Genomic DNA, 56,633 nt, shown 5'->3' with positions numbered 1-56,633 from the left:
CTTTGTGCCTGTTTCACCAGGCTCTCCGGGCGCTTCCCTTCGGTCTTGCGTTTCCGACTCTATCAGATCCTTTCGGTTCTGATTTTCGCCGGTGCAGTCCGGCCTTTCGGCTTTTCCGCGGCTTCACTCTAGCAGGCTTTTCATGCCTCTCGAATCGCTGACTTTCTGCAGACATGCAGAATTGGATTCGATATTCCGAATCACGATTTGAGGAGTGCTACCCACGGCGCTTGATCGCGTTTTCTGCGGTGTCGGCGCTCCCGGGCAGATCTCAGACAGTACAGGCCCCCCAAGGGCGAGGCAAATCGACGGGCGCTGATCGGCGACCGCTCTGCGGGTGTCGTTCATGCGGAGGGGCTGATTCTTATGACTTACGCTCTGAACGGTGCGCCGTCCGGGACAGGTAGTGACGGCGGCCTGATGAATCTCCACCCCTGGGAGGCTTCCCATGACCACCGTGACGTCACCGCTCGCCGGACGTGCCATCGGACTCGCGGCTGTGCCCGACCCGGTGTTCGCCGGCGCGATGGTGGGACCCGGTACCGCCATTGATCCTGTGCGCGAGCCCGCCGAGGCCGTTGCTCCCGTGGACGGCGTCGTCGTCTCGCTCCACCCGCACGCCTTTGTCGTGGTGGACGCCGAAGGCCACGGGGTGCTGACGCACCTCGGGATCGACACCGTGCAGCTCAACGGCGAGGGTTTCGAACTGCTCGTCAACAAGGGCGACACCGTGCAGCGCGGCCAGGCGGTCGTGCGCTGGGACCCCGCGCAGGTCGAGAAGGCCGGCAAGTCGCCGATCTGCCCCGTCGTGGCGCTGGAGGCGGCGGCCGACTCGCTCGGTGACGTGCGCGAGGACGGCGAGCTCGCCGCGGGCGAGGTGCTCTTCTCCTGGCAGTAGCCGGGAGCCGTCCCGCGACGGCAGGTTCGACATCCACCGCGGCGGCTCGCGTCGCCGCATCAACCGGAGACGGGTGCAATGGAGACAACGCTGCGAGGCGTCGGCGTGAGTCACGGTGTGGCGATCGGCGAGGTGCGGCACATGGGGACGGCGGTGCTGGAGCCGCCGGCCAAGCAGATTCCGGCCGACGAGGCGGAGCGCGAGCAGGGGCGTGCCCGCCAGGCCGTGGAGGCGGTGGCGGCCGATCTGATCGCGCGGGGCAATCTGGCCGGCGGCGAGGCGCAGGCCGTGCTGGAGGCCCAGGCCATGATGGCCCAGGACCCGGAACTGATCGCGGATGTCGAGCGGCGGATCGCCGTCGGCAGCACAGCCGAGCGCGGGGTGTACGACGCGTTCGCGGCGTACCGGGCGCTGCTCGCGAGTGCCGGTGAGTACCTGGCGGGCCGGGTCGCCGACCTGGACGACGTGCGGAACCGGATCGTGGCGCGGCTGCTGGGTGTGGCGATGCCGGGTGTGCCGGACAGCGACGAGCCGTATGTGCTCATCGCGCGGGACCTGGCGCCGGCCGACACGGCGCTGCTGGATCCGACGCTGGTGCTCGGGTTCGTGACCGAGGAGGGCGGTCCCACCAGCCACAGCGCGATTCTGGCGCGGGCGTTGGGGGTGCCCGCGGTGGTCGCGTTGCCGGGCGCGGGTGAGCTGGCCGAGGGGACCGTTATCGCGGTCGACGGGAGCACCGGCGAGATCTTCGTCGAGCCGAGCGAGGCGAAGCGCGAGGAGCTGGAAGAGGACGCCGCGGCGCGGAAGGCGGCGCTGGCCGCGTCGACCGGGCCCGGTGCCACCTCCGACGGACACAAGGTGCCGCTGCTGGCGAACATCGGTGGGCCCGCGGACGTGCCGGCGGCCGTGGAGGCCGGTGCGGAGGGCGTCGGGCTGTTCCGTACGGAGTTCCTCTTCCTGGACGACAGCAAGCGGGCGCCGTCCGAGGAGAAGCAGGTCGAGGCCTACCGGACGGTGCTGGAGGCGTTCCCGGAGGGCCGGGTCGTGGTGCGGGTGCTGGACGCCGGTGCCGACAAGCCGCTGGACTTCCTGACGCCCGCCGACGAGCCGAACCCGGCGTTGGGTGTGCGGGGGCTGCGTACGCTGCTCGACCACCCGGAGGTGCTGCGGACCCAGCTGACCGCGTTGGCGAAGGCGGCCGAGGGGCTGCCCGTCTACCTGGAGGTCATGGCGCCGATGGTGGCGGACCGTACGGACGCCAAGGCGTTCGCGGACGCGTGCCGGGACGCCGGGCTGGAGGCGAAGTTCGGGGCGATGGTGGAGATTCCGTCGGCGGCGCTGCGGGCGCGGTCGATTCTGCAGGAGGTGGAGTTCCTTTCGCTGGGGACCAACGACCTCGCGCAGTACACCTTCGCGGCGGACCGTCAGGTGGGCGCGGTGTCGCGGCTGCAGGACCCGTGGCAGCCGGCGCTGCTGGATCTGGTGGCGCTCTCGGCGGAGTCCGCGAAGGCCGAGGGCAAGAGCTGCGGCGTGTGCGGTGAGGCGGCGTCGGATCCGCTGCTGGCCTGTGTGCTGACCGGGCTCGGGGTGACATCGCTGTCGATGGGTGCGGCCTCCCTTCCCTATGTGCGGGCATCGCTGGCCAAGCACACGCTGGCGCAGTGTGAGCGTGCTGCCGCGGCGGCGCGGGCGGCGGACACCGCCGAGGAGGCGCGGGTCGCCGCGCAGGCGGTGCTCTCCGGGGAGTGATTCCCGGCGGCGCCCTGCCGCTCATCACGGACCTGACGGCCGTCCCGCCCCTGTGGCGAGGCGGCCGTCAGGCGTATCGGGGTGTGGGGCGGGGGCTCAGCAGTGGTGGGTCTCCGGTGGGCGGTTGAGGGGGAAGCCTTCGGTGTGGTCGACCTGGGGCTCCGGTGGGATGGGGTCGCCGGTCTCGGCGTCGGTGCAGTAGGCGGTGAAGACCTGGGCCGCGGTGAGTGGTTCGGGCCAGCCGTCGCGCAGTGCCCAGCCGCGGACGGTGTCGTGCGGCGTCGCGGTGTCCTCGGGCCGCGGTTCCGGGCGGGTGCTGCGGGAGACGATGCCGCCCGGTGTCCGGTGGGCGATTCCCGCGGCCAGGACCGTGCAGAAGGTCAGGGACTGCGATTCCCCGAGGCTGTGGCGGCCCTTCTCGGAGGTGACGCGGAGTGCCGCCAGGAGGGGCGGGGGTCCGGTGGGGATACTGCAGACGAGGTGGTGGGTGCCGTCGCCGAGGCCGTCGAGGAGTTCCTTGAGCACCTGGGTGGCGAGGGCGAAGGCGGAGTGGGAGAGGTCTTCCCCGCACTCCCGGCAGGTGCCGGCGTCGGCGAGGCGGGTGGCGGCGGTGTCCCGGACGGCCTGCCGTCCGGTCTCCTCGACGAGCAGCGGCAGGAGTTGGGGCAGGGGTTCACCGGCGTACGGCAAGGTGGCGCCGGTGCCGGCGAGTTCGGCGGTGTAGCGGGCGCGGCTGTCGATGCTGTCCGGGTCGATGCCCAGTTCCGCGCAGTATTCGGCGAAAGCGGCCGGGTCGAAGAGGGCGAGGCTGGTCCGCATGCCTTGGGCGGTGCGGGTGCGGAGGTGGTCCTCCAGCTGGCGGAGGTAGCGGGTGTGGTCCTGGAAGGGGAAGGTGCGGTAGCGGCGCATGGCCGCGAAGTCGTGCGGGTCGGCGAGCACGCCGGCGGTGCCGGGGATTTCGCGGCGCAGCAGTTCCTTGGTGCGGCGGGTGGTGCGGAACGCGGATGTCATGAGGCCCCCTCGGTGCGTCGGTCGTCCGCGGCGGCAGGTGCCGCTGCGGACGTCATTTGTCACCGAGAGTAATCAGAGGGTCTGACAACGGCGGGTGGAGCGAGTCCGGCCGTTACTGTGCGCGGTCGTCCTTCCGGTCACGGCGGTCGGCGGCGATGCGCTCGTAGAAGCCGAGGAGGGCGAGGTCGTCGACGGAGCCGGGGTTGACGGCCTTGTCGAGGGGGGTGCCCTGGAGGAGGCGTTTGACGGGGACCTCGATGCGCTTGCCGGTGAGGGTGTGCGGGATGCCGGGGGCCTCGATGATGTCGTCGGGGACGTGGCGCGGGGAGAGTTCGGTGCGCAGGGTCCGCTTGATGCGGTCGCAGAGCGCGTCGTCGAGGACGGCGCCCGGGGCGAGGTGGACGAAGAGGGGCATCCAGTAGCCGCCGTCGGGGAGTTCGAGGCCGATGACGAGGGATTCGCGGATCTCGGGGAGGCGTTCGACGGCTTCGTAGATGTCGGAGGACCCCATGCGGACTCCCTGGCGGTTGAGGGTGGAGTCGGAGCGCCCGTGGATGATGACGCCGCCGCGGGAGGTGCGGGTGATCCAGTCGCCGTGGCGCCAGACGCCGGGGTAGGTGTCGAAGTAACTGTCGTGGTAGCGGCTGCCGTCGGGGTCGTTCCAGAAGCGGACCGGCATGGAGGGCATCGGGTTGGTGACGACGAGTTCACCGACCTCGTCGATGACCGGGTGGCCCTGCGCGTCCCACGCCTGGAGGTCGGTGCCGAGGCTCGGCGCCTGGAGTTCGCCGATGTGGACGGGGAGGGTGGGGACGGCCCCGGCGAAGCAGCTGCAGACGTCGGTGCCGCCGCTGACGGAGGCGATCCACAGGTCGCCGCCGGCCTCCCGGAAGGTGTCGTGGAGCCAGCGGAAGCCGTCGGGGGGCAGCGGGGAGCCGGTGGTGGCGACGCAGCCGACGGTGGAGAGGTCGAGGTCGCGGGCGGGGTGGATGCCGGCCTTGCGGCAGGCCATGACGTAGGCGGCGGAGGTGCCGAAGAGGGTGGCGCGGGTGGCTTCGGCGATGCGCCACTGGGCGGCGACGTCGGGATGGCCGGGGCTGCCGTCGTAGAGGACGATCGTGGTGCCGGTCAGGAGGCCGCCGACGAGGAAGTTCCACATCATCCAGCCGGTGGAGGTGTACCAGAAGAAGCGGTCGTCGGGGCCGAGGTCGCAGTGGAGGCCGAGCTGCTTGAGGTGTTCGAGGAGGATGCCGCCCTGGGACTGGACGATCGCCTTGGGCAGGCCGGTGGTGCCGGAGGAGTACAGGACCCAGAGCGGGTGGTCGAAGGGGACCTGCTCGTAGACCGGTTCGGCCGCGTTGGTGGTCAGGTCCGACCAGGTGAGGGCGCCCTCGGGGGCGTCGGTGCCGAGCAGCGGGATGTGGACGACGGCGCGGAGGGTGGGGAGTTCGGCGCGGAGTTCGGCGACGGTGGCGCGGCGGTCGTGTTCCTTGCCGCCGTAGCGGTAGCCGTCGACGGTGAACAGCACGACGGGTTCGACCTGCTGGAAGCGGTCGAGGACGCTGCGGGCGCCGAAGTCGGGGGCGCAGGAGGTCCAGACGGCGCCGACGGCGGCGGAGGCGAGGAGGGCGACGACGGCCTGCGGGATGTTGGGGAGGTAGCCGCTGATCCGGTCGCCGGGGCGGACGCCGAGGTCGCGCAGGGCGGCGGCGAGCGAGGCGACCTGGTCGCGGAGATCGGCCCAGCTGACGGGGGCGACCTCCTGGCGCTCGTCGGTGTACAGCAGCGCGGGGCCGGCGGCGCGGTCCGGGTCGTCGGCGGTGCGCAGGGCGTGCTCGGCGTAGTTGAGGGTGGCGCCGGGGAACCAGCGGGCGCCGGGCATGGACCGGTCGGCGAGCACGGTGTCGTACGGGGTGGCGAAGCGGACGCCGAACCATTCCGCGACCGCCTGCCAGAAGGCGGGGAGGTCGTCGGTGGACCAGCGGTGCAGGTCGGCGTAGCTGCGCTGCGGGTCGCCGGGGGTGACGGCGGGTGCGCCGTGGTGGGTCGCGGCCCAGGTCTGGAAGCGGGTGACCTGTGCGCCCTCGATGCGGTCCGGGCCGGGCTGCCAGAGGGGGGTCGGCTGCGGGGCGGGGGACGGTGCGGTGGTCATGTCGAGGCTCCCGGACGGTACGCGTGGTGGGCGTCGGCCGCGTCCGGCGCGGGTGCGGGGGTGACGCGACCTTCCTGGACGATGCCACGTGATCGTCCTGTGCACCAGGGTTGACCTGTGGGGTGACGGTCACCCCGAGGTGCCGGACGGGTCGGTGGGGCGGCCGTGACCTGGGGTGCGGTCGGACCGGGCGGCCCCGGGGTGTGGGGGGTTCGGCCGTCGGGCGGCGCCCGGTGGACGCTCAGGTGAACGGAAGTTGAACGCCCCTCGGGGTGATCGTCGGGAATGACAGTCTGAGCAGCATGAACGGGCGTGATCTGGTGCGGTCGGTGCGGGCCGTCGGTGCGGCGCAGGGGCTGCGGTCGGTACGGGCAGCGTGGCGGCGGAGGAGGGCGGACGCGGTGGCGCTGCCCCGGGGCGGACGGGAGCGGGCGCGGGTCCCCGGGGAGGCCGAGGGGGCCGAACCGCAGCCGGGTGGTGGCGTGATCCGGTTCGCGCGGTCGTCGCTGCGGGTGCGGGTGGCGGCGGGCGGTGCGGTGTTCTGCGGCTGGGACGGGGCGGCGCCGGATCCGTCGTACGCGCTGGCCGGGTGTCCGCAGGCGGATGCGCGGGCGGTGCTGGAGCCGGACACCGAGGGTGGCTGGCGGGTGGTGTCGGAGCGGGTGACGGTCGTGGTGTCGCGGCTCGGCGCCGTGGAGGTGCGGACGCCGGGCGGGGTGCTGTTGCGGCGGGAGCTGCCGCCGCGGTGGTGGGACCGTACGGATGCGGGCACCGGCGGGAATGCGGAGGCGGCCGGTCCGGAGGACGGCGCCCCGGGCGGGGCGGCCCGCGGCCGGTCCGGTGCGGCGGGTCGTTCGCGGTGGGTGCAGCGGTCGGAGGTGGCGGCGGACGCGCGGTTCTTCGGGCTGGGGGGCCGGGCGGCGGGGCCGCGGCTGCGGGACGGGTCGTACCGGCTGTGGAACACCGCGCCCGGGGGGCCGGGCGGCACCGGGGAGGACCGGCTGACGATGCCGGTGCAGCTGGTGGTGGCGGACGCCGGGACGCATCTGGTCTTCCACGACAACTCCTGGGACGGCTGGGTGACGTTGCGGGAGGGCCGGGAGGGCGCGGGGTCGGGGCACGACCGCCGGGGGGCGTGCGCGCTGCGGCTGGACGGCGGGCCGCTGCGGTACTGGGTGCTGGTGGGGACGCCGGCGCGGGTGCTGATGGGGTGGACGGCGCTGACGGGTGCGCCGCTGCCGCCGCCGCGTTGGGCGTTCGGTCCGCAGCACGCCCTGCGGGGTGGCGCTCCCCGCGTGCGGCGGGTGGTGGCCGCCCACAGGGAGCACGGGCTGCCGCTGGCCGCCGTCCATCTGGAGCTGGCGCCGGGGGCGCGGCGGGAGCGCGCCGGTGAGCTGCCGGCGGACGCCGAACTTCCGCGGCTGACCCGGGAGTTGCTGGGTGAGGGGGTGCGGGCCGTGGCGGTCGAGGGGCCGGCGGTCCGGGCGCGCGCGGGGGTGCCGGAGTACGAGGGCGGGACGGCGGCCGGGGCGTTCGTGCGCGATGCGCGGGGCCGGGAGGTGCGCGGGGTGGCGGGGCCCGGTGAGTCGGTGTTCCCGGACTTCACCGATCCGGCGGCGCGGGCCTGGTGGGGCGGGCGGTCCGCGGAGCGGTGGGCGCAGGGGTTCGCCGGGGCGGGGCACGATCTGGCGGCGCCGGTGCCGTTCGCGGCGTGCGGGGAGGTGGCGCTGGAGCGGTCGGCGCGCCATGCGCTGGAGGGGCGCGGCGGTGACCACCGGGAGGCCCACAACGTGTACGCGCTCCAGATGGCGCGCGCCGGTCACGAGGGTGCGGGGGCGGCGCACCCCGGGGGGCGGCCGTTCGCCTTCTCCCGTTCGGGGTGGGCGGGGCTCCAGCGGTACGGCGGGGTGTGGTCGGCGGACGCGGGGGCCGACTGGCCGGGGCTGCGGGCGTCGTTGGCACTGGTGCTGGGCCTGGGGCTGTGCGGGGTGCCGTACAGCGGGCCGGAGGTGGGGGGCCGCGGCGCGGCGGGGGCCGAGCTGTATCTGCGGTGGTGTCAGCTGGCGGCGTATCTGCCGCTGTTCCGCACCCGGGGCGAGGCGGGGCCGTGGGGGCACGGGGCGGAGGTGCTGGCGCATGTGCGGGCGGCGCTGGCGGAGCGGGAGCGGCTGGTGCCGTACTTCGCGACGCTGGGGCAGCTGGCGCGGCTGACCGGCGCACCCTATGTGCGGCCGGTGTGGTGGCGGACGCCGCACGACCGGGCGCTGCGGGACTGCGAGGACGCGTTCCTGCTGGGGGACGCGCTGCTGGTGGCACCGGTGCTGGAGCCGGGGGCGCGCACCCGGGTGGTGCGGCTGCCGCGCGGGCGCTGGTACGACACGGCGACGGGGCGGGCGTACGACGGGCCCGGGCCGGTGCGGCTGGCGGCGCCGCTGTCGCGGATACCGGTGCTGGCGCGGGCCGGGGCGGTGCTCCCGGTGACGGGGGCGGACGGCGCGACGGAGCTGGAGGTCTGGGCGCCGGTCACCGGGCGCAACGGCGGCGGGCTGGTCGTCCCGGAGGCCGGGGGCGCGCACCCGGAGGCGACCCGGTTCGTGTCGTGGCTGGAGCGGGGCCGGGTGGTGGTGGAGCGTCAGGGCGGCGGCGCGGTGGGGTACCGCGTACGGGTGCGGGGGGCGGGCGCGGCGGAGGGGTGAGAACGGGGGCCCGGGGGCGGGCGTGGGGCCGGTGCTCCGCCGTCCTGGGGCGCCGGGCCCTGGCGGGTAGGGTGCCCGCCCCGCTCTCCCGGGCCGGCCGCCGAGGCACTCGGCGCCACTCCGGTTCCGCCACGGCGAGGCGCTCCGAGGGTTCCCTCCGCCGCCCCGGTGCTGGTAGATGGTGTTCATGCCAAGAATGCGAGAGTCACGTGAGGCGGAAGTGTCGGGGGCGGCAAGGGCCGTCGAGCAGATGGCCGGGGCGCGGCGGCGGCTGCGACGGCTGGTGCGGGGGCTCACCGTGGGGCTGGCCGCCGCGCTGACGGTGACGGCGCTCCCGGCGGGCGCGGTGGCCTCCCCGGTGACGGACGGGGCGCACGGCGGGGAGCCGCACGCCCCCGCGGAGTTCGTCGCGCTGCGGGCGGTGGACCCGACGATCATCCAGGAGATGCGGTACTTCACGCCGCACGACTTCATGGGCGTACGGGTCACCGGCTACCGCGAGCCGACCTGCCTGGTGACCCGGGACACCGCGAACGGGCTGCACCGGGCACAGCAGGCGTTCCTGCGGCGCGGCTACTCCCTGAAGGTGTACGACTGCTACCGCCCGCAGCGCGCCGTGAACCACTTCATGGCCTGGGCCGAGGACCTCGGCGACCAGCGGATGAAGGGCGAGTTCTACCCCCGTATCGACAAGTCGACGCTCTTCCGGGACGGGTACATCGCGGAGAAGTCGGGGCACAGCCGGGGCAGCACGATCGATCTGACGCTGGTGAAGCTGCCCGCGCTCCCCACCCGGCCGTATGTGCCCGGGGAGCCGCTGTCGCCGTGCTACGGCCCCAAGGAGACCCGTTTCCCGGACAACTCCCTGGACATGGGCACCGGCTTCGACTGCTTCGACACGCTGGCGCACACCCTCGACCCGCGTATCAAGGGGAAGCAGCGGGCGAACCGGCTGCTGCTGAAGCACGGCATGGAGCGGGCCGGTTTCACCAACTACGCCGACGAGTGGTGGCACTACACGCTCACCCCGGAGACGTTCCCTGACGCCTATTTCGACTTCCCGGTGTCCTCCCGCTCGGTCGCCGGACGGCGGTGAACCACCGGACGGCCCGGAGCCGGTACTGACACCGCCCGGACGCGCGGCTACGGTGCGGGCATGACGGACACCACGGAACGCACGGCCGCCACGGAGCGGGAAGCGCCCTCCGGTCCGGCGCGGCCGTTCGCGTCGTACGAGGAGTTCTGGCCGTACTACGTCGCGATGCATGCGAAGGCCGTGACCCGGTGGGTGCACCTCGCGGGGACGCTCACCGGGCTCGCGGTCACCGCCTACGGGGCGGTGCGGCGGCGGCCCCGGCTGCTGCTCGGGCTGCCGGTCATCGGCTACGGCACGGCCTGGCCCGCGCACTTCCTCATCGAGCGGAACAACCCGGCGACGTTCGGGCACCCGGCGTGGTCGCTGCGGGGCGACGCACAGATGATCCGGATGATGCTCGCCGGGCGGGACGCGGAGCTGGGCCGGATCGCCGCCGACTGGCACGCCGCGCACGGCCGCTGACGCCCTCTCGGCGGAGGCGCGGCGCCGTCCGGCCACACGGCCACCGCTTCCCCCCCGCTCCGGAAGCCTGCAGGAACAGCGCGTGAACCGGGCCCGGTCGGCGCCCCGGGAGCGGCATGCTGCTGCCGTGCCTGCCTGGACGGATCAGCTCCGATTCGCGTACCACCCCGTCATGAACCCGTGAACCCGGCAACCGGCACGGTCGTCGCACTGGAGATGCTCGCCCGCCCCGAGAGCGGCGACGTACTGGCCGCCGCGCGCCGCTCCCCCGGCCCGACGCCGCGCTCGCCGTGCGCGCCGCGGCCCGGCAGGAGGGGCTGCTGCCGCTCCACCTCAACGTGTACGCCACCACGGTCGCCGCGGAGCCGGCGGAGGTCGCCGGGCGGGAGCCGGATGCGCGGGTGGGCCACATCGGCGGCGCCGGGTGGGGGCCGGGAGCCCTCGGCCGTCAGGACAGGGCCGGCTCGCGCTGCTCGGCGCTGATCCGCATGGCGTGCCGGACCACGGTGATCAGCACGTCCCGGACGGACTCCTTGCTCCGCGCGTCGCAGAGCAGCACCGGCACCTCGTCGTCCAGGTCCAGCGCCTCGCGGACCGTCTCCGGCGGGTACTGCTCGGCGTCGTCGAAGCAGTTGACGGCGACGGTGAAGGGCAGCCCGCGGCGTTCGAAGTAGTCGACGGCGGCGAAGGAGTCGGCGAGCCGCCGGGTGTCGGCGAGCACCACCGCGCCGAGCGCGCCGAGCGCCAGCTCGTCCCAGAGGAACCAGAAACGGTCCTGCCCGGGCGTGCCGAAGAGGTAGAGGACCAGGGCGTCGTTGACGGTGATCCGGCCGAAGTCCATCGCGACGGTGGTGGTGGACTTGGACTCCACGCCGTCGAGGTCGTCGACCGGGCGGCCCGCCTCCGTGAGCCGTTCCTCGGTGCGCAGCGGTTTGATCTCGCTGACCGCACCGACCAGCGTCGTCTTGCCCACGCCGAATCCGCCCGCGACGAGGATCTTCAGGGTCGTCGGATCGACGGCTGACGACCGGCGGCGACGCTCAGAAAGCCCGAGGACCATGGGTTGCTTCTCCCGAATGTGCCGATGATTCCGCCCATACCCGCGGCGCTGTGCCGTGGGGGCCGACGAGCGGCCTGCGGATGCTGAGGAACGGTACAACGTACGCCCGGCCGCGCCCACTTGCGCGGCCGGAGCGTCCTGCCCGCGCGGGCAGGACGTCCGTAAGTGTCCCGAAAGGCGCGCGAGGCGCCGGCGGGCGGACGGCCGGAATCCGGCGGCCGCCGCCCACGAGGTCAGGAGTGGCGGCCCAGGTGCTCGACGAGGAGCGCGGTGACCCGGTCGGGCACCTCCTCGGGCAGCCAGTGGCTGACGCCGTCCAGCGCCTCGAAGCGGTAGGGGCCGTCCACCCACTCGGCGGTCAGCTCGGTGGCGGTGCGGCCGAGGGCGATGTCCTCGGTGCCCCAGACGTAGAGAGTGGGCACCGTGATGCGGTCGGCGGGCAGCGCGAAGGTTTCCGCCGGCGCGCGGTACCAGTTGAGCGAGGCGGTCAGCGCGCCCGGCTCGGAGAGCCGCCGGATGTTGGCATCGACGAGGGCCTCCGGCACATGGCCGCCGAACGCCTGGCGCATCAGCGCGGCACCGTCGGCCAGCAGGCTCTCCTCGGCGGTGCCGGGGGTGCGGAAGAGGCCCACGTACTCCGAACGGCGCTGCTGGTCGGCGTCCTCGGTCACCGCACGGCGCAGCGCGCCGGGGTGCGGTGTGGCCAGCGAGGTCACCGAGCGGAGCCGGTCGGGGTGGGTGCCGGCCAGCACCCAGGCGAGCAGCCCGCCCCAGTCGTGGCCGACGAGGTGGAAGCGGTCGGCGCCCTGCGAGTCGGCGAACGCCAGGGCGTCGGCGACGAGTTCCGTGACCGCGTAGGAGGCGACGCCGTCGGGGCGGGCCGCGGGGGCGTAGCCACGCTGGTCGACGGCGAGGGCGCGGTAGCCGGCGGCGGCGAGCCCGGGGAGCACCTCGGACCAGGAGTCGGCGAACTCGGGCCAGCCGTGCAGCAGCAGGACGAGCTCACCGTCGGCCGGACCGGCGGCGAGGGCGCCGTGGGTGTGCGGGCCGACCTGGATCTCCAGGCGTTCGAGGGGGTACGGCGACGTGTCCGCGGTCATGTCGGCTCTCTTCTCGTAGGACCCCGGCCGGGGTGGTGGTGCCTCAACAAGACCGTAACAACGGTCACTTGACGGGCGGACGCCGGGCCGCGGCCGGGCACGGGGCCCGGGCCGCGGCCGCTCACAGCGCACGCAGACCGTCGATCACCTCACGCAGCACCTGCTCGTCGGGCAGCTCGGCGGGCGGCACCGGGCGGGTGAGGTGGACCAGCCCGGCGTCGAGCAGATCGCCGATGAGCACCCGCACCACCCCGACCGGCAGATCGAGGTCGGCGGCGAGTTCGGCGACCGACTGCGGCGCCGCACGGCACCACTCGACGATGTCGAGCTGCTCCGGCGAGAGGGTGTGGTCACCGTCCGGCGCGTCGTACCGGCTCTCCGTGATCACCAGGGCGATCAGGTCGAGCCGGTCCTCGGCCCCCGTACGGGTACGTCCGCGTGTCATGGCGTACGGGCGGACGACGGGGCCCGCCTCGTCGTCGTACCAGCGCGCCGCTCCGCCGTGGCGGGCGGCCGGATCGGACTGTTCGGTCATGTCCGCACCGCTGGTCACCTGCCCGCGGGCGCACCACCGCGCGCCGCGGTCCCCAGGTGCGTCCCCACACGCTTGACGAGGAGCGTCATCTCGTAGGCGATCAGACCGACGTCGGACTCGGCGTCGGCGAGGACGGCGAGACAGCTGCCGTCGCCCGCCGCGCTGACGAAGAGGAACGCGTCGTCCAGCTCGACGAGGGTCTGGCGGACCCGGCCCGCGTCGAAGTGGCGGCCGACGCCCTTGGCCAGGCTGTGGAAGCCGGAGGCGACGGCGGCGAGGTGCTCGCCGTCCTCGCGGGTGAGGTCCTTGGAGGCGCCGGTGGCGAGACCGTCGCTGGAGAGGATGAGGGCCTTGCGGATGCTGCCGACCCGCTCGACGAGTTCGTCGAGAAGCCAGTTCAGCTCGCCGGAGCCCTGCGCGAAGGCCGATGCGGTGGTGGCTGCTGCCTGCGGTGCGGTCATGGACCGTCCCCTCCCGGAGTGGTTCTGGTTGCTGTCGTGCCCCCGTCGTCCCCGTCGCGGCGGGTGTCGTCCCGGGGCGCGGGGTCGTCGGGCGCGGGGTCCTCGCCCGTGTCGCGGCGGCCGCGCCGCCAGCCGCTCTGGAGGGCGGCCATCCGGCTGCGGACCTCCTCGGCGTCCCGGTCGTCGTCGGCCGCGCCGGGCCGCTCGTCGCCGGCCCGGCGGTCCGGGTCGTTCTTGAGCTGCGGGGCGAGGCTGGCCTGCCGCACCCGGCGGGGCAGCCCGCCCGCGGTGTTCCCGGGGGGCGCGGGGCGGTCCGCCGGGCCGTCGCCCCCGGATGCCGCCGGGGGGTTCCCGTCGGCCGGGCGGGGGTGACCGGAAGGTTCCTGGCCCGCGTCGCCGGGCCCGCCCGTGTGGGCACGCGCCTCGCCGTCGTCGACGGTGCGGCCGTGGTCCGAGACGAGCACCGGCGGACGCGGGCGGCGGCGCGGCAGCGGGGCCGGGCCGTCGTCGGGCGTGTGGTGTTCGGCGGGGGCCAGCCGGGGCCGCGGGAGAAGCGCGGGCGAGGGCGAGGGACCGGTGGGCGCGGCGGCGCGGCGGCTTCGGGTGCGGCCGCGGAAGACGCCGTCCTCCTCGTCGAACGGATGCGGGGCGTCGGCGGTCTCCTGGCGTGCCGGCTGCCCCGGTCCCACGGCGCGCGGGCCCTGGGCACGGGCCTCGGCCAGGGCGGCCGGTTCGCCGGTGACCGGCTCCAGCCGGGGCAGGTCCGGGCCGTCCAGGAAGACGCCGCCGGTGTCCTCGCCCTCCTCGGTCTCCGTCAGCAGCGCGCCGGGGAGGAGGACCACCGCGGTGGTGCCGCCGTACGGCGAGGGCTGGAGGGAGACGCGGACGCCCTGGCGCTGGGCGAGGCGGCTGACGACGAAGAGGCCCAGCCGGTCGGTGTCGGAGAGTTCGAACTCGGCGGTCTCGGCGAGCCGGAGGTTGGCCTCCAGCAGCTGGTCGGAGGGCATGCCCAGGCCGCGGTCGTGGATCTCCAGGGTGAAGCCGTTGGCAACCCGTTCACCGACGACCTGGACCGTGGTGTGCGGCGGGGAGAACACCGTGGCGTTCTCCAGGAGTTCGGCGATGAGGTGGGTGAGGTCGGAGACGGCGGGGCCCTCGACGGCGAGCCGGGGCAGCCGCCGGACCTCGATGCGTTCGTAGTCCTCGACCTCGGCGACGGCGGCGCGCACCACGTCCATCAGCCGGATCGGCTTGCGCCACTGCCGGGACGGGGCGGCGCCGGAGAGGATCACCAGGCCCTCGGCGTGGCGGCGCATGCGGGTGGTGAGGTGGTCGAGGCGGAAGAGGTCGGCGAGCTCGTCGGTGTCCTCGGTGCGGCGCTCCATGGTGTCCAGCAGGGTGAGCTGACGGTGGAGCAGCACCTGGCTGCGGCGGGCGAGGTTGACGAAGACCTCGGAGACGCCGCGGCGCATGTCGGCCTGTTTCACCGCGGCCTCGACGGCGGCGCGCTGGAGCGTGTGGAGGGCCTGGCCGACCTGGCCGGTCTCGTCCGGGCCGAACTCCCGGCGCGGCACCTCGGCCTCGATGTCGACCTGCTCGCCCGCGGCGAGCCGCCGCATCACGGCGGGCAGCCGGACGCCGGAGACCTCGTGGGCAGTCCTGCGCAGCGCGGTGAGGTCCTTGACGTGCCGGCGGCCGATGCGGACGGAGACGATCAGGGAGACCAGCAGGGCGACGAAGCCGAGGACACCGGCGGCGGCCGCCTTCGCGACGACGGCCAGGGCGACCGGCCGGACCCGCTCGCGGTAGTGCTCGCCGGACTCCTGGCCCATGCGCTGGAGGTCGTCGAGCACGGTGGAGGCGAGGATGTCCCACCGTTCGGCGTTGACGGCCTTGGGGGCGTCGTCGGCACCCGCGGCCACCACGGCGTCCTCCACCGCCTCCAGTTCGCGGGTCTTGACGGAGTGCCAGTAGTCCTCGTAGGCGGCGCGGTCACGGGCCGGCATCAGGGGCAGGCCGGTGCGCATCAGGACACGGCGTTCGGCGATCTCGTCGGAGACGGTCCGCAGGTCGATCTTGGTCATCCGGCCGGAGGCGAGCGCGGCGGAGAGCAGCGCGTCCTCGCGGGCGAAGGCCTCCCGGGCGCGGTCGAGGGAGACCAGCGCACGGCCCTGCTTCTCCAGGTCGACGTCGTCCAGCACGTGCAACGCGACGACCAGGTCGTACTGCGAGTCGATCATCCCGGCGTACGCCTCGAACGCCTCGTCGCGCGAGATGGTGTTGTCCTGGACCTGGCGGCGCAGGGAGGCGAGGGGGGCGAGCGCCTTGACCGCGTCGCCCAGGGCGGCGGCGGTGCCGTGGCCGAGGTCGTCGTGGACGGAGGGGAGCTCGGCCAAGGAGCGGAGCCGGGCGAGGGATTCATCGGTGGCCCGTGCCTGCTGCTGGAATTGGGGCAGCGCATCGGCGTCCCGCCGGTCGGCGAGGTACATCAGACTCTGCCGCCGCTCCCGCTGGAGATCCTCGACGAGGTTCCGGGAGGGGTGGCCGAGGTTCCGGATGACCCGGCCGACGGTGAGCAGCTGATCTGCCTCGCGACCGGTGACATACGTGGCGAACGCCCACATGGCTGTCAGGGAGACCAGCGGTACGAGCAGCAACGCCACGATCTTCCGGCGGATCGACTTCCCGCGAAAGCGCATGGCCTCCCCCAGTCAGCCCCGGTGGCCGGGGGTGGTGTTCCGTCAACAAACGGCGCGAGCCTACTACTGCCCGGCGGCCAACCCGAAGACCCGGCCGGACGTTGGAGGAAGCGCCGGTGGGGATCGCCCGGCCTTGTCCGGCGATTCCCGGACAAGGTGCCCGCGGGTCCGCGGGGCCTCGCCCGCTGCCTCCGGCCATCACTCCATGGGGTGGCCGGAATTGCCCCACCCCGGGTCACCCCCGCGTGGCGGCGTGGGTGACGATGGCGGCGGCGCCGGGCGTCCGGGCGGCATGCGGCCGCATCTCCGGCGGGCGCCCGCGCGCGCCGGGCAGAGTCCGGGCGGCGGTACGTACGGGGAGGGTGAGGCGTTGAGGGACACCGGCAGGCGCCCGTTGTGGCAGGAAGAGCCCGCGGCCCGGCGGCGGATGGCCGATCCGGTGCGTACGGCGGCGGTTCGGGCGGTGATCATCGTGGCGGTCACCCTGACCCAGGCGATGATCGCGTTCCTGGGGACGCTGGCCGGAACATGGCTGGCGTTCCCTGCGGTGATCAGCACGGTCGTCAGCACGGTGGTGGCGACGTGGGCGGTGCTCGACGTCTGGGTGACGCGGCAGGTGTGGGTGCAGCGGTACGGCGTGCAGTCGCAGCCGAGCAGTACGGCGCGGCAGTTGCGGCGCGAGCGGCGGCGGGCGCGGCGGGCGGAGCGGCGGACGCTGAAGGAGGAGCGGCGGGCCGGGGGCGCCGCCGTGTGACGGGCGCCACCGGACCGCCGCCGCGCCGGTTCAGGCGACGGCGTCCTCCCGCACCGCGGGGCGGACGTGCAGGACTCCGTCGATGACGGCGACCTCGTGGGTGCGTACCGGGCGGCGGGCCGGCAGGCAGGTCGGGGCGCCGGTGCGCAGGTCGAACAGGGCGGCGTGCAGCGGGCACTCGACGAAGCAGCCCTCGACGTATCCCTCGGAGAGCGAGGCGTCCTGGTGGCTGCAGAGGTCGTCGACGGCGTAGAAGCCGCCGTCCTCGGCGTGGAAGACGGCGATGGCGGGTGTGTGGTCGTCGACGGTGATCCGGACGGCTTCACCCTCGGGAAGATCGTCGATGCGGCAGACGGGAATCATCTGGCCCCCCTCGCGCTGATCGGTATCATGGCGTTGTGAATAACGCATCGCAGAGCGCGATGCGCAACAGAATCCAGGCCGTGGGGCGGGCCGTCAAGGGCCTTCGGGCCGTTTCTCCCGGCCCCGGCTCGCCAGGGATCCCCGGGCCCTCACGCGCCTCACGGGCTCCCTCCGACGCGCCCTTCAGGGGCCAACGGGCGGTGACAGGAAGTCCCATGTCGAACACGAGCGATACCGCAGCGGAGCGGCCCGACGAGCGGCGTGGCGGGGCGGGTTCCGTCCAGTCCGTGGAGCGCGCGGTGAGCGTGCTGGAGCTGCTCGCCCGCCTCGGCGAGGCGGGGGTGACCGAGCTGTCCGAGGAGTTGGGCGTCCACAAGTCCACCGCGTTCCGGATCCTGGGCGTGCTGGAGAACCGCGGGCTGGTCGAGCAGGAGAAGGAGCGCGGCAAGTACTTCCTCGGCGCGGGGGTGCTGCGGCTGGCGGGCGCCGCCGCGATCCGGCTGGACATCTCGCAGGAGGGCCAGCCGGTGTGCCGGGCGCTGGCGAACGGCACCGGGGAGACCGCCAACATCGCGGTGCTGGACGGCGATGCGGCGGTCAACATCATGCAGGCGCGGGGCGCCGCCGCGGTCACCGCCTACAACTGGCTGGGCCGCCGCACCCCGCTGCACGCCACCGCGAGCGGCAAGGTGCTGCTGGCGCATCTGCCGCGCGAGCGCCGGGAGCGGCTGGCCGGGCGGAAGCTGGCCCGGTTCACAGAGCACACGCTGACCTCCGCCGGCGATCTGCGCGCCCAGCTGACCGGCGCGTTCGAGAACGGGTTCGCCTGCTCCACCGAGGAGTTGGAGATCGGGCTGAACGCGGTGGCGGCGCCGGTGCGGGCGCACGACGGCGCGGTGATCGGCGCGATCGGCGTCTCCGGACCGGCGTACCGGATGAGCCGCGCCCTCCTGCCGGAGCTGGCACAGCGTGCGGTCGAGGCGGCGGCGGAGCTCTCCCGGCGGATGGGGCACGCGGGCTGACGGCCCGTGGGGTGGTCGTTACGGCGAGGCCGGGCGGGTGGCGTTCGCCCCGGGCGGGGTGCCGGGTGCGCGCCGGGTGCGCGCCGGGTGGCCGGTCCGGGCGGGGGCGGCACGGCCGGTCCGGGTGGGTGCCACGGAGCCGTACCGGGCGGTCGCCGCGGGACCGTTCCGGGTGGCGCAAGACGCCTCTTGACGGATCGGGAGCGGACTTCCAGCATGTCTCCTATCGCGCAACTCGACGCGCGATAGGCAACATCGGGGCGTGGCCGGCCGCCGTCCACCGCTCTCCCCCACCCCTGCGCAGCGCACCACCCTCCCCCCCACAGGCATCCGTGCCGACTCTCGCGTGCACCCGCCCCTGCCCGCACGGCAGGCGCTGTAGAGGAGTGAGCCATGCCGCACGAAGTCCGCGCCGCCGTCGCCGTCGCCCCGGGCGCGCCCGTCGAGGTGCTGCCGATCCTCGTGCCCGACCCCGGCCCCGGCGAGGTCCTGGTCTCCGTCCAGGCGTGCGGGGTCTGCCACACCGACCTGCACTACCGCGAGGGCGCGGTCGGCGACACCTTCCCCTGTCTGCTCGGCCACGAGGCGGCCGGAGTCGTGGAGGCGGCCGGACCGGGCGTCACCGACCTCGTCGCCGGTGACTTCGTCGTCCTCGCCTGGCGGGCGCCCTGCGGCCGCTGCCGCTCCTGCCGCCGCGGCCGCCCCTGGTACTGCTTCGACTCCCGCAACGCCGCCCAGCCGATGACGCTGCGCGACGGCACCCCGCTCGCGCCGGCCCTCGGCATCGGGGCGTTCGCCGAGAAGACGCTGGTCGCCGCCGGGCAGGCGGTGAAGGTCGATCCGGCGGCCCGGCCGGAGGCGGCGGGGCTGATCGGCTGCGGGGTGATGGCCGGGTACGGCGCCGCCGTGCACACCGGCGGCGTCGGCAGCGGCGACACCGTCGCGGTCATCGGCTGTGGCGGCGTCGGCAACGCCGCCATCGCCGGAGCCTCCCGGGCCGGCGCGCGCCGGGTCATCGCCGTCGACATCGACGACCGGAAGCTGGACGCCGCCGAACGCTTCGGCGCCACCGACACCGTCAACTCCCGCGGTACGGACCCCGTCGAGGCGGTACGCGCGCTCACCTCCGGGTTCGGCGCCGATGTCGTCATCGACGCGGTCGGCCGCCCGGAGACCTACCGGCAGGCGTTCTACATGCGCGACCTCGCCGGGACGCTGGTGCAGGTCGGGGTGCCGGATCCGGAGACGCGCATCGACCTGCCGCTGGCCGACCTCTTCGGACGCGGCGGTGCCCTCAAGGCGTCGTGGTACGGCGACTGTCTGCCCAGCCGCGACTTCCCGGTCCTGATCGACCTGCACCTCAGCGGCAAGCTCGACCTGGAACGCTTCGTCACCGAGACCATCGGTCTGGAGGACGTCGAGCCCGCCTTCGCGAAGATGCGCGGCGGCGAGGTGCTGCGGTCGGTGGTGGTGCTGTAAAGGGCGTACGCGGCCTGGCGGGGCGGGCGGCGCCGGTGCCTCCCGCCCCTCGGGCTCAGCCGCCCGGCGCCGGCTCCGGGCTCTCCTCCGGGCGCTTGTACATCCGGGTCGCCGTGATCTGGCCGTGGACCGCCTCGCCGGACGGGTCGGGCTGCGGCAGGCCGGGGCGCAGATGCTCCTCGACGCTGATGTACTTCAGGCCCGCCCGCAGGTCCGCGTCGTTGCGCAACCGGATGACCAGCGGGAACTCCGCCAGCGCGGTGGTGTCGAAGAGGCCGGTGGTGTAGAGCAGCTGGACGCCGAGCGCGTCCGCGACGGCCCGCTGCAGCTCCAGCAGGTAGGTGGCGTTGGCGCGGCCGATGGGGTTGTCGAGGAAGAGCGTGCCCGCGTGGGGCTGCTTGTCGCGACCGCGGTCGTTGCTGCGCAGCGCGGCCATCGTGCAGTACAGCGCGATGGCGGCGGTCAGCAGCTGACCGCCGGAGAAGACGTCGCCCATCTGACCGACCGGCACCCGCTCGGCGCGCAGCACCGCGTCCGGCTTGAGGATCTCCACGGCCACCCCGCGCGGCGCCAGCGCGGCGGCCACCCCGCGCAGCAGCAGGGACATGCCGTCACGCCGCAGATCGCTGTTCTTGCGGACGGCCGCGCGGGTCGCCTCGTCGATGACCTCGCCCAACCGCTCGGTGAGCGTGGCCTGGTCCGGGTCCTCGAAGCGGATGCGCAGGAACTCCTGGCCCGACCACTCCCCCAGCCCCTCCGGCAGGCGGGAGAGCCGCTGGGCGGAGCGGAGTGTGGTCAGCGAGGACTCCACCAGACCGCGCAGCCGGTCGACGATGGAGTCGCGGTTGCGCTCCAGCTGCTCCAGCTCGTCGGTGAGCACCCGCAGCCGGGGCGCGAACGCCTCCGCCCACTTCGCGGCGTGCTCCGGCAGCGCCGCCACCGGCAGCTCCCGGATCTGCTGCCGCGCCGGGGTGCGCACATGCTCGAAGCGGGTGGCGTTGGCGTGCCGGACGAGGACGTCGCTCGCCTCGCGGACGGCGGCGTCGGCGGCGGAGAGGTCCTGGGCGCAGCCGCGCAGCGAACGGCGGGACTCGGCCGCGGCGCGGCGGCCCTCCTCCAGCCGCCCGGGGTAGGGCTGGACGGGCTCGTCCGCGGTGTCGTCGGCGGGCTGGGCCTCGCGCAGCAGATCGCGCAGGAGCGCCGCGGTCTCCTCGAAGCCGCCGGCCGCCTCCTCGGCGGCGCGGTGGCCGCGCAGCAACTCGTCGTGGTGGGTACGGGCGGACTCCAGCGCCTCGGTGGCGGTGGCGAGTTCAGCGGCGGCGGTGCGCAGCAGCTCCTTGGCGCGCTCCGCGTCGGCGGGCACCTGCTCCTCGGGGAGGTCGGTGTGGGCCGTGCCCTCGGCGGGCGCCAGCCGCTCGGCCTCGCCGCGCAGCCGGCCCAGCTGCTCACTGGCGGCCGAGGCGCGGGTCTCCAACATCGTCACCAGCGACTCGGCGCGCCCGGCGGCGGCCTGCCGGGACGGGCCGTCGGCGGCGTCCGGGCTCTCCAGCAGCGCCTCGGCGCGGGTGCGGACCTTGTTGGTGAGGCGGTTCAGCTCGGCGAGCGCGGCGGATTCGTCGCCCTCGGCGCGGGCCTGTTCGGCGCGGAGGTCGGCCCCGACGCCGACCTTCTCGTACAGCTGCGAGGCGGAGCGGTAGGCCTCGCGCAACGCGGGCAGCGAGGTGGGGGCGCCCTCCGGGGCGGGGCCGAGGTCGTCGGGGACACCGGCGATCTCGGCGCGTTCGGCGCGCAGGGCGCGGGCGGTGCGGTGGGCGTCGTCGGCGGCGCGCTGAGCGGCCCGGCGGTCCTCGTCGGCGGCGCGGGCGCGGTCCACGCACTCCTCGGCGCGGGCCTCGAACTCGGTGGCCTCGTCGGCCAGTTCCCGCATCCGCGACTGCCATCCGGCGCGCTCGCGCAGCCGGTGCGCGAGGCCCGCCAGCAGGTCGGCGGAGCGGCGGGCGCGCTGGGCGGCCTCCTGCCGCTCGTCGCGGACGGCGGTGGCCTCGGCGGCCGTCTCGTCGGCCTCGGTACGGGCGGCGCGGGCCTCGGTCAGCTCGGCGGCCGCCTCGGTCGCCGCGGCACGGGTCCGCTCGGCGGCCTCGGCCAGCTCGGCGAGGTGACCGGCCGGGCATCCGGCGCGCCAGGAGGTGAGCCGGGCGGCGAGGGCGCGGTCGGCGGCGAGGCGGGCGGCGAGCGCGCGGATCTCGTCGTCCCGCTCGACGGCGCGGGCGCGCAGGGCCTGGCGCTCCTCGTCGGCGGCGGACTCGTCGTGCATCGCCGGGTTCGGCGGGACGAGGAAGACGCCGGAGTCCGCGGCGGCGGTCCCGGAGGCGGGCGCGAGGAGCGCCTCGGAGGTGCCGACGGCGACGGCGGAGCGGGGCAGCAGCGCGGCGGCGGCGAGGATCTCCCGGGCCCGGGCGTGGGTGTCCGGGTCGGTGATGATCACGCCGTCGACCAGCTCGGGCCGGGCGGCGAGCACCCGGGCGTGGTCGGCGGGGTCGACGGACTGGGCCAGATAGCGCCAGCCGGGCAGTGCGGGGACGCCGTGTTCGCCGAGGTACTCGACGGCGGCCAGGACGTCGGGGCCCGGGGGCAGCAGCCCGCCGTCGCCGAGGGCGCCGAGGATGCGGGCGTCGTCGGCGGCGGCGGTGCGCAGGTCGAAGAGGTGGCGCTCGGCGGAGGCGACGCCGCCCTCCAGCAGCTCGCGCAGGGCGTCGGCGTTGCGGTCCAGCTCCTCGGCGGTCAGCGGACCTGCCTGGCCGGATGCGGCGTCGGCCGGGGCGCCCGGGGCAGGGTCGGTCTGCGGCAGGCCGAGGAGGTCGGCGAGGCGCTGTTCGGCACCGAGGGCGGCGGCGGTGGCACGCTCGCCCTCCCAGGCGCGGGCGGCGGCGGTGGCGGCGTCCTCGGCGCGGGCGGCGGCCAACTCGGCGGTGGAGTGCCGGGTGGCGGCGCGGCGGGCGTGGTCGGTGGCGAGGCGGGCGGCCTCGCGGGCGGTGTCCCAGGCGGCGACGGCGTCCTTCTCGGCGTCGGCGGCGGCCAGGGCGGCGCGGGCCGGGTCGGCGTCCGGGGTGCTGTCATCGAGCCAGCCGGCACGGACCGCCTCGGCGGTCTCCTCGGCGACCTCGGCGAGCCGCTGCCCGAGGTGGTCGGCCTCGCTGCGGGCGCGCTGGGCGTGGGTGGCGGCGGTGGTGGCGTCGCGGTGGGCGCTCTCCCCGGCCTCCTGGAGGGCGGCGGAGCGCTCCTCCTCCTCGCCCGCGAGGCGTTCCCCGGCCTCGGCGGCGGTGTGCAGGGCGCGGACGAGGTCGGCGGCGGCGGTGGCGCGGGCGGCCAGCGCCGGGGCGGCGTCGCGTTCGGCCTCGCGGATGGCGGCGGCGACACGGGCCGAGCGGTCGGCGGCGGCGCGGTGGCGCAGCACCGTCTCGGCGGCCTGCCAGGCGCTGTACAGGGTGCGGGCGTCGTTCAGCTCGCGGCGCTGCGCGGCGGCGCCCTTCTCGGCGGCGGCGAGCGCCAGCGAGGCGTGGCGGTAGGCGAGTTCGGCGGAGACCAGGGCGCGGCGGTCGCGGGTGCGCTCGGCGTCGGTGACGCGGTGGGCCGCCGCGGCGACCTGTTCGGCCAGTTCGGCGGCGCGGCCGTGCTCCTCGGTGGAGCGGGCGTGCAGCTGCCGGGCGAGGGCGCGGGTGCGGCGTTCGGCGCCGGTGTGCACCTGGCGGGCCTGTTCGCGGCGGCCGGCGGCCTCGGCGATGGTGGTGAGCAGGTCGAGGGAGCCGGCGGTGAACTCCCGCTCGGCGGTCAGCTCGGCGCGGCGGCCGAGCTTGTGGGCGAAGCCGTGGACGAGGTCGGCGAGGCCGTCGGTGTCGCGGGTGTCGGTGACGGCGCGGAGCAGCAGGTCGGTGAAGTCGGAGTCGTTCTTCACCGCGAAGAGACCGGCGGCCTCGCCCTCGTCGGCGTTCATCTCGCGCTGGTAGCGGAAGAGTTCGGGGTCCAGGCCGAGGTCGCCGAGGTGTTCGTTCCAGCGTTCGTGGATCTCCTCCCAGACGACGTCGAGGTTGGGGTAGTTCTTGCCCGCCTCGGTCAGGACGTCGCGGAAGCCCTTCATGGTGCGGCGGCGGCCGCGGGCGCCCGAAGCGCCTTCGCCGTCCTCGCCGCGCGGCCGGACGACGGTGGCCTCGGCGACGGGCAGCGCGTCCAGGCTCATGCCGGGGCCGGGGCGGAAGCTGTACCACGCCTCGGCGAACTTCCGCGGGTCGTTGGAGACCTGGCGGCCGCGCCATTCGCTGACCTTGCCGACGACGACGGACTCGCCGGTGACGGTGTGCTGCCACTCCAGGGCGACATGGCCGCAGTCGTCGGCGAGCAGGAACTTGCGCAGCACGCCGGAGCTGGCGCCGCCGAGGGTGTTGCGGTGGCCGGGCAGCATGACCGAGAAGATCAGCTTGAGGAGGACGGACTTGCCGCCGCCGTTCTCCAGGAAGAGGACGCCCGCGGGGGCCGGGCGGCGCGGCGGGCCGGTCGGTTCGTCCTCGAAGAAGTCCGCCTGGGCCGGTGCGGGCTGCGGTACGGGGGCGCCGACGCCGCGCAGGTCCAGCACGGTGTCGGCGTAGCGTGCGCCGGCCGGTCCGATCGAGTAGAGGCGGACCCGGGACAGCTCGTACATGGCGGACTTTCGTTGTCGGGGTGGGCAGGAGGCAGCGGGTGGCGGGCGGTCAGGTGCTGTGGAACGGGAGTCCGGCGTCGGCCACCAGGTCGAGGGCGTCGGTGTCCTCGCCGGGCAGCAGGGAGGCGGTGCCGTCGGCGACGGGGACGACGCCCAGCTCCAGCAGTTCGCTCATCGCGGCGCCCCCGGCCAGGTCGCGGACCTGGAGTTGGTAGCGGGCGGTGGTGCGGTAGGTGCCTCCGGCGTCGTCGCCGGTGCGCTGGAGGAAGCCGGAGTCGACGAGGAAGGTGACGGCCTTGGCGATGATGCCGGTGGTGGAGCCGGCCAGCCGCCGGGCGTCCTTGGTGGCGCCGGTGGCGCTGCGGCGGGCGTAGACGCGCCAGGCGGCCTCCAGGCCGGGGGCGCCGGTGGCCGGGTCGGTGTTCTCGCCGCTCTCGGCGGCGCGCTCCTCCAGGCGGCGGCAGGCCTGGCGGACGAAGGCGTCGACGCCGTTGACGGTGAGGCGGCCGATGTAGCCGTCGTCGGCGAGGTCCTCGGGGCGCGGGAAGGCGAGGGCGGCGACGGCGAGGTGGGCCAGTCCGTGCAGGAAGCGGTCGGCGGAGTCGGCGGAGGCACGGCGGGCGTAGTCGCCCATGCGGACCGCGAAGACGGAGTCCTCGGCGGCGGTGACGGCCATGCCGGCGCGGGTGGAGACCTCCAGGACGACGAGGCCGAGCCCGGCGGCGACGGCGTCGGCGAGCCGGGCGAAGGCGGGGTCCTCGCGGTGGCGGCGCAGCAGCTCGGCGTATTCGGCGTCCCGGGCCGGGAGCAGCTTGGGCTGGAGGCCGAAGGCGACGAGCCGGGCCGCATCGGCGGCGTCGGCGGGGGTGACCGGCGCCGCGGCGGGCTCGGACCCGGTGGTGGCTGCCCGCCCGGGGGGCGCGGGCACCGGCTCCGGCTGCGGCACCTCGTCGGCGGCGTACTCGGTCACGGGCGGGGCTCCTTGCGGGGGACGGACGGGTGAGGCGGGGGTGCGGCGGGCGGGAGCCGGTGGCTCCGGGCGGGCCGGGGCATCAGGAACCCTCCGAGCGGTCGGCGGCCATGCCCGCGGCGTCCAGGAGGGCGGTGCCGACGATGAGGTCGGCGCCGCCGAACTCCGGATCGGTCAGCTCGGTGCCGTCGTCGACGGCGAAGAGCAGCTGGGCCTCGCCCTGGCGGTAGGCGGTACCGACCGGAGGGCTGGCGGCGTGCACGGAGAGGAGGGCGACGAGGTAGGCGAGGTCCGGGTCGCCGGTGCGGCGGGCGTCGGCGAGCAGTCCGGAGAGGCGGCGGGGCGCGTCGGACGGCAGGTCGAGCAGGGCCATGGCGGCGTCCAGCTGCGCCTCGCTGAAGCGGCTGTCGTCGGGGGTGGCGACGAGGTCGGGCTCGGGCATCTCGGCGCCGAGGTGCTCCCGCTCGGCGGGCGGGGTGAGCAGGGTGTCGACGAGGTCGGTGACGCGGACGGCGGCCGGGGTTCGCAGGCCGGTGCCGTGGGTGAAGAAGGCGTCGGTGACGCGGCGGGCCTGCTCGGTGGGGAGCGGCAGCAGCGGCGCGACGAGCTGACCGTAGAGGTCGAGCCCGGAGCGGGCGGTGGGGGCGGCGAACGCCTGGCGGTCCTGTTCGGCGCGGAAGAGCGGTCCGGCCTCCAGCAGACGGGACTGGAGCTGGGTGTGGCGCCGGATGCAGTCCTTGACGATGTCGACCAGCTCGGCGGCGCGGCGCTTGTGCTCGGGCTCCTCGGTCTCGTCGCGGGCCTTGCGGATGTTGGTGAGGATCGCGTTCTCGTGGCGGTAGCGGTCGGCGACGTGGTCGAGCGCTTCGGCGATCATGTCGGGGACGGTCCGGAGCCAGTCGACGGCGCGGACGTTGCGCCGGGTGGCGTCGAGGGTGCGGCGCAGCGTCTCGGCGTACTGGACGGTGCGGTAGCGGGCCTGTTCGGCGGCGAGCTGGGCGTCGGCGAGGCGGCCGCGGCTGATCAGCACCTCCAGCTTCACCTCGGCGGCGATCTGGGCGCTGGTGACGTCGGTGTCGAGGGCGCCGACGAGGACGTTGACCGCTTCGTCGGTGGTGCGCAGGAAGACCGCGCCGCCGGATCCGGGGACCTCTTCGACGAGCTTGAAGTCGTAGTCGCGGCGGACGTAGGTGCCGGAGGTGTCGAACGTGCCGTAGACGGCGCGGAATCCGCGGTCCACGCTGCCGACGTTGAGGAGGTTCTCCAGGACCCAGCGGGCGACGCGCTCGTGTTCGGCGGCGGGGCGGTCGGGGGCCTGGGCGGCGATGCGGGGCAGGACCCGGGCCACTATCTCCTCGTGGTCGGCGCCGGTGTCGAAGTCCATGTGGAGCGTGACCAGGTCGATGACGGCGAGCGCCACCTCCGCCATGGCGTACCCGCCGTACTCGCCCGCGAGGTTGGCCTTGCGCGCGTCGAGGTCGTGCAGCGGCGCGGTGCACGCGAGGGCGCGCAGGCGGCGGGCCAGGCCCTCGTCGGCGGCGGGGCCCGGCGCGGGCCGGTGGGTCCCGGCCGGCTGGGGCGCGGCGGCCCCCGGAGCTGGAAAAGTCACGTCGCACAGAGTAAGCGCTCGCACTGACAACGGACGAAACGGCGGTGCCCCGGCCGGCTCCGGGGGCACGTTCCGGCCGGTCAGCCAGTGTACGCGGGCCTTCCACGGCCGGTGACGGCCCGTACCCGGCCGGGCGTGCGGCCGCACCGCCGGGCCGCGTCCGGCGTCAGTGGGTGGCGCCGCCGGGCAGCCGCAGGTCCTCGCGGGTGGTGGCGGCGGTCGCGGCGATCTCGCACAGCGCCCGGGCGACCGTGTCCACCGGCAGCGACGGCTGGGCCCGGCCGGTGACCTGCTCGGGCGCGTAGGGGACGTGGACGAAGCCGCCGCGCAGGGCGGGCAGTTCGGTGGCGATGAGGTGGGCGAGGGCGTAGAAGACGTGGTTGCAGACGAAGGTCCCGGCGGTGTGCGAGACGGAGGCGGGCAGGCCCGCGGCGCGGACGGCAGCGACGCACGCCTTGACCGGCAGGGTGGAGAAGTAGGCGGCGGGGCCGCCCGCGACGACGGGTTCGTCGATCGGGGCGGCGCCCGCGTTGTCGGGGATGCGGGCGTCGTCGAGGTTGACGGCGACGCGTTCGACGGTGATGTCGGGGCGGCCGCCGGCCTGGCCGACGCAGATCACCACGTCGGGCCGGTGCCCGTCGACGGCGGCGCGCAGGGCGCGGGCCGCCTCGCCGAAGACGCAGGGCAGTTCGGCGGTGCGCAGGTCCAGCCCGGCGGGCGGCTGCGCGGCGGCGGCGCGGACCGCCAGCCAGGAGGGGTTGGTCTTCTCGCCGTCGAACGGTTCGAAGCCGGTCAGCAGTACCCGGGTCATGCTCTCTCCTCGGTGGTGGCGGCCGCCCGGCGCGGCGGGCGGCGCGGACGGCGGCGGCCCTGGGTCAGAAGGCGAAGAGCGCCATGATCACGATGTTGCAGCCGAGCAGGACACCCGCGGTGGGCAGCTGCGCCTTGATCGGCCCGTACTGGTCCTTCAGCTCCAGGAGGGCCGCCGGGACGATGTTGAAGTTGGCGGCCATCGGGGTCACCAGGGTGCCGCAGAATCCGGCGAGCATGCCGAGGGCGAGGACGGCGGGCGCGTTGCCGTGGAAGTGCTCGACGAGGACGGGCCAGCCGACGGCGGCGGTCATGACGGGGAACGCGGCGAAGGCGTTGCCCATGATCATGGTGAACAGGAACATCCCGAGGCAGTAGACGACGACGGCGATGTAGAGGGAGTTGCCGGGGAGCACCGCGGTGGTGATCTTCCCGACCTGGGTGCCGACGCCGGAGACCTGGAAGATGGCGCCGAGCGTGGCGAGCATCTGCGGCAGCAGCATCGCCCAGCCCATGGACTCCAGCATCGAGCGGCCGGAGGCGACGGGCACCGAGAGCCGCTTCTCGCGGAGCATCACCATGGCGACGACGAGGGCGACGACGGCGCCGATGCCCAGGCCGAGGATGGTCTCGCTGCCCTCCTGGAGGACCGGCTGTCCGCCGATCCGCAGCCGGGCGACGCCGACGGCGCACACCAGGGCGACGACGGGGATGGTGAGCGCCGGGACGAAGAGGCGGCTGCCGAAGCGGGCGGCGTGGGCGGTGCGTTCGGCGGGAGTGGTGGTGCGCGGGGTGCCGCGTCCGGTGAGCCCGCAGCCGGCCAGGAGCACCATGACCAGGACGGCGGCGCCCAGGGGTTCGGCGGGTGCCCGGCCGTTGACGACCCAGCTGCTGTAGATGAAGCCGACGCCGATCAGGCCCCAGAAGGCGGCGGTGCCCAGCCGTTTGGCGTTGCTGCGGTCGGTGAACATCTGCCCGGCCATCACCAGGAAGCTGAGGCCGACCAGCCAGTAGAACCACTCTGCCTTGATCATTCGGTGGCCTCCGCTGCGGTGGCGTTCCCGGCGTGGCCGGTGGGGTGGGTGGTCTCGGTGGGCCGGTCGCCGCCGGTGCCCACGGCGTTGGCGGCGCGCAGTTCGCGCTCCAGGTGGCGGTCGAGGCGGAGCATCCGCCAGCCGTGGACGACGAAGGCGCACACGGCGGTGGGGATGGCCCACAGCGCCAGGTGGAGCGGTTCGAGGTGGGTCCCGTACGTGGTGTTGACGAAGCCGGTGATCAGCAGGATCGAGCCGACGGCGAGGAAGACGTCCTCACCGAAGAACCGGCCGACGTTGTCCGCGGCGGCGGCACACGAGCGGATCCGTTCGCGGGCGGCGTCGGTGAGCGCCCCGTGGCGGCGCTCGGCGGCGCCCTCGGCCATCGGGGCGGCCAGCGGGCGGACGGTCTGGGCGTGGCCGAAGACGTCGGTGAGGCCCAGCGCGGCGCCGACCTGCCGCATGCCCAGGTAGAGGGCGAGGAACCGGCCGGTGGTGAGCTTGGCGAAGCGGGCGATCAGGTTGCGGGCCTGTTCCTGGAGGCCGTAGCGCTCCAGGAGACCGATGACCGGGAGGGTGATCGCGAAGATCGTCACCGACCGGCTGTCGGCGAAGCCCTTGCCGAAGGCGGCCAGCACCTCCTGGGGCGAGAGCCCGCCGAGGAGTCCGGCGACGATGCCCGCGGCGCCGACGACCAGCAGAGGGTGGCGTTTCGTGGCGAAGCCGATCACGACCACGAGCACGCCGAGAAGCACGATCATGGGCCCGCCTTCCGCGTACAGGACCCCACGTGACCGTGAGGATCGATGAATGGATTGCAGCGGAGGCTAGGCGATTGTTCAACGATCCGACAAGGGGTTCGGGGGCGGGAACTTTCCGGCGGCGCGCCGGCGGCCGGGCACCGGGACGCCGGCGGTCCCGCGCCCGGCCCGGCGCCGCCGCGCCCCTGCGCCCGGCCCGCTACCCCTCCGCGATCAACCGGGCGTACGCCCCGGAGAGCTGGGCGAGCGAGTCCTCCAGATACGAGCGGAGCAGCTGCTCGGCCGCGGCGGCGTCGCCGTCCTCCAGCGCCTCGACGATCTGCCGGTTGCGGGTGAGGTACGGCGCGTGGAAGCGGCGCGGATCGTCCATGACGTGGAAGACCAGGCGGAGTTCGGCGAGCACCGCGCGCATCAGCTCGTCGGTGCGCGGGCTGTCCGCCAGCGCCGCGACGCCCTGGTGGAAGCGGATGTTGGCGGTGGACAGCTCCTGCCAGGCACGCTCGCGCACCGCCGCCTCCCCGGAGCGCACCGCCGCCTCGATGGCGCCGATCGCCGCCCGCGTCCCCTCGTCGTACGGCCCCTGCCCCAGACCGCGGACGGCGGCGCACTCGACGAGCAGGCGGACGCGGTAGATGTCGGCCAGGTCCTCGACGGTCACCACGCGGACGAAGACGCCGCGGTTGAGGCGGTGGACCAGCAGCCGTTCGTGGGTGAGCAGCCGGAACGCCTCGCGCAGGGTGTTGCGGGAGACGCCGAGGGCGCCGCCGATGGACTCCTCGGAGAGCCGGACGCCGGGCGGGAAGTGGCCCTCGGTGATGCGGTCGCGGAGGATGTCCGCGACCCGCTCGGCGGTGCCGGCGCGGCCGAGCAGCGCCCGGTCGTCCGCCGGCCCCTCGACGTCGACCGGCTGCCGCCGCTCCGCCTTCGCCGCTCCGCCGGCCATCCGGCCCACCCCGCTTCCGCCGTGGCGCCGGTCCGTGCCGGGCGCCGCCTCGATCGTTCTCCCGCCGGAAGTCAATCCCAGATACCGGATCGGAACAACACACCTCTTGTCGGATCGTTCAACGATCGCTACCTTGGGCCCGACGCCGGTCGGCCCGTGCGCCCCACGGCCCCGGGCCCCACCGGCCCGCCCCGGGCGCCCGCTCCCCGCGGCCGCCGCGCCCCCTGCCACCGAGCCCTGGAGCGGACACCCATGAGCGACCTCGCCGTCCAACCGGCCGTCATCGACCTCAACGCCGACCTGGGCGAGGGCTTCGGACGCTGGCGGCTCACCGACGACGACGCCCTGCTGTCCGTCGTGACCAGCGCCAACGTCGCCTGCGGCTTCCACGCCGGGGACCCCGGCACGATGCGCCGGGTCTGCGAACGCGCCGCCGCCGGCGGTGTGGTCATCGGCGCCCAGGTCTCCTACCGCGACCTCGCCGGCTTCGGCCGCCGCGCCATGGACGTCCCCGCCGACGAGCTGGCCGACGAGATCGCGTACCAGATAGGCGCGTTGGAGGTCTTCGCCCGCGCCGCCGGGGCCCGCGTCGGCTACGTCAAACCGCACGGCGCGCTCTACAACCGCTGTGTCCACGACGCCGAACAGGCCGCCGGCGTCGTCGCCGGGATCCGCGCCGCGGGCGGATCGCTGCCGGTCCTGGGCCTGCCCGGCTCCCGGCTGCACGAGGCGGCGCGCGCGGCGGAACTCCCCGTCGTCGAGGAGGCGTTCGCCGACCGCGCCTACACCGCCGGGGGCACCCTCGTCCCGCGGCGCGAGCCGGGCGCGGTCGTCGAGGACCCCGAGGAGGTCGTCGGGCGGGCCCTGGGCATCGCCCGGGACGGCGCCGTCCGCTCCCACGACGGCACGCCGGTCACGGTCCGCGCCCGGTCGCTCTGTCTGCACGGCGACACCCCCGGCGCCGCCGCGCTCGCCCGCCGGGTGAAGGCCGAACTCGCCGCCGCCGGCGTGGTGGTGCGGAGCTTCGTATGAGAGCGCTGCCCGTCGGCGCGCACGGACTCCTCCTCGAACCGGACACCGCCGACGAGGTCGGCGCCCTCCACGCGGAGCTGCTGCGGCGCGCCGCGGCCGGAGTCCTGCCGCCCGTCACCGAGATCGTGCCCGCCGCCCGCACCGTCTTCCTCGACGGTCTCGACGACCCCCGCGGCTTCGCCGCCTCCCTCGCCACCTGGGACATCCCGCCGCTGACCGCCACCGACCGACCGGCCGTGGAACTGCCGGTGGTCTACGACGGCCCGGACCTGACCGACGTCGCCGCGCTGTGGGGCACCACCCCGGACGAGGTGGTGCGCCGGCACGCCGCCACCACCTTCCACGTGGCGTTCTGCGGGTTCGCCCCCGGCTTCGGCTATCTCACCGGGCTGCCCGAGGAGTGCCACGTCCCGCGCCGGGCCACCCCCCGCACCCGGGTCCCGGCCGGCGCGGTCGCGCTCGCCGGCCCGTACACCGGCGTCTATCCGCGCTCCTCCCCCGGCGGCTGGCAGCTGATCGGCCGGACCGACGCGGCGTTGTGGGACCCGGCACGGGAGAACGCCGCCCTGCTCACGCCCGGCACCCGGGTCCGGTTCGTTTCTGTGGACCGGACCCGCGACACGGAGAGGGTCCGATGACCGATCACGCCTGCCTCGTGGTGCGCGCCGGCGCCCTCACCACCGTCCAGGACCTCGGCCGCCCCGGCCACGCCCACCTGGGCGTACCGCTCTCCGGCGCCCTCGACGCCCCGGCGCACCGCCTCGCCAACCGCCTCGTCGGCAACGCGGAGTCGGCGGCCGGCCTGGAGACCACGCTCACCGGATGCGCCGTCCGGATGCGCCGCGCCACCACCGTCGCGGTGACCGGCGCGCCCTGCCCGGTGACGGTCGACGGCCGGCCCGCCGCCTGGGGCGCCCCGGTCCGCGTCCCGGCCGGCGCGGTCCTCGACGCCGGGCCCGCCACCCGGGGGCTGCGCTCGTACCTGGCGTTCGGCGGCGGCCTCGTCACCGAGCCGGTGCTCGGCAGCCGCGCCACCGATCTGCTCTCCGGGCTGGGCGGCGATCCGCTCACCGACGGCGCGGTGCTGCCACTGGGCGCCGAGCCCCCGGCCCCGGCGTCGGCGGACGCCGTACCGCACCCGGGCCCGCCCGCCGAGCTGCTGCTGCCCTACCGGCCCGGGCCCCGCGACGACTGGTTCACCGCGCACGGCCACCGCACCCTGGCCACCGGGCACTTCCGGGTCTCGGCGGCGAGCAACCGTATCGGGCTGCGCACCGAGGGCCCGCCCCTGGAGCGCGCGCGGGACGGTGAACTGCCCAGTGAGGGCATGCCGTTGGGCGCGCTCCAGGTGCCGCCGGACGGGCTGCCGGTCCTCTTCCTGCACGACCATCCGACGACCGGCGGCTACCCGGTGATCGGCGTGGTCCCCGCCCGCCATCTGGCCGCCGCCGCCCAGGCCGTACCGGGCACCCCGATCCGCTTCCGGCCGCTGCGCGGGGCGTGAAGTCGGGGCGTGAAGTCGGGGCGTGAGGGCAAGGCGCACGCCCCCGGCCACGCGCCCCTCACGCCTCGCCCGGCTCCCCGTACCCGCCCCCGCCGGGCGTCCGCACCACCAGCACGTCGTCCGGGCCCACCTCGGCGGTGTCGCGGCCGCGCAGCTGCTCGGTGGTGCCGTCGGCGCGCCGCAGGAGGTTCTCGCCGAGCGCGCCCGGGGCGCCGCCCGCCATGCCGTACGGCGGGACGCGGCGGTGGCCGGTGAGCAGGGCGACGGTCATCGGCTCCAGGAACCGCAGCCGCCGCTCGACGCCGTCGCCGCCGTGCTGGGCCCCGGCGCCGCCGCTGCCGGGCCGTACCGCGAAGGCGTCGACCCGCACCGGGTAGCGCCACTCCAGCACTTCGGGGTCGGTGAGCCGGGAGTTGGTCATATGGGTCTGGACGGCGTCGGTGCCGTCGAAGTCCGGGCCCGCGCCGGAGCCGGAGGCGACCGTCTCGTAGTACTGCACCCGGTCGTTGCCGAACGTCAGGTTGTTCATCGTGCCGGAGCCCTCGGCCTGGACGCCCAGTGCGGCGTAGAGGGCGCCGGTGACGGCCTGGCTGGTCTCGACGTTCCCGGCGACCGTCGCCGCCGGGTGGGACGGCGCCAGCATGCAGCCGTCCGGGACGCGCACCTCGACCGGCTTCAGACAGCCGCTGTTGAGCGGGATGTCGTCGGCGACCAGCGTGCGGAAGACGTAGAGCACCGCGGCCGTCACCACCGAGCGCGGGGCGTTGTCGTTGCCCGGCTGCTGCGGTGAGGTGCCGGCGAAGTCCAGTACCGCGGTGCGCGCGGCCCGGTCGACGGTCAGCGCCACCTTGATGTGTGCACCGCTGTCGGTGACGTAGTCGCAGCTGCCGTCGGAGAGCCCGGCGATGATCCGGCGGACCGACTCCTCGGCATTGTCCTGGACGTGCCCCATGTACGCGCGGACCACGTCGAGGCCGAACTGCGCGGTCATCCGGCGGAGCTCGGTGATGCCCTTCTCGTTGGCGGCGATCTGGGCGCGCAGATCGGCGAGGTTGGCGTCGGGCGCGCGCGAGGGGTACGGGCCGGAGGTCAGCAGCGCGCGGGTCTCCTCCTCGCGCAGCCGCCCGTCGCGGACCAGCAGCCAGTTGTCGAAGAGGACGCCCTCCTCGTCGACGGTCCGGCTGAACGCCGGCATCGAACCGGGCGTGATCCCGCCGATCTCCGCGTGGTGGCCGCGCGAGGCCACCAGGAAGCGCAGTTCGCGTCCGGCGTCGTCGAAGACCGGGGTGACGACGGTGACGTCCGGCAGATGGGTGCCGCCGTGGTACGGGTCGTTGACCGCGTAGACGTCGCCCGGCCGCATACCCGCGCCGCGCCGCCGCAGCACCTCCTTGATCGACTCGCCCATCGACCCCAGATGGACCGGGATGTGCGGGGCGTTGGCGATGAGGTTGCCGACCGCGTCGAAGAGCGCACAGGAGAAGTCGAGGCGTTCCTTGATGTTGACGGAGTGCGCGGTGTGCTCCAGCCGGACGCCCATCTGCTCGGCGATGGCCATGAAGAGGCTGTTGAACACCTCCAGCATCACCGGATCCGCCGCGGTCCCGACGGCCGCCCGCTCCGGACGGGGCTCCGCACGGTCCAGCACCAGATGCCCGGCGTCGCCGACCGTCGCCCGCCAGCCCGGGTCGACGACCGTCGTCGCGTCCTCCTCGGTGACCAGCGCGGGCCCGGTGACGGTGTCCCCGGGCCGCAGCCCGGTGCGCGCGAAGAGCGGGGTGTCCCGCCAGGCGCCACCCGCGTACATCCGGACGGTTGCGGCGGACCGCATGGCGCCTTCACGGGGACCGGGCCGCTCGGCGCCGGCGCCCGCGCCGCCCGCGGCGCCCGTCGCCTCGACCGTCACCGCCTCGGCGACCAGCGGTTTGTCCATGGTGAAGGCGTAGCGGGCGCGGTGCAGCCGGGTGAAGGCGGCGGCCATCTCGTCCGCGCCGGCGAGCGGGACACCGAGTGTGGTGTCGGTCCCGGCGTAGCGGATCAGCACCCGGGCGCGGGTGGTGACGCTCGCGGCGGGCACGCCCTCGTCCACGAGTGCGCGGCGGGCGTGCCCGGCCAGTTCGTCACAGACGGCCCGGACCCGGTCCGCGGCCGCCTCGCCGGTCAGCTCCGTCTCGACGGCACGCTCGCGCATCGCGGTGGCGTCCGCGACGCCGATGCCGTACGCGGAGAGCACCCCGGCGAGCGGCGGGATCAGCACCGTGTCGATGCCGAGGGCGTCGGCGACGGCGCAGGCGTGCTGGCCACCGGCGCCGCCGAAGCTGGTCAGCGCGTAGCGGGTGAGGTCGTGGCCGCGCTGGACGGAGATCTTCTTGACCGCGTTGGCCATGTTGAGGACGGCGATGTCGAGGAACCCGGCGGCCACCTCCTCCGGCCCGCGGGCGTCGCCGGTCTCCCGGGCGGCCCGCGCGGCCAGTTCGGCGAAGCGGGTGCGGACCACCTCCGCGTCGAGCGGCCGGTCGCCGTCCGGGCCGAAGACCGCCGGGAAGTGGCCGGGCTGGATCCGGCCGAGCATGACGTTGGCGTCGGTGACGGTGAGCGGGCCGCCGCGGCGGTAGCAGGCGGGCCCGGGGTCGGCGCCCGCGGAGTCGGGGCCGACGCGGTAGCGGCGCCCGTCGAAGTGGAGGACGGAGCCGCCGCCGGCGGCCACGGTGTGGATGTTCATCATCGGCGCGCGCATCCGCACCCCGGCCACCTCACTGCCGAGCACCCGCTCGAACTCGCCCGCGTAGTGCGCGACATCGGTGGAGGTGCCGCCCATGTCGAACCCGATGACGCGGTCGTACCCGGGCCCCGCCTCGGCTGCGGAGCGGACCATGCCGACGACACCGCCGGCCGGACCGGACAGCACCGCGTCCTTGCCCCGGAAGTGCGTGGCCCGCCGCAGCCCGCCGTTGGACTGCAGGAACATCAACCGGATGCCGGGGAGTTGGGCGGCCACCTCGTCGACGTAGCGGCGCAGCACCGGCGAGAGGTACGCGTCGACGACGGTGGTGTCGCCGCGCGGCACCAGCTTCATCAGCGGGCTGACCTCGTGTCCGCAGCTGACCTGCGGGAATCCCGCTTCGACGGCGAGGGCGGCGACGGCCTTCTCGTGGGCGGGGTGACGGTAGCCGTGCAGCAGGACCACGGCGGCGGCGCGCAGCCCGTCGGCGCGGGCCCGCGCCAGCTCGCCGCGGAGCGCCGCGGTCTCCAGCGGCCGCACCACCTCGCCGTGCGCGTCCAGCCGCTCGGGCACCTCGATCACCCGGTCGTACAGCGGCTGGGGCAGCACGATGTGCCGGTCGAAGATGCGGGGGCGGTTCTGGTACGCGATGCGCAGCGCGTCGCGGAAGCCCTCGGTGACGAGGAGGACGGTCGGCTCGCCGGTGCGCTCCAGCAGGGCGTTGGTGGCGACGGTGGTGCCCATCTTGACGACGGCGACCCGCTCGGCGGGCACCGGCTCCCCCGGCGCGAGCCCCAGCATCCGCCGGATCCCCTCGACGGCCGCATCGCGGTAGCGCTCGGGGTGGTGCGAGAGCAGCTTCGCGGTGACCAGCCGGCCGTCCGGCCGCCGGCCGATGACGTCCGTGAAGGTGCCCCCGCGGTCGATCCAGAACTCCCAGCGTCCGGTCATCCGGCCATTGTGGCAGCGGAGGCGGGCCACGCCAGGGGGCGTCGGGGGCGTGGCGCCCGGGAGGTGCCGGCCGCCTCTCAGACCGCCGAGGCGTCCGGTCCGAACCGGCTGCGGACGGCGGTCTGCACCTCGGCCTCCTCGGCCGGATCGGCGGCGAGACGGCGGAGCTGTTCGACGACCCGGTCGTCGCCGGTCGCGGCGTGCCGGGCGGCCAGCTCCCGGGTGGTCTCCTCGCAGTCCCAGAGGCATTCCACGGCGAACCCGGCGGCGAAGCCGGGGTCGGTCACGGCGAGCGCGGCGGCGGTCCGTCCGCGCAGTTCGGAGGAGGCCGTCTCACGGTAGACGTGGCGCAGCACCGGCGCCGCGCAGCCGACGCCGAGCCGCCCGACACCGTCGACCAGCTCCCACAGCGCACCGGCGTCGGGCCCGTCGGCACGGACCGTACGGCGCAGCGCGGCGAGCACCACCCCGGCGTCGCGGGCGTCGCCGCGGCGGGCGAGGACGGCGCCCGCGGCGGCGCCCAGCCGGTCGTCGCGGCGGGCCCAGCCGCGGGCGCGGTCGAGGACGGCGTCGGTGGCGGGCATCCGGGCGAAGGCGGCGAGCGCGGCGGCGGTGGGCACCTCGCCCGCCTCGGGGGCGCCGACGGTGGTCTCGACGAGGTCGAGGGCGGCCGGGTCGCCGCGTTCGGCGAGGTGGTGCAGGACCGCGGCGCGGGCCGCGTCCGAGCCGGTCCGGGCGGCGTCCAGCAGGGCCGGCCGGTCCTCGGGCCCGGCGACGGCGCCCAGGCAGCGGGCGGCGGCGAGATACCGCTGCTCCTCGGCGCCCGGCGCGCCCTCCTCGGCCCAGCGCAGCACCTCGGCGACGCTCCAGCCGGGCCGCGGCCCACGCGGGCGCAGCTGCCGCTGCCAGCGGTCGAAGGAGCCCTGCTCCCCGGCGGCGGCCAGGCGCTGCGCGTAGCGCGGGTCCTCGGCCCACAGCCGCCAGGGGTGGGGTTCGAAGGCGTCGCGGACGGCGGCGGCCAGCGCGGCGTCGCCTTCGGCGGTGGCGGGGAAGCGGGCGAGCACGGCGGGGGCGAGGGCGGCCAGGCCCGCGTCGTCGTCGCGCAGCGCCAGCTCGTCCAGGGCCCAGCGCCAGTTGCTGCCGGTCGCGGCGTATCCGCGCAGCAGCAGGCGGGCGGCGTCGCGGCCGTAGGCGGCGAGGTGGCCGAGGACGGCGAGGGCGAGGCCGGTGCGCTCCTCGGCGGTGTCGACGCCGTCGTCCGGATGGAAGAGGTGCCGTTCGATCGCGTCGAGTCCGCCGTCGAGCTGCATGTAGAGGCGCGCGTAGTAGAGGGAGCGGTTCTCCACCTGCCAGTCGCGGCGGGCATCGCGCAGCACGCAGTCGTCGAGCGCCGCGAGCGCCTCGGCCCGCGGCGCCGCGAGGGCGTGCAGGGTCCCGTCGCCGCGGCCTCGCTGCAGGAGGCCGAGCAGGGTGCCACTGGGCGCTATGTCTGGATCGAACATGAGGTCAGCATCCGGTGCGGGGGACTGGCTGGCAACGGGATTTCCGCCGACCGGCATTCTTGCCGGTGACCGCGGGCCGTATGCGTCGTTCCCAGCGTGGATCGGTGGGCACGGCAGCGCGACGGCGGGCGCAGCCTAGCTTGGAATCTGTCATTCCGCCGATTCGGCCGGTGGCGCCCCACGGGAGTTCTGGGGCATATGCCGACCGCAACGCCGTTCCGGGTCATGCCAAATCACTTACAGACCGTCGCAGCCTGTGCAAGAGTCGTTACCCGGCCCTCACACCAGCCCCCGGGCGCGCTCTGTCGGCCAGGACAGGACCGCCGTGGCCGGCGCCGCCATATCTCGGAGAATCGATGCCGTCCCCCCTCTTCGCGGACCGCCCGTCCGCCCAGCCACCCGAGCGTGACACGGTCGAGGCCCTGATCAGCCAGGCCCGCCGACTGCGCGGTGGCCTAGACGCCGTACGCGGGTCCTCGGCGACCGACGACGTCACCGTCGATCCGCAGCTGCGCTGGCAGCGCGCGCTCTGTGACCTCGCCGTCCACCACCTCGACGACGTCGGCGGCCATCTCGACCAGCTCAGAGAGGGGCTGCCCCCGGAGGAGACCGACGGCGCCGCGTACGCCGGGCCGCTCGCGCCGCCCGCCGAGGAGGAGCCGCCGCGCGGTTCGCTGCTGAGCCGGGTGGGCAGCGCGGAGTGGAATCTCCTCACCGATGAGGTCAGCTGGTCCGAGGAGCTGTTCACCATCCTGGGCCGGGAGCCGTCCGACGGCCCGCTGACCCTCGACGAGCTGCCCGCGCTGGTTTTCGCCGAAGACCAGCAACATCTGGCCACGATGGTCACCGACTGTCTGGTGGACGGCCGCCCCATCGACGGCGAGTTCCGCGTCGTGCGCCCCGACGCCCGGGTGCGGACGGTCCACATGACCGGGGAGCCGGTGCTGGACGCGGACGGCTCGACGGCGTGCATGTGGGCGGTGCTGCGGGACGTCAGCGAGTTGCGGCGCAGTGAGCGGGCGGTGCGCGAGAGCCGCGACTCGCTCCAGCGCAAACGCCATGCGGCGCGGACGGAGCACCGGCTCGCGGTCGAACTGCAGGAGGCGGTGCTGCCGCCGTGGCGCGGTCCGCTCCGCTTCCCGCAGGGCGGCCCGGTCGCCCTCGATCTGGCCGGGCACTACCTCCCCGCCGCCACCAGCGCCCTGATCGGCGGCGACTGGTTCGACGCCCTGCAACTCCCCGACGCCACCACACTGTTGAGCGTCGGCGATCTGACCGGGCACGGCGCCAGCGCGACGTCCGGGATGGCGATGGTGCTGGGTGCGCTGCGCGGCATGGCGGTGGCCGGGCACCGCCCGGGGCCACTGATGGGCTTCCTCAACCAACTGCTGGACTCCGCCGCCCAGCCCGCGCTGGGCAGCGCCGTCTGCGCCCGCTTCGATCCGGCCACCCGGGAGCTGGAGTGGGCCCAGGCCGGGCACCCCGCGCCGCTGCTCTTCCGCGGCGGCACGGGGCGCGCGCTGGACCCGCCGGAGGGCGTCCTCCTCGGCGCGACCGCCAACGCCGCGTACGGTCAGCGCACCGAGCGGCTGGCCCCCGGCGATCTGCTGGTGCTGCACACCGACGGTCTGCTGCCGCGCCGTACGCACGGTCCGGACGCGGCCCACGAGGCGGCCGAGCGGCTGCTCTCCCTGGCGCCGCGCTTCACGGCGGCCCGGGATGCCCAGGAGTGTGTCCGGCTCGCCGTCGAGGAGTTCGACGGCGCCACGCGTGAGGACGACGCCTGTCTGCTGATCGCGCGGGTCAGCTGAGCCGACGGTGAACGGCCGGCCGGGAGGGCCGGGGTCCGGTGACCGGATCCGGCGGCCCGGTCACACCGCCCCTCCCGGCCGTCGGTCTGCTCCGGTGCGTACGGGCCGGGCCGGCGCCACCGGCGTCGTGGGCGCACCGCACCGGCTCAGACCGAGAAGGTGGTGGTACCGAGCCGGGTGTCGAGCGCCGTCGCCGGGGCCGGCACCTTCGCCTTGCCGCGCGGCTTGGGCATCACCTCGTCGATCTCCGCGCGCAACTCCTTGATCCGGTCGTTGCCGGAGTACTGCCCGGAGAGGCGGTACATCTCACGGAGCCGGTCCCAGGTGCGGTGCGAGGAGTTCTCACCGATGGCGGCCAGCGCCAACCGGGCGTAGCGGTCGGCCTGTTCGGGGTCGTCGCCGATGAAGCAGGCCGACGCCATCGAGAGGTAGTCGAAGATCTGCGACCGGCGACGGCCGGACTCCCGTAGCTGGAGGGCCTGTTTGGCGTGGCACCGGGCGAGACCGGCCGCCGAGGGGTCGTGTTCGGCGAGGGTGCGGTAGGCCAGCGCCTCCATGCCGTGCAGATCGGCCTCGTCGAACATCTGCATCCAACTGGGCGGCGGCACATCGCCCTTGTCGGAGACGAACAGCTCCTCGGCCTCCCCCAGGGTGCGGCGGACGGCGTTGCCGTTGCCCTTGGCCGCGTGGGCCCACGCCTCGATGGTGCGCAGCATGGCGCGGGTGCGGGGCAGCGCCTGTTCGCCGGAGCCGGAGGAGGCCAGCTGCATCAGGTCGAGCGCGTCGTCCGGGCGGCCCAGGTGGACCATCTGGCGGGCGGCGCGGGAGAGCGCCTCACCGGCGCGCGGCCGGTCGCCGCCCTCCCGCGCGGCGTGCGCGGCGATGACGAAGTACTTCTGCGCCGTGGGCTCCAGGCCCACGTCGTGGGACATCCAGCCGGCCAGTACGGCGAGGTTGGCCGCCACGCTCCAGAGCCTGCGCTGGAGGTGGTCGGGGTGGCGGTAGGCGAGCATGCCGCCGACCTCGTTGAGCTGACCGACCACGGCCTTGCGCTGGAGCCCGCCGCCGCGGGAGGCGTCCCACGCGCGGAAGACCTCCACGGAGCGTTCCAGCGCGTCGATCTCCTGGGAGCCGACGGGCGCCGCCTCGTAGCGGTCGAGGCCGATCTGGTCGTAGCGGTGCGACGGTGCGAAGCCGGAGGAGGTGAGTGGATCGGGGTGTGCCGCGGCACCGGGCCGCGGAGCCGGGTCGGTGTGCAGCCAGTTGTCCATGGCGCCGGTCAGTGCGGAGCCCGCGGCGAGCGCCGCGCCCGCGCCCACCAGACCGCGTCGGTTGAGCATGAGGTCCATTCCCGTGAATTCCGTGAGGACCGCGGCGGTCCGCTCGGGAGCCCACGGCAGCCCGTCGTCGGGCTGCCGCCTCCCCGTACGGCCGCTCCGGGCGAACCCGAGATCCTCGGTGGTTACGACACGGCCGAGGCGCTCGGTGAACAGGGAGGCGAGCACCTTCGGCACCGGATCTCTGGGGGTCTCCCCCATGTCGATCCAGCGCCGGACCCGCGAGGTGTCGGTCGCCAGCTGCGGATGGCCCATGGCCGCCGCCTGCCGGTTGACCGCCCTCGCCAGTTCGCCCTTGGACCAGCCGGCCAGTCCGAAAAGGTCCGCGAGACGGGTGTTCGGCTCCCTGCCCACGTCAAGCCCCCAGGTTCCTCGACTGCGTTGACAGTAACCGCCGTTGACATGGGCCGCGAGCATTCGCCAGGGGTTCGCCAGGGTGCGCCACATGGTCTGCCACCCGCGCCGGTGTGTTGTGTAGACGTGCCGCCCCCGGCCCGGTGGCGGGACCGCATTCCCCAGGGTGCGCGCCCTGCTCCAGGGGCACGCCGAACCGGCCTTCTGCACGAGGTCCGTACGGCGGGCTCCCGCCACCGGGCCGGGGGCGCACCACTCGTCGGCGCACGAAGGGATCCGTCTCACCCATGTACGCAGCATCGTCCGCCGTGACCGCCCCCACCCGGACGTACCGTCACCAGCCCGCGGGCGGCCGGCCGTACCCCGATCCGGCCGCCGGCTCGGGGACGGTGCCCGGGCTCGCGGGTGGCCGGGTCCGGCGGGCGGGCACCGTCGCCCAGCCGCTGAGCGGACGGCTCGACCTGTCCGGTCCCCAGGGCGCCCCGCTGCGCGCCGCCGTCGCCTCCGTGCACCGCATCTGTCCGGAGTTCCATCCGGTCCAGGTGCTGCGGCGCGGCGGCCGGTCGGTGCTGCTGGTGGGCACGACGGGGCGGACCACGGCGGTCGCGAAGTGTTTACTGGACCACTCCCCCGTCTGGGTCGAGCGGTTCCGGCAGGAAATAGTGGCGTACCGGGCGTTCGTCCGGCACCGTCCCCCGGTTCGGGTGCCGCGGCTGGTCGCCGCCGATCCCGAGAACTGCACGCTGGTGGTGGAGCGGATGCCGGGCCGCGTCGCCGCCCTCCAGCGCCACCCCTCCGAGGCGCCGGCCCGCGGGGACGTGCGGGCGGCGCTGGGTGCGATCTGCCGGATCAACCTCTGGCAGCCGCCGCCCGGGCTCTTCGACGCCCCGCTGGACTACGGCCGCCGGATCGCGCGCTACCACGAGCTGGGGCTGCTGACCGACCGGGACCTGGGCGACCTGCGGAAGCTGCTGCGCGGTATCCCGCACGTCCAGGGCCAGTTCTCGCACGGCGACGCGCTGCTGAACAACGTCCTGCTGTCGCCGATGGGCCCGGTGCTGCTCGACTGGGACAGCGCCGGGTGGTACCTCCCCGGCTACGACCTGGCGACGCTGTGGGCGCAGCTCGGCGAGGCGCCGGCAGCGCGCCGTCAGATCAGTCAGCTGGCCCAGGCGCCGGGCCCGGCGGCGCGGGACGCGTTCCTGGTCAATCTGATGCTGGTGCTGACGCGGGAGATCCAGCGGTACGAGAGCGCGGTGCAGCGCACGATGCGGGAGCCGGTGCCGGAGGGCACCCCGGCGGGGGGCGTGCCCGGCGTGCTGTCCGCGGGCGAGGAGCAGCGGCTGCTGCTGCGGCGGCTGCACGACGACGCCCAGATGGCCCGGCGGGCGGTGCGGGCGGCGGTCGGCACCCGCTGAGCGGTGAAGTGCAGGGGTGGCGCGTCCGGGGCCGGATGCGCCACCCCTCCGCCATGCCGGGGGCGCGACCGTGGCGTGCCGTGGCGTGGCGGGCCGCCCCACCCACTTCCGGGCCGCCACCGGTCCATTCCACTGACGCCTCGCAGGCCGCGGGCCGATCCCGGGAAGACTCGCTCCGTACCGCGCTGACATGCGAAATTCCGCGGTGGCCAGGTGATTGACGGGTCGTCGGGCAGCCGATATCTCTAGGCCGGTCGGGGCTCGTGGGTCGAGCCCCGTCCCGTTCGGACGTCTGCGCATCATCCGTCACAACGCCCCGGCCGGGGCCGGTCCCAGGAGGTTGCCTTGCGAAGACTGCGAAGAATCCGGAGCGCCGGCCCGGTGGGCGGGCGACGCGCCTCCCGCCCGGCCGTCCGCACCGCGACGGCCCTCGCCGCCGGGGCGCTGCTGCTCCCGCTGGTGTCGGCCACCGCTCCGGCCGGCGCCGCCGAGCCCGCGGCGGGCACCCTCCAGCAGGCCTTCACCGAGGCCGCCGCCCGCTACCACGTACCGAGCAGTGTGCTGCTGGGCGTCTCCTACCTGGAGTCCCGCTGGGATACGCACGCCGGTGCGCCCAGTGTGGACGGCGGGTACGGGCCGATGCATCTGACGGACGCCCGGGCGGCGGTGGCCCGGACGGCGCAGCACAGCGAGGCCGACGACGATCCGCGGGGCGACGCCGCGCGGCCGGTCGCGGCCGGTCGCCGGGACGCCGCCCCGCGGTCGCTGCCCGCCGCGCTGCCCGCGCGGCTGCGGACGCTGCCCCGGGCTGCGGAGCTGACCGGTATCCCGGCGGAGAAGCTGCGCACCGATCCGGCGGCGAACATCCTCGGCGGTGCGGCGCTGCTCGCCGCGGAACAGCGGACGCCGGCGTCGGCCCGCGACGCCGGTCCGGCCGGCTGGTACGCCGCGGTGGCGCGGTACGCCGGGGCGGGCGACGCGTCCGGCGGGCGGGCCTTCGCCGACGAGGTCTTCGACACGCTGCGGCACGGTCAGGCGCGGACGACGGACACGGGGCAGCGGGTGACGCTGGCGGCGGCTCCCGCGCTGCGTCCCGACGCCGCTCAGACGAAACGTATCGCCTCGGCGGTCCGGCAGGTGGCCGCTCCGGCGGCGCGGCCCGAGTGCCCGGCGTCGGTGGCGTGCGAGTCGGTCCCGGCGCCGTACGAGAAGTTCGGCGACGGCGACTACGGGAACCACGACAAGGCCGACCGGCCCAAGGACCTCAAGGTCGACACGATCGTCATCCATGACACCGAGGGGTCGTGGGAGACGTCGCTGAAGCTGGTCCAGGACCCGACGTATGTGTCGTGGCACTACACGGTCCGCTCGTCCGACGGGCTGATCGCCCAGCACGTGCCGACGAAGGACGTCGCCTGGCAGGCCGGGAACTGGTACATCAACTCCCACTCCATCGGTATCGAGCACGAGGGGTTCCTGACGGCTCCCGACGCCTGGTACACGGAGGCGATGTACCGCAGCTCGGCCCGGCTGGTGACGTATCTGAGCAGGAAGTACGGGGTACCGCTGGACCGGCAGCACATCCTGGGCCACGACAACGTGCCGGGGACGACGACCTCGACGATCCCGGGGATGCACACCGATCCCGGTCCGTACTGGGACTGGTCGCACTACTTCACGCTGCTGGGCAGGCCGTTCGCGGCGGAGCGGCGGGCGGCGGGCGACGTCGTCGTGATCCGGCCGGACTACGCCACGAACAGGCCGCCGTACACGGGGTGTGAGAAGGCGGGCGAGCCGTGTGCCGCGCACGGCTCGGAGGCGGTGCGGCTGCGTGTCGCGCCGCATGCGGACGCGGCGCTGGTCAAGGACGTCGGGCTGCGGCCGGACGGCAGCCCCTCGACGACCGATGTCAACGATCTGGGGGCGCGGGCCAGCACCGGCCAGCGGTTCGCGTTCGCCGGGCAGCGGGGCGACTGGACGGCGATCTGGTACCTCGGGCAGCGGGCGTGGTTCGAGAATCCGGCGGAGCACCCCACGGCCTTCCGCACGGCGGGCGCCACGGTGACGCCGAAGGCGGGGCGGGCGACGATCCCGGTCTACGGGCGGGCGTACCCGGAGAAGGCGGCGTATCCGGCGGGGGTCCCGGTGCAGGAGGTGTCGCCGCTGCCGTACCAGCTGCACGCCGGGGAGCGGTACGCCACCGGCGGGTCGCTGCTCGGGGACTACTTCTCCGCGTCCGGCTACGACACGGCCACCCACGCCGTCGTCCGGGGCGAGGACCGCTACTACGTGATCCAGGTCGGGCACCGGATCGGGTATGTGCGGGCCGCGGATGTCGACGTGCGGCGGGGCGGGGCGTAGCCGCCGACCACGAGGGCCGGGGGCGGTGTTCCGCTCCCGGCCCTCGGGCGTCTCCGTCAGTGCTGCTGGAAGAGTTCGGCCGGCAGCGGCTTGAGGAGGGCGTAGAGATCGTCGGTGATCGGGCGGTCCCAGCTGGCGATGGTGACCAGCACGCCGTCGCTGCGGTCGAACTGGACGCAGGAGACACGGCTCTCGGAGCACTTGATGCGCTTGACGATGAGGAGGTTGTCCTCGTGCATGACGGGGGTGTCCTCGCTCTCGACGACCTCGACCGGCTCGTCGTTGCCGAGCGCCGCCAGCAGCTGGGCGACCTCGAAGGGCACCTCGCCCTCGGCCAGCTCGCGGGCCGGGGAGCCCTCCGGGAGGTTCCCGATGACCATCGCGGGGCCGCGGCCGCCGAACAGGTCGTAGCGGAGGAAGACGCCCTGGCAGGTGCCGTCGGGGGCGGGCAGCAGCCCGGCTCCGAGGTTGCCCGGCCAGTCCCCGGGATCCATGGCGAGGACGTCGAAGTCAGGCCCGGCGGGCGTGGCTGCGCTGCGGCGGCGGAGGAAGGACATGCCGCCATCGTACGTGCCCGGACGGCGGTCGGCGGACCCGGCGGCGGGGCCCGGAGGGCGGGTACGGGCCCCGGGCCGCGGGGGTGGCGGACCGGCGCCGCGGGGGTGGCGCGGCGCCGGGCCCCGGGGCGCCGGCCGGCTCCCGGGTGCCCGGCCCGGGTCACTCCGGCCGGTCGGCGCCCACCAGCCACATCGAGAAGAACTGTGCGCCGCCGCCGTAGGCGTGGCCGAGGGCGCGGCGGGCGCCGTCGATCTGGTGGTCGCCGGCCCGGCCGCGCACCTGGAGGGCGGCCTCGGCGAAGCGGAGCATGCCGGAGGCGCCGATGGGGTTGGTGGACAGGACGCCGCCCGAGGGGTTGACCGGCAGGTCGCCGTCGAGCGCGGTGGCGCCGGACTCGGTGAGTTTCCAGCCCTCGCCCTCGGCGGCGAAGCCGAGGTTCTCCAGCCACATCGGCTCGTACCAGGAGAACGGGACGTACATCTCGACGGCGTCGATCTCACGGCGCGGGTCGGTGATGCCGGACTGGCGGTAGACGTCGGCGGCGCAGTCCCGTCCGGCGCGCGGGGAGACGAAGTCCTTCCCGGCGAAGAGGGTGGGTTCGCTGCGCATGGCGCCGCCGTGCAGCCAGGCCGGCGGGTGCGGGGAGCGGGCGGCGCCGGTGCGGTCGGTGAGGACCATCGCGCAGGCACCGTCGGAGGAGGGGCAGGTCTCGGAGTAGCGGATGGGGTCCCAGAGCATGGGGGACGCCTGGACCTTCTCCAGGGTGAGGCCGGCCTCGTGGAGGTGGGCGTAGGGGTTCTTCAGGGCGTTACGGCGGTCCTTGTACGCGACGAGGGAGCCGATGTGGTCGGGGGCCTTGCTGCGGCGCATGTAGGCACGGACGTGCGGGGCGAAGAAGCCGCCCGCCCCGGCCAGCAGCGGCTGCTGGAAGGGGATCGGCAGGGACAGGCCCCACATGGCGTTGGACTCCGACTGCTTCTCGAAGGCGAGGGTGAGGACGGTGCGGTGCACGCGGGCGGCGACGAGCTTGGCGGCGACCAGCGCGGTGGAGCCGCCGACGGAGCCCGCGGTGTGCACCCGCAGCAGGGGCTTGCCGACGGCGCCCAGCGCGTCGGCGAGGAACAGCTCCGGCATCATCACGCCCTCGAAGAAGTCGGGGGCCTTGCCGATGACGACGGCGTCGATGTCGCGCCAGTCGAGGGCGGCGTCGTCGAGGGCGCGGCGGGCGGCCTCGCGGACGAGTCCGGCGAGGGAGACGTCGCGGCGGGCGGCGACGTGCGCGGTCTGGCCGATGCCGACGACGGCCACGGGCTCCTTGCTCATGACTCCCCCTCCAGGACGGCGACGAGGTTCTGTTGCAGGCAGGGGCCCGAGGTGGCGTGGGCGAGGGCGCGCCGGCTCTCGCCGCGCTGGATGCGGGCGGCGGCCTCACCGATGCGGATCAGGCCGGTGGCCATGACGGGGTTGGCGGCGAGCGCGCCGCCGGAGGGGTTGACGCCGACCTCGTCCCCCAGCCGCAGGGCGCGGCGCAGCACGATCTCCTGGGAGGTGAAGGGGGCGTGCAGTTCGGCGAGGTCGACGGGGCGGTCGAAGGCTCCGGCGCGCTCGGCGGCGAGGCGGGTGGAGGGGGAGGCGGTGAGGTCGCGGACGCCGAGGGAGTGGGCCTCGACGCGGTGGTCGATACCGCGGATCCAGGCGGGCCGGTCGCAGAGGGCGCGGGCGCGGTCCCCGGCGGCGAGGACGACGGCGGCGGCGCCGTCGCCGACGGGCGCGCAGTCGCCGCGGCGCAGCGGGGCGACGACGTGGTCGCCCTGCGGGCGGGGGCCGCGCAGCTGGGCGTGCGGGTTGTCCGCGGCGGCGGCGCGGGACCGGGCGGCGACGGCGGCCAGCTCGTCCTCGCAGGTCAGGCCCGCGTCGAGGAGGGCCTGGGCCTGGAGGGCGGCGAGGGCGACGGAGTCGGGCCACAGCGGGGCGAGGTAGTACGGGTCGAGCTGGCGGGTGAGGACCTCGCGCAGGTCGCCCGGGGAGGACTTGCCGTAGGCGTAGACGAGGGCGGTGTCGGCCTCGCCGGTCAGGAGGGCGACCCATGCCTCGTACAGCGCCCAGGCGCCGTCCGTCTCGACGTGGGATTCGGAGATCGGCGGCCAGGCGCCGACGGCATCGAGGGCCATGGTGAAGGAGAAGGCGCGGCCGGCGAGGTAGTCGGAGGAGCCGGAGCAGGTGAAGCCGATGTCGCGGGCCTTGAGACCGGTCCGGTCCAGGACGTCGTGGAGGACGGGCAGCACCATCTCGGCCTCGGAGACCGCGCTGCTGTCGGCCACGTGGTCGCTCTGGGCGAAGGCGACGACGGCGATGTCGCGGATCGGGGCCGGCATCAGATCAGCTCCTTGTAGCTGTCGTAGTCGGCGTCGGGTTCGCCGGTGGGCCGGTAGTGGTCGGGGTAGCGGCTGCCGTCGCGCCAGACCGGTTCGACGCGCAGCCCCATGCGGACCTGGTCGTAGGGGATGCCGCCGATCCGGGCGTGGAGCGGGAGCCCGGCGCCGTCGAGGGCGATGTGGGCGTAGACGTAGGGGACCTCGATGTCGAGGTTGCGGGCCTTGATGTTGACGATGCAGAAGGTGGTGACGGTGCCGCGGGGGCCGACCTCGATCTGTTCGGCGGTGGCGACGCCGCAGGTGGGGCAGGCGCCGCGGGGCGGGACGTAGACCTTGCGGCAGGCCGGGCAGCGCTCGCCGAGGGTGCGGCGCTCGCCGAGTGCCCGCAGATAGCGGGACTGGGCGCGGCCGGGTGTGTAGGTGTAGTCGAGGCGGGCGGGGACGGTGATGCCGGTGACCGGGTCGTCGAACCCGCCGTGGTGGGCGGCGGGCCGGGCGTCTTCGGGGGCGGCCGCATCGTCCGGGACGAAGCAGGCGAGGTCGGTGACCGCGCCGGTGCGTTCGGCGGCCCAGCGGATGCGGACGCGCATCCCGGTGCGGACGGCGTCGGGTCCGGGGGCGTCCAGGGCGTGCAGAAGGGCGGTGTCGGCGCCGTCGAGGCGGACGAGGACCCAGGCGAAGGGGGTGGCGAGCGGCTGGCCGCGGCGCGGGGACGGGTTCCAGGCCCAGGTGGTGACGGTGCCGGTGGGAGCGACCTCGACGAGGTCGCGCAGCTCCTCGCCGGTCTCCGGGTCGTATTCGGCGGGCGGGACGACGATGCGGCCGTCGGCGGCCTCGATGCCGAGGACGGTGCGTTCGCGCAGCCCGGTCAGGAAGGCGCCGCGGACGGGGCCGAGCGAGCGGGTGAAGGGGAATTCCACGACGAGGGGGGCGGTGAGGACATCCGCCGGTGCGGCGGGTGGCGCGGTGGGCTCGGGCGTGGCCTCTGGCATGCGGACTCCTTGGGTGGGCGCGTGGCCGGGGCGCGCGGGGTGCGGGGTGCGCCCCCGGCGGTGGGACGCGCGCCGGGCGCGAGGGGTGGTCCGGTGCGCGGGTCAGGCGCGCCGGAAGACGGGCGGGCGTTTCTCGGCGAAGGCCCGGGCGCCCTCCTTGGCGTCGGCGGTGTCGAAGACCGGCCAGCCCCGGGCGAGTTCGGCGGCGAGACCGTCGGCCTCGGGCAGGTCGGCGCTCTCGTGGACGGACGCCTTGACCGCCTCCACGGCGAGCGGGCCGCAGGCGTTGATCCGTTCGGCGATCTCCAGGGCCTTCGCGAGCGCCCCGCCGTCGGGGACGACATGGCCGATCAGGCCGATCCGGGCGGCCTCGGACGCCGGGTACGGGCGGCCGGTGAGCAGCATCTCCAGGGCGTGGGTGCGCGGGATCTGGCGCGGCAGGCGGACGGTGGAGCCGCCGATCGGGAAGAGGCCGCGGGCGACCTCGAAGAGGCCGAAGACGGCGCTCTCCCCCGCGACCCGGATGTCGGTGCCCTGGAGGATCTCGGTGCCCCCGGCGACGCAGTGGCCCTCGACGGCGGCGATCACCGGTTTACGGGGGCGGTGATGGCGCAGCATCGCCTTCCAGTGCAGGTCGGGGTCTTCCCGGAGCCGTTCGCGGTAGTGGTCGCCGGCCATGCCGTCGCCGGCGAGGGCCTTGAGGTCCATGCCGGCGCAGAAGGTGCCACCCGCGCCGGTGAGCACGATCGAGCGGACCGTGTCGTCCTCGTCGGCGGCGCGCCAGCCGTCGTGCAGGCCGACCAGCATCGGCAGCGACAGCGCGTTCTTCGCCTCCGGCCGGTTGAGGGTGAGCACCAGGGTCGCCCCCTCGCGGTGCACGGTGAGGTGTTCCGTCCCGCCCATGTCCGTCCTCCTGTCTGTGGACGCAGAACAGGGTGCAGGAGCGGTACGGCGACTTCAAGAGTTTTCTGACACCCAGTCAGTTTTCTTGGCCGTGGCCCTTCCCTGCTGCCGCGGGCCCCGCTCTAATGGCCGCCGAGCCGCCGTCCGGCACGGTCTGGAGGAGACGTGGAGTACAACCTGGCCGACCTCTTCGAATCGATCGTCGACGCGGTCCCCGACCGCGAGGCGCTGGTGTACGTCGACCACCCGGGCAGCGGCGCCGAACGGCGGCTGACCTACGCCGAGCTGGACCGCGCCGCCAACCGCCTCGCCCACCACCTCGCCGGCCAGGGCGTCGCCCCCGGCGACCACGTCGGACTCCACCTCTACAACGGCGTCGAGTACCTCCAGACCCTCTACGCCTGCCTGAAGATCCGCGCCACCCCGGTCAACGTCAACTACCGCTACGTCGAGGACGAGTTGGCCTATCTCTACCGGGACGCGGACCTGGTGGCGCTGGTCTTCGACGGCGAGTTCACCGCCCGGGTGGCGACCGCCGCCCCGCACGCGCCCCGGCTGCGCCACCTCGTACGGGTCGGGCAGGCGCCCCCGGGCGCGCCGGTGCCGGAGCCCGTTCCGGTGGCGCTGGCGGACGCGGAGGCCGCGGGGGCGCCCGCGCGCGGGTTCGGGCCGCGCTCCGCCGACGACCGGTTCATCATCTACACCGGTGGCACCACCGGGATGCCCAAGGGTGTGATCTGGCGCCATGAGGACCTGTTCTTCTCCGGGATGGGCGGCGGCGCCCCCACGGGTGAGCCGGTGCGGCGGCCGGAGGAGGTCGCGGAGCGGGTGGCGGCCGGGGGTGACGGCATCGTGTTCTTCCCGACGCCGCCGCTGATGCACGGCACGTCCACGCTGACCGCGTTCATCGCCTTCCACTTCGGCCAGAAGGTCGTCCTGCACCGCAAGTTCGTGCCCGAGGAGGTGCTGCGGACCGTGGAGCGAGAGAAGGTCACCAGCATCTCGCTGGTCGGCGATGCGATGCTGCGGCCGCTGACCGACGCGCTGGCCGGTCCGCTGCGCTCCACCGACTGCTCCTCGCTGTTCAGCGTCTCCAGCTCCGGCGCGGTGCTGTCGGACACGGTCCGCGCGCAGTTCACCGCGCTGGTGCCGCAGGCGATGCTGCTCAACAACTTCGGCTCGTCGGAGTCCGGCTTCAACGGCACGGCGACCGACGACTCCGGGCCCGAGAGGGGCTTCCGGGTGCGGGTCAACCCCCGTACCGCGGTGGTCGATCCGTCGACGCGGCGGCCGGTCGCCCCGGGCGAGGTGGGCCGGATCGCGCTGCGTGGCCCTGTCCCGCTGGGCTACCACAACGACCCGGTGAAGAGCGCCGAGACGTTCTTCGAGGCGGACGGCGACCGCTGGGTGCTGCTCGGCGACATGGCCACCGTCGACGCGGACGGCGTCGTCACGGTCCTGGGCCGCGGCTCGCAGTGCATCAACTCCGGCGGCGAGAAGATCTACCCGGAGGAGGTCGAACAGGCCCTCAAGGCCCACCCGGACGTCTACGACGCGCTGGTCGCGGGCGTACCGGACCCGCACTGGGGCAGCCGCGTCGCCGCCGTCGTCCAACTCCGCCCCGGCGCCGCCCCGCTGGACACCGAGGCGGTACGCGCCCACTGCCGCTCCCGCCTCGCCGGGTACAAGGTCCCCCGCACGGTGGTCGTCACCGAGCAGATCCAGCGCTCGCCCAGCGGCAAGGCGGACTACCGGTGGGCGAAGGCGGTGGCGGCGGGCGGCGGAAGCGGCGGCGCGGAGTGAGGGGCGCTCACGAGGGAGCGCCGGCCTCGCCCCTCAGCCCCCGCACACCGACCGCACCGCGCGCCCCAGCGCCCTCGTGTGCAGGGCGTCCAGCCGCTGTTCGTACCGCACCCCGTCGGTGGCCGCCCCCAGGACCACCGGGCAGAACCGCGCGGAACGGGCGCCGGAGGAGGCGGCGACGGCGCGGACCAGGGACACGTTGACGCGGTTGATCTCGGTGCGGACCACTGCCAGGTCGGGCCGCTCCCGCGGCGCCCGCGCCGGGTCCGCCGTCCAGAGGCGGTACAGGCCGCGCTGTACGACCTTGCTGGCCTCGATCTGGTCGCGGAAGATCCGCCGGGTGGCCTCCGGGTCGGCGCCGAGCTGCGTGGCCTGCGCCGCGACGGCGTCCAGCACCTCCTGCTCCCGCGCCGGGTCGTCGATCGGTGCGCCGGTGCCCCACTTGGCGGCCGCCACCAGATCACCGAGGGCGGCCCGCTCGGCGGACAGGGCGGCGAGCGGCCGGAGCTGACGGTACGGGGAGCGCGCGGCCGCCTCACCGGCGGGCGTCGCCGCGGACGGCGTACCCCGGGCCGGGGTGGCGTGCGACGGGGCGGCGTGCGACGGGGCGGTGTGCGCCCCCGCCGTGCCGGTGACGGCGTGTGCGCCGCCCGCCCCGGCGAGCAGCAGCACCGCGCTCGCGACGGCGGGCAGGAGGCGGCGTGGCGCGGGGATCAGCTGCACCTTTCGGCCTTTCTCGTATCGGGCTCGCCGGGAGCGTTCCGCGCCGGAACGGGCGGTCGTACGCGGCCCGGGCCGATGAGCTTACGGGGTCCCGGGCCCGGCCGGGCGCCGCCGTGTCCGGCCGGTTCCAGGAGGTGGCCGCTGGTCGTCCGGGCGTCCCGGCTGCCACGATGAACAGCCATCGAGGAGAGGCGGGAGCGGCCATGACGACCTGGGACGCGGAGTCGTTCGACCGGTTCGAGCGGGAGGGCTGGGCCGGGCGCAGCGATGCGTACCGCGAGGGGTTCGCCCGGCTCACCGCCCGGTTCGTCGCACCGTTGCTGGACGCGGCGGGCGTCGGGCCCGGCACCCGGCTGCTGGACGTGGGGTGCGGTCCCGGCCCGGTGGCGGCGGCGGCGCTGCGGCGCGGCGCGGAGGTGACTGCGGTGGACGCCTCCCCGGAGATGGCCGCGCTCGCGGCGGCCGCGCACCCCGGGCTCGACGTACGGGTCGCCCTCCTGGACGCGCTGCCGTTCGACGACGGCGAGTTCACCGCCGTGACCGGCAACTTCGTCATCCACCACCTCGGGGACCCGGCCGCGGGCCTCGCCGAGGTGCGCCGGGTGCTGGCGCCCGGCGGCCGGGCCGCGCTGTCCTGCTGGGACCAGGAGGCGATGCGGGCGCTGGCGCTGTTCGGGGAGGCGCTTGCGGAGTCGGGGGTGGACCGGCCCGCCGAGGCGCCCGAGGCCGCGCCGTTCCTCGCCGGGTACGACGCCGCCGAACGCCCCGCGGCCTTCTGCCGGTTGCTGGACGCGGCCGGGTTCGGGGACGCCGATGTGGAGAGGCTCCAGCTGCTGCACCGCGTCGACCCCGGCCAGTGGTGGCACGACATCACCACCGGTACGCCGGTGGCCGCCACCGTCCTCCGGCATCTCGACGACGCCTCCCGCGCGGCCGTCCGCCGCGTCTACGACCGGAAGGTGGCCGCCCACGCGGTGGGCGACGGCTTCGTGGCCCTGCCGGCGGTGGCGCTGCTGGGCACGGCTGCCCGGGTGGGGTGACGCAGGGGGGAGCAGCCGGCGGGCCGCTCCCCCGGCGCCCGCTCTCATGTCATCGTCGGGTCCCCCTTGATCAGGGCGAACGGGGCGCCCCACGGGTCCTGGAGCGCGGCGAGGCGGCCGACACGCGGTACGTCCATGGGCGGGATCTGTACGCGGGCGCCCAGCTTCGTGGCCATCTCGTAGGTGGCGTCGCAGTCGGTGACACCGAAGTACGGATGCCACTCGGAGACCGCGCCGGCGTCCAGATGCTCCTTCTGGAGCTGCATGATGCCGCCCTGGGTGGCGTCCTCGGCCCTGCTGCCGGACGAGGAGACGACGCCGTAGACCATGCCGTCGCCCATCGGCATGTCCTGGTAGGTCCAGGAGAAGACCGTGCGGTAGAACTCCTTGGCCGCCGCGTCGTCGGTGGTGTACAGCTCCGTCCAGACCAAGGTGTCGGGCTCCATGACGGCTTGCAGGCCCGGATTCTCCCGGGGCTGCCAGACGCCGAAGTCGGCGCCGGTCGGGTCGGTGAACGCGGCCATCCGTCCGGCGGTGAAGACATCGCCCGGCGCCATCCGCACCGCTCCACCGGCCGCCTCGACGGCGCGGGCGGTGGCCTCCGCGTCGGCGGTGTGGAAGTAGACGGTCCAGGACGGGGTGGCGCCCTCCTCGGTCAGCGGTCCGATCGCACCGACGGTCCGGCCGTCGAGCTGGAAGAAGCCGTAGCCCCCGGCCTCGGGCCCCGCGGACCGGTACGTCCAGCCGAAGACGGCGGAGTAGAACGCGACGGCGTCGTCGGTGTCGGGGGCGCCGAGGTCGATCCAGTTGGGCATGCCCGGTACGTAGTCGGTGGTCAGCATGGGTCCTCCGAGGTCCTTCGCCTTACGCGGACGGGTGACTGTGCGGTGCCGGAACGGTGCTGCGGTCGGCGCGCCGTGACACGCGCGCGGCGACCGTGGCCGGGGCCCCGCGTGGCGATGACGCACCGTCACCGCAGGTGGGGTTTCGACCGGTTCCCAGCATGGCAGGGGGCACTGACAGTCGCCCTCCGTACACGCGGTGGCCCGCGATCTCCGCAGGCCCGGCGCGCGGCGCGGGCGCCGGGCGGGCGGCGGCGCCGGTCAGCCGGCGGCGAAGCGGGCGCGCAGCTCGCGCTTGAGGATCTTGCCGCTGGCGTTGCGGGGCAGCGCGTCGACGAACACGACACGCTTGGGCACCTTGAACCCGGCGAGCCGGGCCCGCGCCGCGTCGATCAGCTCCCGCTCCCCGACCGGCGCGTCCCCGTTCTCCGGTGCGGGCGTGCGGACGACGACGGCGGTGACCGCCTCGATCCACCGCTCGTCGGGCAGCCCGACCACCGCGACCTCCGCCACCTGCGGATGCGCGTAGAGCGCGTCCTCCACCTGGCGGGAGGCGACCAGCACGCCGCCGGAATTGATGACGTCCTTGACCCGGTCGACGACGGTGAAGTAGCCGTCGGCGTCGCGTACCGCCAGGTCACCGGAGTGGAACCAGCCGTCACGGAACGCCTCGGCGGTCTCCTGCGGCTTGTTCCAGTAGCCGCTGCACAGCTGCGGGGAGCGGTAGACGATCTCGCCGCGCTCGCCGTCGGGCAGCTCGCGGCCGTCCCCGTCGACCACCTTCGCCTCGACGAAGAGCACCGGGCGGCCGCAGGAGTCCATCCGTCCGGCGTGCTCCCCGGGCCCGAGGACGGTGGCGAGCGGGCCGATCTCGGTCTGTCCGAAGCAGTTGTAGAAGGCGAGCGCGGGCAGCCGGGAGCGGAGTTGTTCCAGGACCGGTACGGGCATGATCGACGCGCCGTAGTACGCCTTGCGCAGTCCGCGGAGGTCGCGGACGGCGAAATCGGGATGGCGGGCGAGGCCGATCCACACCGTGGGCGGCGCGAACAGGCTGTCCACCCGGCCGGTCTCCACCAGGGAGAAGAGCTGTCCGGCGTCGGGCCCGTCCACCAGGGTGTTCTCGGCGCCGACCGCCAGATACGGCAGCAGGAAGACGTGCATCTGCGCCGAGTGGTACAGCGGCAGCGCGTGCAGCGGCCGGTCGGTCTCCTGGAGGTCGAGGGCGATGACGGCGCTGGTGTACGCGTGCACCAGGGCGCGGTGCGTCATCATCGCGCCCTTGGGGAGCGCGGTGGTCCCGGAGGTGTAGAGGAGCTGGGCGAGCGCGTCGCCGTCGTCCCCGGGGAGGTCGTCCAGGTCCGTCTCCGGTACCTCCGCGAGGCGGGCGAGGAGTCCGTCCGGGGCGTCGCGCAGCGGCAGGGCGGGCAGGCCCTCCGGGAGCCGTGCGGCGAGGGCGGGGTCGGTCAGGACGAGGGAGCTGCCGGACTGGTCGAGGACGTAGCGCAGGTCCTCGCCGGTGAGGGCGTGGTTGACGGGGACGTGCACCAGTCCCGCGCGGGAGCAGGCGAGGAAGCCGATGAGGTACGCGTCGGAGTTGCGTCCGTAGGCGGCGACCCGGTCACCCGGGACGAGGCCGAGGCCGCGCAGCACCCGCGCCGCCGCGGTCACCGCCCCGTCCAGGGCCCGGTAGGTCCAGGCGCGATCGGCGTACCGCACCGCCGTCCGCCCGGGCACCCGCCGGGCGCTGCGCCGCAGGACTCCGTCGACCGTGTTGCTCCGCGCTGCCGTCATGGCGCGATCCTCGGCCCCGTCCCGGCCCCGGTCAAGGCGCCCGGCAGGGGCGCCGCTCCCCGGCTCATGCCCGTCCGCCGCGCGCCGCGTGCGCCCGGTGGCGGACGCACCCCGGCTCTTCGTGGGGCCCGCCACGGTCCTGCGGAGATCGCGAGGAGGCCGCCTAGGTGTGTTGTTCGGTGAGGTTGGTGACGCGGCTGGCGGGTGTGTGGCCGCTGATTCCGGTGTGGGGTCGGTGGTAGTTGTACCAGTGCAGC

Annotated in this window: 42 protein-coding genes; 16 read left to right on the top strand and 26 right to left on the bottom strand. The window is 74.9% G+C overall.

Annotation, left to right across the window (positions count from 1 at the left end):
* Positions 1-448: 448 nt before the first annotated feature.
* Together ACF1BH_RS30100 and ptsP are read left to right on the top strand one after the other, a co-directional pair.
* Entirely contained in the window at positions 449-898 is a 450-nt protein-coding gene (locus tag ACF1BH_RS30100) for a PTS glucose transporter subunit IIA (RefSeq protein WP_391647577.1), read from the top strand.
* A gap of 78 nt (positions 899-976) precedes the next feature.
* Positions 977-2,647: a phosphoenolpyruvate--protein phosphotransferase gene (gene ptsP / locus ACF1BH_RS30095; RefSeq protein ID WP_391647576.1), complete on the top strand. Its 1,671-nt coding sequence runs from the start codon at positions 977-979 to the stop codon at positions 2,645-2,647.
* 96 nt (positions 2,648-2,743) lie between these two features.
* Here ptsP and ACF1BH_RS30090 read toward each other — a convergent pair whose 3' ends face one another.
* Positions 2,744-3,658 (bottom strand): hypothetical protein, encoded by a 915-nt coding sequence (locus tag ACF1BH_RS30090; protein ID WP_391647575.1) that lies wholly within the window; start codon positions 3,656-3,658, stop codon positions 2,744-2,746.
* A gap of 112 nt (positions 3,659-3,770) precedes the next feature.
* Positions 3,771-5,810, bottom strand: a complete 2,040-nt coding sequence (locus tag ACF1BH_RS30085; protein WP_391647574.1) for an acetoacetate--CoA ligase — start codon at positions 5,808-5,810, stop codon at positions 3,771-3,773.
* 302 nt (positions 5,811-6,112) lie between these two features.
* Between ACF1BH_RS30085 and ACF1BH_RS30080 the strand changes: the two genes are divergently transcribed.
* From ACF1BH_RS30080 to ACF1BH_RS30070, 3 genes are all read left to right on the top strand, one after another.
* Positions 6,113-8,506, top strand: a complete 2,394-nt coding sequence (locus ACF1BH_RS30080; RefSeq protein ID WP_391647573.1) for a glycoside hydrolase family 31 protein — start codon at positions 6,113-6,115, stop codon at positions 8,504-8,506.
* A 250-nt stretch (positions 8,507-8,756) separates the two neighbouring features.
* Positions 8,757-9,602 (top strand): M15 family metallopeptidase, encoded by an 846-nt coding sequence (locus ACF1BH_RS30075; protein WP_391647579.1) that lies wholly within the window; start codon positions 8,757-8,759, stop codon positions 9,600-9,602.
* Positions 9,603-9,662: 60 nt separating this feature from the next.
* Entirely contained in the window at positions 9,663-10,064 is a 402-nt protein-coding gene (locus ACF1BH_RS30070; RefSeq protein WP_391647572.1) for an Mpo1-like protein, read from the top strand.
* A 448-nt stretch (positions 10,065-10,512) separates the two neighbouring features.
* Here ACF1BH_RS30070 and ACF1BH_RS30065 read toward each other — a convergent pair whose 3' ends face one another.
* The 5 genes from ACF1BH_RS30065 to ACF1BH_RS30045 form a co-directional block, all read right to left on the bottom strand.
* A complete protein-coding gene (locus ACF1BH_RS30065) occupies positions 10,513-11,124 on the bottom strand; it encodes an ATP/GTP-binding protein (protein WP_391647571.1) in 612 nt (203 codons plus the stop codon).
* 233 nt (positions 11,125-11,357) lie between these two features.
* Positions 11,358-12,224, bottom strand: coding sequence for an alpha/beta fold hydrolase (locus ACF1BH_RS30060; RefSeq protein WP_391647570.1), 867 nt, complete (start codon positions 12,222-12,224; stop codon positions 11,358-11,360).
* Positions 12,225-12,345: 121 nt separating this feature from the next.
* Positions 12,346-12,759 carry a DUF742 domain-containing protein gene (locus ACF1BH_RS30055; protein ID WP_391647569.1) on the bottom strand — a complete coding sequence of 138 codons (414 nt, stop codon included), beginning with the start codon at positions 12,757-12,759 and terminating at the stop codon, positions 12,346-12,348.
* A 14-nt stretch (positions 12,760-12,773) separates the two neighbouring features.
* Positions 12,774-13,220, bottom strand: coding sequence for a roadblock/LC7 domain-containing protein (locus tag ACF1BH_RS30050; protein ID WP_030279183.1), 447 nt, complete (start codon positions 13,218-13,220; stop codon positions 12,774-12,776).
* Positions 13,217-15,919 carry a nitrate- and nitrite sensing domain-containing protein gene (locus ACF1BH_RS30045; protein WP_391647567.1) on the bottom strand — a complete coding sequence of 901 codons (2,703 nt, stop codon included), beginning with the start codon at positions 15,917-15,919 and terminating at the stop codon, positions 13,217-13,219. Before ACF1BH_RS30045 ends, ACF1BH_RS30050 begins: the two co-directional genes overlap by 4 nt.
* 370 nt (positions 15,920-16,289) lie before the next feature.
* Between ACF1BH_RS30045 and ACF1BH_RS30040 the strand changes: the two genes are divergently transcribed.
* The gene (locus ACF1BH_RS30040) at positions 16,290-16,673 is read left to right on the top strand and encodes a hypothetical protein (RefSeq protein WP_391647566.1); all 384 of its coding nucleotides are present in this window, start codon (positions 16,290-16,292) and stop codon (positions 16,671-16,673) included.
* 30 nt (positions 16,674-16,703) lie between these two features.
* Here the strand turns inward: ACF1BH_RS30040 and ACF1BH_RS30035 are convergent, their stop codons facing one another.
* A complete protein-coding gene (locus ACF1BH_RS30035; RefSeq protein WP_391647565.1) occupies positions 16,704-17,036 on the bottom strand; it encodes a bifunctional 3-phenylpropionate/cinnamic acid dioxygenase ferredoxin subunit in 333 nt (110 codons plus the stop codon).
* A gap of 215 nt (positions 17,037-17,251) precedes the next feature.
* On the opposite strand from ACF1BH_RS30035, the gene ACF1BH_RS30030 reads away from it, so the two are divergent.
* Together ACF1BH_RS30030 and ACF1BH_RS30025 are read left to right on the top strand one after the other, a co-directional pair.
* Entirely contained in the window at positions 17,252-18,058 is an 807-nt protein-coding gene (locus ACF1BH_RS30030) for an IclR family transcriptional regulator (RefSeq protein WP_391647564.1), read from the top strand.
* 393 nt (positions 18,059-18,451) lie between these two features.
* On the top strand, positions 18,452-19,537 hold the full coding sequence (locus tag ACF1BH_RS30025) for an S-(hydroxymethyl)mycothiol dehydrogenase (protein ID WP_391647563.1): 1,086 nt from the start codon (positions 18,452-18,454) through the stop codon (positions 19,535-19,537).
* Between the two features lie 55 nt (positions 19,538-19,592).
* On the opposite strand, the gene ACF1BH_RS30020 is transcribed toward ACF1BH_RS30025, so the two are convergent.
* From ACF1BH_RS30020 to ACF1BH_RS29990, 7 genes are all read right to left on the bottom strand, one after another.
* Positions 19,593-24,230, bottom strand: a complete 4,638-nt coding sequence (locus tag ACF1BH_RS30020) for a hypothetical protein (RefSeq protein WP_391647562.1) — start codon at positions 24,228-24,230, stop codon at positions 19,593-19,595.
* A 49-nt stretch (positions 24,231-24,279) separates the two neighbouring features.
* Positions 24,280-25,176: a hypothetical protein gene (locus ACF1BH_RS30015; protein ID WP_391647578.1), complete on the bottom strand. Its 897-nt coding sequence runs from the start codon at positions 25,174-25,176 to the stop codon at positions 24,280-24,282.
* A 106-nt stretch (positions 25,177-25,282) separates the two neighbouring features.
* Positions 25,283-26,809: a hypothetical protein gene (locus ACF1BH_RS30010; protein WP_391647561.1), complete on the bottom strand. Its 1,527-nt coding sequence runs from the start codon at positions 26,807-26,809 to the stop codon at positions 25,283-25,285.
* Between the two features lie 166 nt (positions 26,810-26,975).
* On the bottom strand, positions 26,976-27,620 hold the full coding sequence (pcp, locus tag ACF1BH_RS30005; RefSeq protein ID WP_391647560.1) for a pyroglutamyl-peptidase I: 645 nt from the start codon (positions 27,618-27,620) through the stop codon (positions 26,976-26,978).
* Positions 27,621-27,684: 64 nt separating this feature from the next.
* On the bottom strand, positions 27,685-28,653 hold the full coding sequence (locus ACF1BH_RS30000) for a DUF979 domain-containing protein (RefSeq protein WP_391647559.1): 969 nt from the start codon (positions 28,651-28,653) through the stop codon (positions 27,685-27,687).
* Complete coding sequence (locus ACF1BH_RS29995) at positions 28,650-29,414, bottom strand: DUF969 domain-containing protein (protein ID WP_391647557.1); 765 nt, start codon at positions 29,412-29,414, stop codon at positions 28,650-28,652. Before ACF1BH_RS29995 ends, ACF1BH_RS30000 begins: the two co-directional genes overlap by 4 nt.
* A gap of 199 nt (positions 29,415-29,613) precedes the next feature.
* Positions 29,614-30,357: a GntR family transcriptional regulator gene (locus ACF1BH_RS29990; protein WP_391647556.1), complete on the bottom strand. Its 744-nt coding sequence runs from the start codon at positions 30,355-30,357 to the stop codon at positions 29,614-29,616.
* Positions 30,358-30,609: 252 nt separating this feature from the next.
* On the opposite strand from ACF1BH_RS29990, the gene ACF1BH_RS29985 reads away from it, so the two are divergent.
* From ACF1BH_RS29985 to ACF1BH_RS29975, 3 genes are read left to right on the top strand one after another with little or no spacing between them, the layout of a single operon-like run.
* Entirely contained in the window at positions 30,610-31,389 is a 780-nt protein-coding gene (locus ACF1BH_RS29985; RefSeq protein ID WP_391647555.1) for a LamB/YcsF family protein, read from the top strand.
* Positions 31,386-32,027 (top strand): 5-oxoprolinase subunit PxpB, encoded by a 642-nt coding sequence (gene pxpB / locus ACF1BH_RS29980; RefSeq protein ID WP_391647554.1) that lies wholly within the window; start codon positions 31,386-31,388, stop codon positions 32,025-32,027. Before ACF1BH_RS29985 ends, pxpB begins: the two co-directional genes overlap by 4 nt.
* The gene (locus ACF1BH_RS29975; RefSeq protein ID WP_391647553.1) at positions 32,024-32,893 is read left to right on the top strand and encodes a biotin-dependent carboxyltransferase family protein; all 870 of its coding nucleotides are present in this window, start codon (positions 32,024-32,026) and stop codon (positions 32,891-32,893) included. The genes pxpB and ACF1BH_RS29975 overlap by 4 nt, the downstream gene beginning before the upstream one ends.
* Before the next feature lie 58 nt (positions 32,894-32,951).
* Here the strand turns inward: ACF1BH_RS29975 and ACF1BH_RS29970 are convergent, their stop codons facing one another.
* Together ACF1BH_RS29970 and ACF1BH_RS29965 are read right to left on the bottom strand one after the other, a co-directional pair.
* Positions 32,952-36,566, bottom strand: a complete 3,615-nt coding sequence (locus ACF1BH_RS29970; RefSeq protein WP_391647551.1) for a hydantoinase B/oxoprolinase family protein — start codon at positions 36,564-36,566, stop codon at positions 32,952-32,954.
* A gap of 77 nt (positions 36,567-36,643) precedes the next feature.
* Positions 36,644-38,068, bottom strand: coding sequence for a HEAT repeat domain-containing protein (locus tag ACF1BH_RS29965; RefSeq protein ID WP_391647550.1), 1,425 nt, complete (start codon positions 38,066-38,068; stop codon positions 36,644-36,646).
* A gap of 356 nt (positions 38,069-38,424) precedes the next feature.
* On the opposite strand from ACF1BH_RS29965, the gene ACF1BH_RS29960 reads away from it, so the two are divergent.
* Positions 38,425-39,879: a PP2C family protein-serine/threonine phosphatase gene (locus tag ACF1BH_RS29960; protein ID WP_391647549.1), complete on the top strand. Its 1,455-nt coding sequence runs from the start codon at positions 38,425-38,427 to the stop codon at positions 39,877-39,879.
* Between the two features lie 146 nt (positions 39,880-40,025).
* On the opposite strand, the gene ACF1BH_RS29955 is transcribed toward ACF1BH_RS29960, so the two are convergent.
* Positions 40,026-41,570, bottom strand: coding sequence for a hypothetical protein (locus ACF1BH_RS29955; protein WP_391647548.1), 1,545 nt, complete (start codon positions 41,568-41,570; stop codon positions 40,026-40,028).
* Between the two features lie 287 nt (positions 41,571-41,857).
* Here ACF1BH_RS29955 and ACF1BH_RS29950 point away from each other — a divergent pair, with 287 nt between their 5' ends.
* Together ACF1BH_RS29950 and ACF1BH_RS29945 are read left to right on the top strand one after the other, a co-directional pair.
* Positions 41,858-42,988: an aminoglycoside phosphotransferase family protein gene (locus tag ACF1BH_RS29950; protein ID WP_391647547.1), complete on the top strand. Its 1,131-nt coding sequence runs from the start codon at positions 41,858-41,860 to the stop codon at positions 42,986-42,988.
* 381 nt (positions 42,989-43,369) lie between these two features.
* A complete protein-coding gene (locus ACF1BH_RS29945) occupies positions 43,370-45,349 on the top strand; it encodes an N-acetylmuramoyl-L-alanine amidase (protein WP_391647546.1) in 1,980 nt (659 codons plus the stop codon).
* Between the two features lie 56 nt (positions 45,350-45,405).
* Here ACF1BH_RS29945 and ACF1BH_RS29940 read toward each other — a convergent pair whose 3' ends face one another.
* From ACF1BH_RS29940 to ACF1BH_RS29920, 5 genes are all read right to left on the bottom strand, one after another.
* Positions 45,406-45,906, bottom strand: a complete 501-nt coding sequence (locus tag ACF1BH_RS29940) for a hypothetical protein (protein WP_391647545.1) — start codon at positions 45,904-45,906, stop codon at positions 45,406-45,408.
* Between the two features lie 160 nt (positions 45,907-46,066).
* A complete protein-coding gene (locus ACF1BH_RS29935; RefSeq protein WP_391647544.1) occupies positions 46,067-47,230 on the bottom strand; it encodes a thiolase domain-containing protein in 1,164 nt (387 codons plus the stop codon).
* Complete coding sequence (locus ACF1BH_RS29930; protein ID WP_391647543.1) at positions 47,227-48,282, bottom strand: thiolase domain-containing protein; 1,056 nt, start codon at positions 48,280-48,282, stop codon at positions 47,227-47,229. Before ACF1BH_RS29930 ends, ACF1BH_RS29935 begins: the two co-directional genes overlap by 4 nt.
* Positions 48,282-49,274 (bottom strand): Zn-ribbon domain-containing OB-fold protein, encoded by a 993-nt coding sequence (locus ACF1BH_RS29925; RefSeq protein WP_391647542.1) that lies wholly within the window; start codon positions 49,272-49,274, stop codon positions 48,282-48,284. Before ACF1BH_RS29925 ends, ACF1BH_RS29930 begins: the two co-directional genes overlap by 1 nt.
* Positions 49,275-49,376: 102 nt before the next feature.
* The gene (locus ACF1BH_RS29920) at positions 49,377-50,177 is read right to left on the bottom strand and encodes a crotonase/enoyl-CoA hydratase family protein (RefSeq protein ID WP_391647541.1); all 801 of its coding nucleotides are present in this window, start codon (positions 50,175-50,177) and stop codon (positions 49,377-49,379) included.
* Positions 50,178-50,342: 165 nt separating this feature from the next.
* Here ACF1BH_RS29920 and ACF1BH_RS29915 point away from each other — a divergent pair, with 165 nt between their 5' ends.
* Positions 50,343-51,980, top strand: coding sequence for an acyl-CoA synthetase (locus ACF1BH_RS29915; protein WP_391647539.1), 1,638 nt, complete (start codon positions 50,343-50,345; stop codon positions 51,978-51,980).
* A 33-nt stretch (positions 51,981-52,013) separates the two neighbouring features.
* On the opposite strand, the gene ACF1BH_RS29910 is transcribed toward ACF1BH_RS29915, so the two are convergent.
* A complete protein-coding gene (locus tag ACF1BH_RS29910; protein ID WP_391647538.1) occupies positions 52,014-52,703 on the bottom strand; it encodes a chorismate mutase in 690 nt (229 codons plus the stop codon).
* Positions 52,704-52,906: 203 nt separating this feature from the next.
* Between ACF1BH_RS29910 and ACF1BH_RS29905 the strand changes: the two genes are divergently transcribed.
* Complete coding sequence (locus ACF1BH_RS29905; RefSeq protein ID WP_391647537.1) at positions 52,907-53,743, top strand: class I SAM-dependent methyltransferase; 837 nt, start codon at positions 52,907-52,909, stop codon at positions 53,741-53,743.
* 44 nt (positions 53,744-53,787) lie between these two features.
* Here the strand turns inward: ACF1BH_RS29905 and ACF1BH_RS29900 are convergent, their stop codons facing one another.
* Both ACF1BH_RS29900 and ACF1BH_RS29895 read right to left on the bottom strand, forming a co-directional pair.
* Positions 53,788-54,585, bottom strand: a complete 798-nt coding sequence (locus tag ACF1BH_RS29900; RefSeq protein WP_391647536.1) for a VOC family protein — start codon at positions 54,583-54,585, stop codon at positions 53,788-53,790.
* 261 nt (positions 54,586-54,846) lie between these two features.
* Complete coding sequence (locus ACF1BH_RS29895; protein WP_391647535.1) at positions 54,847-56,376, bottom strand: fatty acyl-CoA synthetase; 1,530 nt, start codon at positions 56,374-56,376, stop codon at positions 54,847-54,849.
* Positions 56,377-56,633: the final 257 nt, after the last annotated feature.

Source organism: Streptomyces sp. NPDC014733 (assembly GCF_043083385.1).
In the GTDB taxonomy this organism is placed as follows: domain Bacteria; phylum Actinomycetota; class Actinomycetes; order Streptomycetales; family Streptomycetaceae; genus Streptomyces.
The sequence above is the reverse complement of the archived record's forward strand: the minus strand, read 5'-3'. Positions and strand labels throughout refer to the sequence as shown.

Coding starts and splice junctions, on each gene's coding strand:
- ACF1BH_RS30100 (WP_391647577.1), top strand. CDS start 449: ATGACCACCGTGACGTCACCGCTCGCCGGACGTGCCATCGGACTCGCG.
- ptsP (WP_391647576.1), top strand. CDS start 977: ATGGAGACAACGCTGCGAGGCGTCGGCGTGAGTCACGGTGTGGCGATC.
- ACF1BH_RS30090 (WP_391647575.1), bottom strand. CDS start 3,658: ATGACATCCGCGTTCCGCACCACCCGCCGCACCAAGGAACTGCTGCGC.
- ACF1BH_RS30085 (WP_391647574.1), bottom strand. CDS start 5,810: ATGACCACCGCACCGTCCCCCGCCCCGCAGCCGACCCCCCTCTGGCAG.
- ACF1BH_RS30080 (WP_391647573.1), top strand. CDS start 6,113: ATGAACGGGCGTGATCTGGTGCGGTCGGTGCGGGCCGTCGGTGCGGCG.
- ACF1BH_RS30075 (WP_391647579.1), top strand. CDS start 8,757: ATGGCCGGGGCGCGGCGGCGGCTGCGACGGCTGGTGCGGGGGCTCACC.
- ACF1BH_RS30070 (WP_391647572.1), top strand. CDS start 9,663: ATGACGGACACCACGGAACGCACGGCCGCCACGGAGCGGGAAGCGCCC.
- ACF1BH_RS30065 (WP_391647571.1), bottom strand. CDS start 11,124: ATGGTCCTCGGGCTTTCTGAGCGTCGCCGCCGGTCGTCAGCCGTCGAT.
- ACF1BH_RS30060 (WP_391647570.1), bottom strand. CDS start 12,224: ATGACCGCGGACACGTCGCCGTACCCCCTCGAACGCCTGGAGATCCAG.
- ACF1BH_RS30055 (WP_391647569.1), bottom strand. CDS start 12,759: ATGACCGAACAGTCCGATCCGGCCGCCCGCCACGGCGGAGCGGCGCGC.
- ACF1BH_RS30050 (WP_030279183.1), bottom strand. CDS start 13,220: ATGACCGCACCGCAGGCAGCAGCCACCACCGCATCGGCCTTCGCGCAG.
- ACF1BH_RS30045 (WP_391647567.1), bottom strand. CDS start 15,919: ATGCGCTTTCGCGGGAAGTCGATCCGCCGGAAGATCGTGGCGTTGCTG.
- ACF1BH_RS30035 (WP_391647565.1), bottom strand. CDS start 17,036: ATGATTCCCGTCTGCCGCATCGACGATCTTCCCGAGGGTGAAGCCGTC.
- ACF1BH_RS30030 (WP_391647564.1), top strand. CDS start 17,252: ATGTCGAACACGAGCGATACCGCAGCGGAGCGGCCCGACGAGCGGCGT.
- ACF1BH_RS30025 (WP_391647563.1), top strand. CDS start 18,452: ATGCCGCACGAAGTCCGCGCCGCCGTCGCCGTCGCCCCGGGCGCGCCC.
- ACF1BH_RS30020 (WP_391647562.1), bottom strand. CDS start 24,230: ATGTACGAGCTGTCCCGGGTCCGCCTCTACTCGATCGGACCGGCCGGC.
- pcp (WP_391647560.1), bottom strand. CDS start 27,620: ATGACCCGGGTACTGCTGACCGGCTTCGAACCGTTCGACGGCGAGAAG.
- ACF1BH_RS30000 (WP_391647559.1), bottom strand. CDS start 28,653: ATGATCAAGGCAGAGTGGTTCTACTGGCTGGTCGGCCTCAGCTTCCTG.
- ACF1BH_RS29995 (WP_391647557.1), bottom strand. CDS start 29,414: ATGATCGTGCTTCTCGGCGTGCTCGTGGTCGTGATCGGCTTCGCCACG.
- ACF1BH_RS29990 (WP_391647556.1), bottom strand. CDS start 30,357: ATGGCCGGCGGAGCGGCGAAGGCGGAGCGGCGGCAGCCGGTCGACGTC.
- ACF1BH_RS29985 (WP_391647555.1), top strand. CDS start 30,610: ATGAGCGACCTCGCCGTCCAACCGGCCGTCATCGACCTCAACGCCGAC.
- pxpB (WP_391647554.1), top strand. CDS start 31,386: ATGAGAGCGCTGCCCGTCGGCGCGCACGGACTCCTCCTCGAACCGGAC.
- ACF1BH_RS29975 (WP_391647553.1), top strand. CDS start 32,024: ATGACCGATCACGCCTGCCTCGTGGTGCGCGCCGGCGCCCTCACCACC.
- ACF1BH_RS29970 (WP_391647551.1), bottom strand. CDS start 36,566: ATGACCGGACGCTGGGAGTTCTGGATCGACCGCGGGGGCACCTTCACG.
- ACF1BH_RS29965 (WP_391647550.1), bottom strand. CDS start 38,068: ATGTTCGATCCAGACATAGCGCCCAGTGGCACCCTGCTCGGCCTCCTG.
- ACF1BH_RS29960 (WP_391647549.1), top strand. CDS start 38,425: ATGCCGTCCCCCCTCTTCGCGGACCGCCCGTCCGCCCAGCCACCCGAG.
- ACF1BH_RS29950 (WP_391647547.1), top strand. CDS start 41,858: ATGTACGCAGCATCGTCCGCCGTGACCGCCCCCACCCGGACGTACCGT.
- ACF1BH_RS29940 (WP_391647545.1), bottom strand. CDS start 45,906: ATGTCCTTCCTCCGCCGCCGCAGCGCAGCCACGCCCGCCGGGCCTGAC.
- ACF1BH_RS29935 (WP_391647544.1), bottom strand. CDS start 47,230: ATGAGCAAGGAGCCCGTGGCCGTCGTCGGCATCGGCCAGACCGCGCAC.
- ACF1BH_RS29930 (WP_391647543.1), bottom strand. CDS start 48,282: ATGCCGGCCCCGATCCGCGACATCGCCGTCGTCGCCTTCGCCCAGAGC.
- ACF1BH_RS29925 (WP_391647542.1), bottom strand. CDS start 49,274: ATGCCAGAGGCCACGCCCGAGCCCACCGCGCCACCCGCCGCACCGGCG.
- ACF1BH_RS29920 (WP_391647541.1), bottom strand. CDS start 50,177: ATGGGCGGGACGGAACACCTCACCGTGCACCGCGAGGGGGCGACCCTG.
- ACF1BH_RS29905 (WP_391647537.1), top strand. CDS start 52,907: ATGACGACCTGGGACGCGGAGTCGTTCGACCGGTTCGAGCGGGAGGGC.
- ACF1BH_RS29900 (WP_391647536.1), bottom strand. CDS start 54,585: ATGCTGACCACCGACTACGTACCGGGCATGCCCAACTGGATCGACCTC.
- ACF1BH_RS29895 (WP_391647535.1), bottom strand. CDS start 56,376: ATGACGGCAGCGCGGAGCAACACGGTCGACGGAGTCCTGCGGCGCAGC.